Annotated in this window: 56 protein-coding genes, 11 pseudogenes and 1 riboswitch (1 of these 68 running past the window's edge); of the genes and pseudogenes, 44 read left to right on the top strand and 23 right to left on the bottom strand. The window is 39.2% G+C overall.

What is annotated here, in order from left to right; genetic code table 11:
* From BLL41_RS15175 to BLL41_RS22810, 3 genes and pseudogenes are all read left to right on the top strand, one after another.
* The coding region (locus BLL41_RS15175; RefSeq protein ID WP_256252454.1) for an SEC-C domain-containing protein at nucleotides 1-1,164 on the top strand (1,164 nt) is incomplete at its 5' end.
* A 144-nt stretch (nucleotides 1,165-1,308) separates the two neighbouring features.
* Nucleotides 1,309-2,000: pseudogene (gene terS, locus BLL41_RS15180) on the top strand (phage terminase small subunit); the annotation flags it as partial.
* A 21-nt stretch (nucleotides 2,001-2,021) separates the two neighbouring features.
* A complete protein-coding gene (locus BLL41_RS22810) occupies nucleotides 2,022-2,354 on the top strand; it encodes a hypothetical protein (protein WP_177230639.1) in 333 nt (110 codons plus the stop codon).
* Between the two features lie 199 nt (nucleotides 2,355-2,553).
* Here BLL41_RS22810 and BLL41_RS15185 read toward each other — a convergent pair whose 3' ends face one another.
* From BLL41_RS15185 to BLL41_RS15215, 7 genes and pseudogenes are all read right to left on the bottom strand, one after another.
* Nucleotides 2,554-3,174 carry a suppressor of fused domain protein gene (locus BLL41_RS15185; RefSeq protein WP_071578500.1) on the bottom strand — a complete coding sequence of 207 codons (621 nt, stop codon included), beginning with the start codon at nucleotides 3,172-3,174 and terminating at the stop codon, nucleotides 2,554-2,556.
* Nucleotides 3,175-3,265: 91 nt separating this feature from the next.
* Nucleotides 3,266-3,697: an SMI1/KNR4 family protein gene (locus BLL41_RS15190; RefSeq protein WP_071578501.1), complete on the bottom strand. Its 432-nt coding sequence runs from the start codon at nucleotides 3,695-3,697 to the stop codon at nucleotides 3,266-3,268.
* Nucleotides 3,694-4,065, bottom strand: a complete 372-nt coding sequence (locus BLL41_RS23110; protein WP_256252456.1) for a hypothetical protein — start codon at nucleotides 4,063-4,065, stop codon at nucleotides 3,694-3,696. The genes BLL41_RS15190 and BLL41_RS23110 overlap by 4 nt, the downstream gene beginning before the upstream one ends.
* Nucleotides 4,057-5,346 (bottom strand): annotated as a pseudogene (locus BLL41_RS15200) (ribonuclease YeeF family protein); the annotation flags it as partial. The gene BLL41_RS23110 and the pseudogene BLL41_RS15200, both read right to left, overlap by 9 nt.
* A 115-nt stretch (nucleotides 5,347-5,461) precedes the next feature.
* A complete protein-coding gene (locus tag BLL41_RS23385) occupies nucleotides 5,462-5,875 on the bottom strand; it encodes a CDI toxin immunity protein (RefSeq protein ID WP_071578502.1) in 414 nt (137 codons plus the stop codon).
* 109 nt (nucleotides 5,876-5,984) lie between these two features.
* Entirely contained in the window at nucleotides 5,985-6,119 is a 135-nt protein-coding gene (phrE, locus tag BLL41_RS15210; protein ID WP_071578503.1) for a phosphatase RapE inhibitor PhrE, read from the bottom strand.
* A gap of 129 nt (nucleotides 6,120-6,248) precedes the next feature.
* Nucleotides 6,249-6,923, bottom strand: coding sequence for a TraX family protein (locus tag BLL41_RS15215; RefSeq protein ID WP_071578504.1), 675 nt, complete (start codon nucleotides 6,921-6,923; stop codon nucleotides 6,249-6,251).
* Nucleotides 6,924-7,787: 864 nt separating this feature from the next.
* On the opposite strand from BLL41_RS15215, the gene BLL41_RS15220 reads away from it, so the two are divergent.
* The 9 genes and pseudogenes from BLL41_RS15220 to BLL41_RS15260 form a co-directional block, all read left to right on the top strand.
* The gene (locus BLL41_RS15220; RefSeq protein WP_071578505.1) at nucleotides 7,788-8,918 is read left to right on the top strand and encodes a response regulator aspartate phosphatase; all 1,131 of its coding nucleotides are present in this window, start codon (nucleotides 7,788-7,790) and stop codon (nucleotides 8,916-8,918) included.
* Nucleotides 8,908-9,033, top strand: coding sequence for a hypothetical protein (locus BLL41_RS23115; protein ID WP_256252455.1), 126 nt, complete (start codon nucleotides 8,908-8,910; stop codon nucleotides 9,031-9,033). The genes BLL41_RS15220 and BLL41_RS23115 overlap by 11 nt, the downstream gene beginning before the upstream one ends.
* 699 nt (nucleotides 9,034-9,732) lie before the next feature.
* Nucleotides 9,733-9,836, top strand: a riboswitch (TPP riboswitch).
* 77 nt (nucleotides 9,837-9,913) lie between these two features.
* Nucleotides 9,914-10,360, top strand: coding sequence for a nucleoside 2-deoxyribosyltransferase (locus BLL41_RS15225; protein ID WP_071578506.1), 447 nt, complete (start codon nucleotides 9,914-9,916; stop codon nucleotides 10,358-10,360).
* Nucleotides 10,361-10,374: 14 nt separating this feature from the next.
* Complete coding sequence (locus BLL41_RS15230; protein ID WP_071578507.1) at nucleotides 10,375-11,382, top strand: thymidylate synthase; 1,008 nt, start codon at nucleotides 10,375-10,377, stop codon at nucleotides 11,380-11,382.
* Nucleotides 11,382-12,152, top strand: a complete 771-nt coding sequence (locus BLL41_RS15235; RefSeq protein WP_071578508.1) for a class I SAM-dependent methyltransferase — start codon at nucleotides 11,382-11,384, stop codon at nucleotides 12,150-12,152. The genes BLL41_RS15230 and BLL41_RS15235 overlap by 1 nt, the downstream gene beginning before the upstream one ends.
* 1 nt (nucleotide 12,153) lies before the next feature.
* Complete coding sequence (gene thiD / locus BLL41_RS15240) at nucleotides 12,154-12,972, top strand: bifunctional hydroxymethylpyrimidine kinase/phosphomethylpyrimidine kinase (protein ID WP_071578509.1); 819 nt, start codon at nucleotides 12,154-12,156, stop codon at nucleotides 12,970-12,972.
* A gap of 11 nt (nucleotides 12,973-12,983) precedes the next feature.
* Entirely contained in the window at nucleotides 12,984-14,219 is a 1,236-nt protein-coding gene (locus BLL41_RS15245) for an HAD-IIA family hydrolase (protein WP_071578510.1), read from the top strand.
* A 777-nt stretch (nucleotides 14,220-14,996) separates the two neighbouring features.
* Nucleotides 14,997-15,165: pseudogene (locus BLL41_RS23120) on the top strand (hypothetical protein).
* A pseudogene (locus BLL41_RS15260) lies at nucleotides 15,123-15,263 on the top strand (recombinase family protein); the annotation flags it as partial. The pseudogenes BLL41_RS23120 and BLL41_RS15260, both read left to right, overlap by 43 nt.
* 97 nt (nucleotides 15,264-15,360) lie before the next feature.
* Here the strand turns inward: BLL41_RS15260 and nfsA are convergent.
* Nucleotides 15,361-16,101, bottom strand: coding sequence for an oxygen-insensitive NADPH nitroreductase (gene nfsA / locus BLL41_RS15265; protein ID WP_071578512.1), 741 nt, complete (start codon nucleotides 16,099-16,101; stop codon nucleotides 15,361-15,363).
* Nucleotides 16,102-16,482: 381 nt separating this feature from the next.
* Nucleotides 16,483-16,842, bottom strand: a complete 360-nt coding sequence (locus BLL41_RS15270; protein WP_071578513.1) for a winged helix-turn-helix transcriptional regulator — start codon at nucleotides 16,840-16,842, stop codon at nucleotides 16,483-16,485.
* 231 nt (nucleotides 16,843-17,073) lie between these two features.
* Here BLL41_RS15270 and BLL41_RS15275 point away from each other — a divergent pair, with 231 nt between their 5' ends.
* A complete protein-coding gene (locus BLL41_RS15275; protein WP_071578514.1) occupies nucleotides 17,074-17,808 on the top strand; it encodes an NADPH-dependent F420 reductase in 735 nt (244 codons plus the stop codon).
* Nucleotides 17,809-18,285: 477 nt separating this feature from the next.
* Here BLL41_RS15275 and BLL41_RS15280 read toward each other — a convergent pair whose 3' ends face one another.
* A complete protein-coding gene (locus tag BLL41_RS15280; RefSeq protein WP_071578515.1) occupies nucleotides 18,286-19,176 on the bottom strand; it encodes a LysR family transcriptional regulator in 891 nt (296 codons plus the stop codon).
* Nucleotides 19,177-19,342: 166 nt separating this feature from the next.
* On the opposite strand from BLL41_RS15280, the gene fumC reads away from it, so the two are divergent.
* A complete protein-coding gene (gene fumC / locus BLL41_RS15285) occupies nucleotides 19,343-20,731 on the top strand; it encodes a class II fumarate hydratase (protein WP_071578516.1) in 1,389 nt (462 codons plus the stop codon).
* Nucleotides 20,732-21,083: 352 nt separating this feature from the next.
* On the opposite strand, the gene phrE (BLL41_RS15290) is transcribed toward fumC, so the two are convergent.
* The gene (gene phrE / locus BLL41_RS15290) at nucleotides 21,084-21,218 is read right to left on the bottom strand and encodes a phosphatase RapE inhibitor PhrE (RefSeq protein WP_071578503.1); all 135 of its coding nucleotides are present in this window, start codon (nucleotides 21,216-21,218) and stop codon (nucleotides 21,084-21,086) included.
* A pseudogene (rapE, locus tag BLL41_RS15295) lies at nucleotides 21,208-22,342 on the bottom strand (response regulator aspartate phosphatase RapE). Before rapE ends, phrE (BLL41_RS15290) begins: the two are co-directional and overlap by 11 nt.
* Nucleotides 22,343-22,474: 132 nt before the next feature.
* On the opposite strand from rapE, the pseudogene BLL41_RS23125 reads away from it, so the two are divergent.
* Nucleotides 22,475-22,568 (top strand): annotated as a pseudogene (locus tag BLL41_RS23125) (lipoprotein); the annotation flags it as partial.
* Between the two features lie 439 nt (nucleotides 22,569-23,007).
* Here the strand turns inward: BLL41_RS23125 and gdh are convergent.
* Complete coding sequence (gdh, locus tag BLL41_RS15300; protein ID WP_071578517.1) at nucleotides 23,008-23,793, bottom strand: glucose 1-dehydrogenase; 786 nt, start codon at nucleotides 23,791-23,793, stop codon at nucleotides 23,008-23,010.
* Between the two features lie 56 nt (nucleotides 23,794-23,849).
* A complete protein-coding gene (locus BLL41_RS15305) occupies nucleotides 23,850-24,701 on the bottom strand; it encodes a RhaT/GlcU family sugar-proton symporter (protein ID WP_071578518.1) in 852 nt (283 codons plus the stop codon).
* A 366-nt stretch (nucleotides 24,702-25,067) separates the two neighbouring features.
* Between BLL41_RS15305 and BLL41_RS23130 the strand changes: the two are divergent.
* Nucleotides 25,068-25,220: pseudogene (locus BLL41_RS23130) on the top strand (NAD(P)H-dependent oxidoreductase); the annotation flags it as partial.
* A 1,298-nt stretch (nucleotides 25,221-26,518) separates the two neighbouring features.
* Here the strand turns inward: BLL41_RS23130 and BLL41_RS22815 are convergent.
* Nucleotides 26,519-27,151 (bottom strand): annotated as a pseudogene (locus tag BLL41_RS22815) (FMN-dependent NADH-azoreductase).
* A gap of 70 nt (nucleotides 27,152-27,221) precedes the next feature.
* Entirely contained in the window at nucleotides 27,222-27,539 is a 318-nt protein-coding gene (locus BLL41_RS15325) for a winged helix-turn-helix transcriptional regulator (protein WP_071578520.1), read from the bottom strand.
* A 787-nt stretch (nucleotides 27,540-28,326) separates the two neighbouring features.
* On the opposite strand from BLL41_RS15325, the pseudogene BLL41_RS23135 reads away from it, so the two are divergent.
* Both BLL41_RS23135 and BLL41_RS15335 read left to right on the top strand, forming a co-directional pair.
* A pseudogene (locus BLL41_RS23135) lies at nucleotides 28,327-28,505 on the top strand (hypothetical protein).
* A pseudogene (locus BLL41_RS15335) lies at nucleotides 28,463-28,673 on the top strand (recombinase family protein); the annotation flags it as partial. The pseudogenes BLL41_RS23135 and BLL41_RS15335, both read left to right, overlap by 43 nt.
* Nucleotides 28,674-28,782: 109 nt before the next feature.
* Here BLL41_RS15335 and sigK read toward each other — a convergent pair.
* Nucleotides 28,783-29,511 carry an RNA polymerase sporulation sigma factor SigK gene (gene sigK, locus BLL41_RS15340; RefSeq protein WP_013308023.1) on the bottom strand — a complete coding sequence of 243 codons (729 nt, stop codon included), beginning with the start codon at nucleotides 29,509-29,511 and terminating at the stop codon, nucleotides 28,783-28,785.
* A gap of 194 nt (nucleotides 29,512-29,705) precedes the next feature.
* Here sigK and nucB point away from each other — a divergent pair, with 194 nt between their 5' ends.
* A complete protein-coding gene (gene nucB / locus BLL41_RS15345) occupies nucleotides 29,706-30,116 on the top strand; it encodes a sporulation-specific Dnase NucB (RefSeq protein WP_071578521.1) in 411 nt (136 codons plus the stop codon).
* A gap of 32 nt (nucleotides 30,117-30,148) precedes the next feature.
* Here the strand turns inward: nucB and BLL41_RS15350 are convergent, their stop codons facing one another.
* On the bottom strand, nucleotides 30,149-30,871 hold the full coding sequence (locus BLL41_RS15350) for a YqeB family protein (protein ID WP_071578522.1): 723 nt from the start codon (nucleotides 30,869-30,871) through the stop codon (nucleotides 30,149-30,151).
* Between the two features lie 236 nt (nucleotides 30,872-31,107).
* On the opposite strand from BLL41_RS15350, the pseudogene gnd reads away from it, so the two are divergent.
* Nucleotides 31,108-31,819, top strand: a pseudogene (gene gnd / locus BLL41_RS15355) (phosphogluconate dehydrogenase (NAD(+)-dependent, decarboxylating)).
* A 75-nt stretch (nucleotides 31,820-31,894) separates the two neighbouring features.
* Here the strand turns inward: gnd and BLL41_RS15360 are convergent.
* Nucleotides 31,895-32,521 carry a TVP38/TMEM64 family protein gene (locus BLL41_RS15360; RefSeq protein ID WP_071578523.1) on the bottom strand — a complete coding sequence of 209 codons (627 nt, stop codon included), beginning with the start codon at nucleotides 32,519-32,521 and terminating at the stop codon, nucleotides 31,895-31,897.
* A 504-nt stretch (nucleotides 32,522-33,025) separates the two neighbouring features.
* Here BLL41_RS15360 and BLL41_RS15365 point away from each other — a divergent pair.
* Nucleotides 33,026-33,757: an SGNH/GDSL hydrolase family protein gene (locus BLL41_RS15365; RefSeq protein ID WP_071578524.1), complete on the top strand. Its 732-nt coding sequence runs from the start codon at nucleotides 33,026-33,028 to the stop codon at nucleotides 33,755-33,757.
* Between the two features lie 305 nt (nucleotides 33,758-34,062).
* On the opposite strand, the gene sda is transcribed toward BLL41_RS15365, so the two are convergent.
* On the bottom strand, nucleotides 34,063-34,203 hold the full coding sequence (gene sda, locus BLL41_RS15375) for a sporulation histidine kinase inhibitor Sda (protein ID WP_003226124.1): 141 nt from the start codon (nucleotides 34,201-34,203) through the stop codon (nucleotides 34,063-34,065).
* Nucleotides 34,204-34,564: 361 nt separating this feature from the next.
* Between sda and BLL41_RS15380 the strand changes: the two genes are divergently transcribed.
* From BLL41_RS15380 to BLL41_RS15415, 8 genes are read left to right on the top strand one after another with little or no spacing between them, the layout of a single operon-like run.
* Nucleotides 34,565-35,083: a YqeG family HAD IIIA-type phosphatase gene (locus tag BLL41_RS15380; RefSeq protein ID WP_003226126.1), complete on the top strand. Its 519-nt coding sequence runs from the start codon at nucleotides 34,565-34,567 to the stop codon at nucleotides 35,081-35,083.
* A 3-nt stretch (nucleotides 35,084-35,086) separates the two neighbouring features.
* Nucleotides 35,087-36,187 (top strand): ribosome biogenesis GTPase YqeH, encoded by a 1,101-nt coding sequence (yqeH, locus tag BLL41_RS15385; protein ID WP_071578525.1) that lies wholly within the window; start codon nucleotides 35,087-35,089, stop codon nucleotides 36,185-36,187.
* A 17-nt stretch (nucleotides 36,188-36,204) separates the two neighbouring features.
* A complete protein-coding gene (gene aroE, locus BLL41_RS15390) occupies nucleotides 36,205-37,047 on the top strand; it encodes a shikimate dehydrogenase (RefSeq protein WP_071578526.1) in 843 nt (280 codons plus the stop codon).
* Complete coding sequence (gene yhbY, locus BLL41_RS15395) at nucleotides 37,041-37,331, top strand: ribosome assembly RNA-binding protein YhbY (RefSeq protein ID WP_014664674.1); 291 nt, start codon at nucleotides 37,041-37,043, stop codon at nucleotides 37,329-37,331. The genes aroE and yhbY overlap by 7 nt, the downstream gene beginning before the upstream one ends.
* A gap of 11 nt (nucleotides 37,332-37,342) precedes the next feature.
* Complete coding sequence (locus BLL41_RS15400) at nucleotides 37,343-37,912, top strand: nicotinate-nucleotide adenylyltransferase (RefSeq protein ID WP_014477393.1); 570 nt, start codon at nucleotides 37,343-37,345, stop codon at nucleotides 37,910-37,912.
* Entirely contained in the window at nucleotides 37,902-38,462 is a 561-nt protein-coding gene (gene yqeK / locus BLL41_RS15405; protein ID WP_071578527.1) for a bis(5'-nucleosyl)-tetraphosphatase (symmetrical) YqeK, read from the top strand. The genes BLL41_RS15400 and yqeK overlap by 11 nt, the downstream gene beginning before the upstream one ends.
* Before the next feature lie 17 nt (nucleotides 38,463-38,479).
* Nucleotides 38,480-38,836, top strand: coding sequence for a ribosome silencing factor (gene rsfS / locus BLL41_RS15410; RefSeq protein WP_014664671.1), 357 nt, complete (start codon nucleotides 38,480-38,482; stop codon nucleotides 38,834-38,836).
* Nucleotides 38,833-39,576: a class I SAM-dependent DNA methyltransferase gene (locus BLL41_RS15415; RefSeq protein ID WP_071578528.1), complete on the top strand. Its 744-nt coding sequence runs from the start codon at nucleotides 38,833-38,835 to the stop codon at nucleotides 39,574-39,576. The genes rsfS and BLL41_RS15415 overlap by 4 nt, the downstream gene beginning before the upstream one ends.
* 65 nt (nucleotides 39,577-39,641) lie before the next feature.
* Here the strand turns inward: BLL41_RS15415 and comER are convergent, their stop codons facing one another.
* Nucleotides 39,642-40,463 carry a late competence protein ComER gene (comER, locus tag BLL41_RS15420; protein WP_071578529.1) on the bottom strand — a complete coding sequence of 274 codons (822 nt, stop codon included), beginning with the start codon at nucleotides 40,461-40,463 and terminating at the stop codon, nucleotides 39,642-39,644.
* Between the two features lie 83 nt (nucleotides 40,464-40,546).
* Between comER and BLL41_RS15425 the strand changes: the two genes are divergently transcribed.
* The 3 genes from BLL41_RS15425 to BLL41_RS15435 all read left to right on the top strand — a co-directional run bounded on the left by BLL41_RS15425 (nucleotide 40,547) and on the right by BLL41_RS15435 (nucleotide 44,134).
* Nucleotides 40,547-41,164, top strand: coding sequence for a helix-hairpin-helix domain-containing protein (locus BLL41_RS15425; protein ID WP_071578530.1), 618 nt, complete (start codon nucleotides 40,547-40,549; stop codon nucleotides 41,162-41,164).
* Nucleotides 41,165-41,230: 66 nt separating this feature from the next.
* The gene (locus tag BLL41_RS15430) at nucleotides 41,231-41,800 is read left to right on the top strand and encodes a ComE operon protein 2 (RefSeq protein WP_014664668.1); all 570 of its coding nucleotides are present in this window, start codon (nucleotides 41,231-41,233) and stop codon (nucleotides 41,798-41,800) included.
* Between the two features lie 3 nt (nucleotides 41,801-41,803).
* Nucleotides 41,804-44,134: a DNA internalization-related competence protein ComEC/Rec2 gene (locus BLL41_RS15435; protein WP_071578531.1), complete on the top strand. Its 2,331-nt coding sequence runs from the start codon at nucleotides 41,804-41,806 to the stop codon at nucleotides 44,132-44,134.
* Nucleotides 44,135-44,174: 40 nt separating this feature from the next.
* Here the strand turns inward: BLL41_RS15435 and BLL41_RS15440 are convergent, their stop codons facing one another.
* A complete protein-coding gene (locus BLL41_RS15440) occupies nucleotides 44,175-44,309 on the bottom strand; it encodes a YqzM family protein (protein WP_003229983.1) in 135 nt (44 codons plus the stop codon).
* A 76-nt stretch (nucleotides 44,310-44,385) separates the two neighbouring features.
* Between BLL41_RS15440 and BLL41_RS22655 the strand changes: the two genes are divergently transcribed.
* Both BLL41_RS22655 and holA read left to right on the top strand, forming a co-directional pair.
* The gene (locus BLL41_RS22655) at nucleotides 44,386-44,499 is read left to right on the top strand and encodes a hypothetical protein (protein ID WP_134975484.1); all 114 of its coding nucleotides are present in this window, start codon (nucleotides 44,386-44,388) and stop codon (nucleotides 44,497-44,499) included.
* A gap of 39 nt (nucleotides 44,500-44,538) precedes the next feature.
* Entirely contained in the window at nucleotides 44,539-45,582 is a 1,044-nt protein-coding gene (gene holA / locus BLL41_RS15445; protein ID WP_071578532.1) for a DNA polymerase III subunit delta, read from the top strand.
* A gap of 14 nt (nucleotides 45,583-45,596) precedes the next feature.
* Here the strand turns inward: holA and rpsT are convergent, their stop codons facing one another.
* On the bottom strand, nucleotides 45,597-45,863 hold the full coding sequence (gene rpsT / locus BLL41_RS15450; protein ID WP_071578533.1) for a 30S ribosomal protein S20: 267 nt from the start codon (nucleotides 45,861-45,863) through the stop codon (nucleotides 45,597-45,599).
* A 203-nt stretch (nucleotides 45,864-46,066) separates the two neighbouring features.
* On the opposite strand from rpsT, the gene gpr reads away from it, so the two are divergent.
* The 10 genes from gpr to prmA form a co-directional block, all read left to right on the top strand.
* Nucleotides 46,067-47,173 carry a GPR endopeptidase gene (gene gpr, locus BLL41_RS15455; RefSeq protein WP_071578534.1) on the top strand — a complete coding sequence of 369 codons (1,107 nt, stop codon included), beginning with the start codon at nucleotides 46,067-46,069 and terminating at the stop codon, nucleotides 47,171-47,173.
* 62 nt (nucleotides 47,174-47,235) lie between these two features.
* On the top strand, nucleotides 47,236-48,441 hold the full coding sequence (gene spoIIP / locus BLL41_RS15460) for a spore autolysin SpoIIP (protein ID WP_071578535.1): 1,206 nt from the start codon (nucleotides 47,236-47,238) through the stop codon (nucleotides 48,439-48,441).
* 16 nt (nucleotides 48,442-48,457) lie between these two features.
* Nucleotides 48,458-48,796, top strand: a complete 339-nt coding sequence (locus BLL41_RS15465; RefSeq protein ID WP_014664663.1) for a YqxA family protein — start codon at nucleotides 48,458-48,460, stop codon at nucleotides 48,794-48,796.
* Nucleotides 48,797-48,928: 132 nt separating this feature from the next.
* Nucleotides 48,929-50,767, top strand: coding sequence for a translation elongation factor 4 (gene lepA / locus BLL41_RS15470; protein ID WP_003229999.1), 1,839 nt, complete (start codon nucleotides 48,929-48,931; stop codon nucleotides 50,765-50,767).
* A gap of 52 nt (nucleotides 50,768-50,819) precedes the next feature.
* The gene (gene hemW, locus BLL41_RS15475; RefSeq protein WP_071578536.1) at nucleotides 50,820-51,959 is read left to right on the top strand and encodes a radical SAM family heme chaperone HemW; all 1,140 of its coding nucleotides are present in this window, start codon (nucleotides 50,820-50,822) and stop codon (nucleotides 51,957-51,959) included.
* 80 nt (nucleotides 51,960-52,039) lie between these two features.
* Nucleotides 52,040-53,071 carry a heat-inducible transcriptional repressor HrcA gene (hrcA, locus tag BLL41_RS15480; RefSeq protein ID WP_003246126.1) on the top strand — a complete coding sequence of 344 codons (1,032 nt, stop codon included), beginning with the start codon at nucleotides 52,040-52,042 and terminating at the stop codon, nucleotides 53,069-53,071.
* A gap of 71 nt (nucleotides 53,072-53,142) precedes the next feature.
* Nucleotides 53,143-53,706, top strand: coding sequence for a nucleotide exchange factor GrpE (grpE, locus tag BLL41_RS15485; protein WP_003230005.1), 564 nt, complete (start codon nucleotides 53,143-53,145; stop codon nucleotides 53,704-53,706).
* Nucleotides 53,707-53,729: 23 nt separating this feature from the next.
* Nucleotides 53,730-55,565 (top strand): molecular chaperone DnaK, encoded by a 1,836-nt coding sequence (dnaK, locus tag BLL41_RS15490; RefSeq protein ID WP_071578537.1) that lies wholly within the window; start codon nucleotides 53,730-53,732, stop codon nucleotides 55,563-55,565.
* A gap of 199 nt (nucleotides 55,566-55,764) precedes the next feature.
* A complete protein-coding gene (gene dnaJ, locus BLL41_RS15495; protein ID WP_071578538.1) occupies nucleotides 55,765-56,892 on the top strand; it encodes a molecular chaperone DnaJ in 1,128 nt (375 codons plus the stop codon).
* Between the two features lie 24 nt (nucleotides 56,893-56,916).
* Nucleotides 56,917-57,671, top strand: the 5' portion of a protein-coding gene (gene prmA, locus BLL41_RS15500) for a 50S ribosomal protein L11 methyltransferase (protein WP_004398884.1). 181 nt of this gene lie beyond the right edge of the window; only the first 755 of its 936 coding nucleotides appear in the window; it begins with the start codon at nucleotides 56,917-56,919; the stop codon falls past the right edge of the window.

Consider the following 57,671-nt stretch of genomic DNA (forward strand, 5'->3'; position numbering starts at 1 on the left):
GGTAAGAGGAATGATAAGATGATCTTGTTTGCTGATAATTTAAGGAAAGAAGATTTAAAATTTGAACCATATGAACCCTGTCCTTGTTTATCAGGTAAGAAGTTCAAGTTTTGCTGTTACCAAAAAGCAAGAAACTTTAAACAGAAATCTTTAAGTGAGCTTAATTATTCTGAAAGCAGAATACAATATGAAATGAGTAAGCTGTGGGATGAAACTGATTTCAAAACATGTTTTGGATTTAAGAAAGAAGAATGTGGAGATTTAATAAAAAATGCTCACTCGATACAAAATAATAGAATTCTTAATCGGATAAGTGATGAAAATCATGTTTATCAAATTTCGCATAGATTCTCTAAGGATGAAGGAATTACTACTGAGTTTAAAAGGATTAGCAAGAATAAAGCTAGTACTTTTTTCGGTTTTTGTGATTTTCACGATACAGAATTGTTTAAGCCTATAGAGTTAAAGGATTATGAAAATGAAGAAATACAAAATTTTTTATTTGCATTTAGAGCACTATCTATTGAAATGCATAAAAAAATTAGAAGGTTGGAGTCACTTAGAAATATATCCAAAAAGTACCCAAATAAATTAATTGACCCTTTTTTTGTTTATAACTTTAAACAAGCAGAGCTTGATATTAGAGATTTTAAATCTGATTATGAAAAGTTTAAAAGGGGCTATATTGAAAATAACTTTTCAAATATAAAAACATTATTTCGAAAGTTGCCATTTGAAATTAATTTTGCTGTATCGACTTCTTTTGCAGTCAATGAGGACTTAAATGGAAATACTTTAAATGAAATTCATAATATTGATAAGAACCTTGTGCTTCCCTCAATTTATCTAAATATTTATCCTATCGAAGGTGGTACAAATATTATCATCTCATATTTTCTAGATAATGATGATGTGTATGGAGAATATTTTAATCAATTAGAGCATTTAAATGATAAAGAATTTGTCGAGTATCTAAACTTTCTAATCATAGAATATACAGAAAATATCTTTTTCAGGCCTAATTTTATAGAAAATTTAAACGAAGAACAGAAGTATTCTTTGTTAAAAAGTTTTGAGTCATCATTTTTCCCACTGGAAAAATTCGAACTATTATATGAGGATAATTATTATAATTTTGATCTTTTTTCAAGAGACACTCAATAGAGTGTCTTTTTTTTATATTCCCTGTAACTGCTTCCGCGGTAAATCTCAGGAAAGAAATGGTCGGTTGTCGACTTGGATACGGGGCAGTTTAGAGGGAGTATCTTCAAAACAACTTAATTCAAAAGGAGGCGGCAGTGAATGTAGATGGTTGAAAAGCACATACTGGCGTATAAGGATTTATGTCAAAAGTATGAAATACAAAGACCTTGCTGAGAAATATGAGGTGTCTGTGAACAACATTAAATCATGGAAACAGCGGCATGGTTGGCAAAGAAAAAAGGGTGCACCCGCTAAGAAAAGTGTCCATACAAAAAAAGTAGGTGCACCACTCGGTAACAAGAATGCGTTAGGTAATAAAGGGGGCGCACCACACAGAAATCAAAACGCTGTGACACACGGATTTTCTCTAAATTCTTACCTAAAGACACGCTCTCTATCATAGAAGAGATTCAGGAGCGATCACCTGTCGATATGATATGGGATCAGATACAGATCCAATATGCTGCAATTATAAGAGCGCAAAAGATCATGTTCGTTTCTGATTAAGGACGAGATGATTAAGGAACTGAAAAAGAAAAAGTCTGTCCTATCTGAGACAAATGAAGTCGAAGAGGAAAAATACGAATTCCAATTTTCTTGGGATCGTCATGCAACGTTCTTGAACGCGCAATCTCGGGCAATGGCAGAGCTCAGGAACCTTATAAAGCAGTTTGACGAATTAGCTCATTCAGAAGACGAACGACGCCTTAAATATCAATAAGAAAAAATTAGAGATTGAAGAACTTACTGAAGAAGATAAACCTTTTGAAATCACCATTGTGAACAAAAGTGATGACAGGAAAAAAAGAAGAATCTTAATGGTTAGTGCAAGAGTAGTTGATTTTCCAGATGGAATGACGGGAAAGGTAAGAGGAAGGAATCCTCTTGTACGATATAGCAACAAAACTACATTTGATGTCCATGAATCCACTAATATAAGAGAAGATGTCCAAGATATTAGAAGTGAGATAGCTCAAATTAAAGAAGCTATAGAAGCAAGTTTACAAACAGCAAGTAGTCAAAATGGAGGTGGAGATATAATGGAAAAAATACTTGAAAAGGTAAATGAAATTGACAAAAAGGTAGCTGTCATAGAGGAACGAACAAAAAAACTTGATAATCTGGCTACAAAAGATGAGATAAAAACTTAATTTCAGAAGCAATTACCAATTCAGGAATGGCCACCAAGGAACATGTTGAACTAAAAATAGTTAGTTCGCGTAATGCAATTATTTTATGGACTATAGCGACGGTTATTGCTGCAACAGGCATATTAATAAAATTTTTATAAAGAAGAATACAGGTTATATTGCAATCCCCTCAAAAATTTTGGTTACTTAAAAGATGTAATTATTTAGTGAAATAAAAGTTATGAATAAATGTAAATGTTATATAAGCAACAGATTCTCTCTTTATATCAAAAATATCAATCTGCTTTGATTCCAAAAGATCTTGTAAATGGTCTGGACCGTGTTGTTCAGCTACTTGCAATTCTCCTTCTGATATAGGTAAAGCCATTAGCCAAGTAACATTTTTGTTGCTAAATTCAAGTAGCTCTAAATCTTCCTCCCACAGAAATGGGGGAACGAACATAACATGTTTCATGTCGGTTTCCTGATCATACATATTAATCACATCTTTAAAAATAACACCTGGTGCACAAGAGAAGTTTGAGTTGATTATATTAAAGGCACAAGTTGATAAAACATTAGCATATATGTCTGAAGCTGACTCCATTGCAGCTACGATTTCTACCCGCAACGGAGTGCCATTCACCTCATAATTAATAGAATGATCTGACAAACCTAGAGTTGAATATGACGTGATACCTTCCTGAGGCTGGTCACTGACCGATAAAATATCAATGCTGCTACTCTTGTTATCATCCCAATATTTCGTAACCTTTGGTTTACCTTCAAAAGCTCCTAAAACTGTTCTAGCAATTTCTTTATTTTCTTGTGTAATGACCATTAGACAATCTCTACGACAATTTCTAATGTATATATATTTGTCTTTAAACAGTATCTCGTTAAAGAAGCCGAAAAAGCAGTGAGGTGTAAAATTACAATTCTAATATACTCTCTATGCCTGTATTATTAATTAATAAATCACTTAAGGATGGAGCGACTTTAACAGCTTCTTCAGCATCTAAATCTCCAAAACCTACAATATACAATCCGAAACCTTCGTTTCCGTCTAAATAAATTAGAGCATTTCCACCCTCATCATCACCAATTGCGAGTGATTCTGGTATGTATTCTTGAATTTCATAAGAATCATTCATTTCAATACACCCTGTTGGACTCCAAATCCGTATGTACTTTTCGCCATCTACACTTATTTCAACTTCTGTTGCTTCACTTACTATGTCTATATAATCAGATGGTACATTTATAGGTGAGAATTCTCTTAATGATTCAATTTCTTCTATGTTAGCAGCGGGCTCTTGTGCATCTATCGAAAAATGTGAGCTAATCTTATTGAGTAAGGTCATTTCAAATCAATCCTTTCATAACTAACTTTAAGTTTATCAAACATCTTATATTGTTGTTCCAGTACATCTTCAATGGTCTTACGTGAAAATCCTGCTGCTTTTAAATCTTCAACAGTATAATTAAGTTCTTCTTGTAAAGTAGAACTCCATTTTCCTTTCCCTTGTGCAACACGTTCGTTACGTCTCGCGTTTTGTCTTTTACTAATTTCAGTATGAGGGAACCCCTTACCTGTTTCAATTGTTATAGTTGGTGCTTTGTTGGCGTCATAGCCATATTGTTTTAAGTTTTCTTTAGCCCATTGTTGCTGTAACCCATGATGAGATTGCAACCGCCCGCCATTCGGGCCGGTACCTTTAGGTTTTGGCATTGAATCTTTATGGGTCTTATTAAAAATAACAAAATTCTCTGATTTGCTACTTGCTTTTGCATTCAACTTTTTGCTAACGCCACCTACACCAAATGGAACTAGCATTGATAAAGCATTAGTTATACTTTGCTCTTGTTGTTCCTTGGAAATCTTGTTCCCGAACATATCGCGTCCGGTTAAGGCTTCGCTAAAACCGTTCGCAGAAGCAAGTCCATAAAGTCCTTTGCTGGAATTTTGAAGGACATGGAATGTCTTAGGTGTTTTGTATACATCGAGAGCTTTGTCTGCTCTATAAAATGCCTTACTTGTTGAATAAACAGCTTTTCCACCTTTAGCTAATTTACCTGCCCATCCTACGATAGGGATGTATCCTGCCGCAGCCATTGCACCGGCAGCGACCCGTTGTCCAGCAGTTAGCTTTTCGCCGGTAACAGGATCAACCCCATCAGCGGCTCTTTTATAATCATAATATCCAGAGACCTCTCCTGTAAAATTACAAACAGCATCCCAAGACTTTTCATACCATGGTCTGTTCGCCAGTTCTTCTTGTTCTTTTGCAATTCTTCTTTGTTCCGCCTGTTGGTCCTTAAAAGAGATGTAGTCTGTTGATTGTTTCTTTACATCCTCAGTCATCTTGTGAATCTCACTGTCTCTATAAGCCTTCGCATTATAGTGAATAGGAGAGGCGCTTTTGCCTTTTGCTGTCGCATTCATTAAAGCTTGATAATCAGCTTGAATCATTTGTTCATTTGCTTCTGATAGTCCGTATTCTGATGTTAAGTTTTCGTCAACTTCATCCATTTTCTCAATGGCTTCTTTTCGTTTCTTTTCGGCAGACGAAAGTTCATTTTTAAAAGTTTCTGTCGAGAACAGATCCAAAGGCAGTATATCGTTGATATCATTTAATATATCTTTCATGGCTTTTTTCTGTTCAGACATGATGGATTTTGATTTGGTGTAGGCGTTAGCAAGCTCATGCGCTAAAAAGGTTTCTTCAATGTAGGCATCTGATAAGTTGGCATCTTCTAAGAAACCAGGAATACTCGTTAAGAAAGAAATTTTCATCTCAATTAAATCAATCCATTGGTCAGCAATGCCAGCTTGATCTTCATAAAATGATTTGATGTTATTAGCACCTTTGCCTGAAAACTCGCTATCATCTAAATCTGCAACAGCTTTGAACGCTTTCTTTAATTTGACCATTTTACTTTTTAAATCTTTGTATTCCTTTGCTCGCTTTTCAGCCTCGGAGAGCAAGGTTTTGGCTTCAAATACTTTCATGATCATATCCTTTCATTTAATCGTCATAACAAAATATTACCATGGAAGAATGATGAAACTAACTGTTATGTGGATCAAATGGTGGAAATGAATCATTCGATCTGTGTCATTTTGCCTATTTGCTAATCCTTTCAATGAAAGGGGACTTTCCAATTGTAACATCGCCATCATGAAAAAATTCGATAACGTAGCCATATTCACTAAACATAAAAGTATCTGATCCAACGGCAGTTACATCATCAATTACGTTTAATGCATGCTCAAGACTGGTTTTTAATGCTGGCTGTTCTCCGTAACCCCAAAGAATAATAATGTTCCTATCTTTAAAATGGTGTTTAGCTAGCCAATCGTAAATCTCTTCCTCGTAAATTATAGATTGATGACAACAAACTTCTTCCCACTTGATTCGTCCCCAAGATGTAAAGGGAAAACTGTTTGAAAGCAGTTCATAATATTTTGCCGTTAATTCTTCTGATAAGATTTCTTTGTTTTTCCCTAGAGCTTCTAAGCATTCATCAAATAAGTCCAAAATTTTCACCTCAAAAACTTTATGTATGCTGGATTTTTTCAGTATTAGAAATAAGAAAAAGCCGTTATGAAACGGCTAAAGGGAATTAGAACTAATGTTGTTTATCGAATCAAACAAGGAATTCATGAGTAGGTGCGAGAGTTACATTCCGGGATGCTTCCTTCATTTCGCCATTAGACATAGATCCGAAAAAGGCAAGTCCAATGAAAACGGCGGATAAACTGATAAACAATTTAGATTTCATACATGCATTCCCCTTTCGGTATTTGCTTTTTAGTATATACACTATTTTTTGGGAAGGGTAGTCCTATTGCTGTTCGGCCCGCGCGCACCTTTTATGATGAAAACAATTTCAGAATGTTTGTGAATAGTTTTATACTATAAATAATTCTTTAATGAGGATTATCACAGTAAGATGCAACGGATAAAATACGTAAAAAGCCCATTTCATAAAAGTACTTGAATAACCTTTTTTACCGTTATACAGGAGAAAGAACGGGAAAGCGAAAACCATTATCCATTGATAGTCATATAAAAACAATTGGTTAAACAAGTCCGGTGCACCTAAATTGGTCAGTAAGAAGAACAAGCTGAACAAGATATAAGTGATAATCTTCAGGCCTTTCTTTTCTCTTAGGAAGTAGAATATGAGTACCATCCCCAGACCGTATAGGGATGCTTCGGTAAATAACATAAGTATGCCAATAACAATAGCTGCAATCGTACTCAATGCGTATTTTTTCGTCCGTTTACCATAATCCAAGACTGTTAGCAGCACTATACCGCATCCTAAAGATAAGAAAATGTTATTTGGTATTTTAAGTGAATAATCTAATGCAACCATTAAAATCGCAAAACCAAATAACCGAGTAATATATTTTTTCCGATTTCTCGTATGGATAAATCCTTCAACAATCAAAAAGAAAAATATTGGTGCAGCTAATTTTCCAACGTATCCGAACCATATGGGGTAATTAGGGATATAAGTATAAACGTGGTCAAATACCATTAAAATTATGGCTAATAATTTTAAAATAAATGAATTCATAATTTACTCCTTTAGAAAATTTTTAAGTTTCATATGTTATGCCCTGCTAAAGAGCGGCGAAAATTCATCTTAATCCTTCAGAACTTGTAAAACTGTTTTTTATTCGGCCCATAAGTCAAAACGAATTTCCCTCTACTTTCTGGCACAGTATGCACAGTATAAAATAAAGGACACACCGAAAAAATAGAGAAAGATTACACTAAGCTTTCAATTTTGTAATCTTTCTCTGTTTATATTCCTAATTTTTGACGTTTGGTATATATGCTGTCTTAAAGCAAATACCTAGAACATCTTGATCAATGGGCATTTTTCAATCCAAGACACAAGCTGCGCGAAATTCCAAAACTCCTTCGTTCATCTCTTTCTCAAATCAAAGCTGAATGGACCGAAGATGGCTTCTTCATTTTCCGATTTAAGGACATCAATTGGCGATATATCATTCTTTTCTTTAGCGTGTCCCGAATCATAGAGGGAAAGGCCTATTTCATTAAAGTTGTAGTAGTTTGGTTTTAGCTGCAAGTTTGGCTCGGTTTAGTGTACGTTATAAAAAAGGTGAGGGAGATGTTTTAACATGAAAAGTATGAAGTACATATTGTTTTTCTTGATCTCTTTAATTTTACAAGCTATTTTGTTTTTGGGAATAAAAAGAGATTCGGGGATTACTATACTCGACATGTTAGTTATGTCCTTGTTATTCAGTTTATTTATGTTTTTAATTGATAGAGTCCTTACAAAAAAGCAGGCATAATGCCTGCTTTTTTATTATGAACGAACCGAATAAAAAAGTTTGCGGTTTTTTTGCGGTTCAAACACTTTTTGGAAATGTTAGAATATTACATAAAAAGACATAAAAGGAGGGGCCCTGTGAATCCGGTTTTATCATCGTCAGAAGTTGGCGTAAAGATCAATGAATGGTATAAAATGATACGTCAATTTAGTGTCCCGGATGCAGAGATTTTAAAGGCTGAGGTGGAACAAGAGATCAATCAGATGGAGGAAGATGAGTATTTACTTATTTACTTCTCTCTAATGAAATTCCGTCATCAGCTTATGTTAGATTATTTGGAACCAGTTACAACAAGAATCAGGCCAACTATTGATGAACTGCTTGAAAAAATAGAAGCATCCAATAAGGGGATCACTGGTCTGTTGTCTTACTACTCTCTGTTTTTTCGTGGAATGTATGAGTTTGATAAGAGGGAATATGTCAAAGCAATTGGTTTTTATCGAGAAGCAGAAAAACACCTTACTCATGTTAATGATGATATTGAGAAGGCAGAATTTCATTTTAAGTTGGCTGAAGCTTACTATATCATGAAGCAAAATCATATCTCGATGCACCATGTTAAACAGGCGATGGACATTTATAATCAATATGAACTTTATAAAGTGCGAAAAATACAATGTCATTTCGTGATATCTGGAAATTACGTTGATTTTAAACATTTCGAGAAAAGCTTGCCGCACCTTGAAAAAGCCTTAGAGTTGTCCAAACAATTAGATCGCAATGAAAGGCTACTTAGCTCGGCTTACTACAATCTCGGAAAGAATTACGCAGATTTAGGAATAAATGATAAAGCAGATCATTTCTTAAATGAGGCTGCCAAGGTATCAGAAAGTGCTAAGTTGAGCAATTTACCACATTCAATGTTTACATACGCTAAATTTCTTTTTAAGCAAGGAAAAACAAGTGAAGCAATAAAAATGAGTAAAAAGGGTTTATCTGCTGCAATATCCCAAGGTGATAAACTTTTTGTGTCCCTGCAAAAGTACTTGGAAGCACTTTATATCAATGCAGTAGATCAAGCGGGAATCAAAAAAACGATTGATTACTTAGAAAGAAATAAGAATTATGCGTATGTGGAAGATATCGCAATTGATACGGCTGAAGTTTTTGCAAAATCAAAGGAGTTTGAAACATCATATGTTTATCATCAAAAAATGCTTGAAACGCAAAAACAAATTCAGAGGGGAGAATGCCTGTATGAATTTTAAAAAAGGCGTAATCATTATTCTTAGTGCAGTTACTTTAGGTTTAAGTTTAGTTACTACTATTACTGTAGAGAAAAGTGAAGCATATCATCAACTTTCTGACCGAAATCAAACATGAAAACTGATTAAACCCTCTTAATTGAGGGTTTTTTATTTATGTCTTGGATTGCTTCAACATTGCCAAATGAGTCAAAAGAATAAAGGTTGTACCACTTTTAAATCCTTGAGACATAACCTTATTTTGGGGGAGAGAAAAAGGAAATAGGGCACCGCAATTTAAATTTTCGGTGATACCGCAATAACTTTTTAGTTCTCATGGAGAATCTGTACGATGGGGAATTAGGTGGTTTTGGGGATTAGCTCATTAAAAAACTCATTTCGTAGATAAGACAGTTCTTCAAAAGATGGTTTCAAAATTGCAGGAGATCAATTTTGGGACTATAGGAAGGGAAGAACCTTCATTTTGTTATTTGGACAGATTAAAAACTATACCCATTTTGTGCCCAGAATTCATGATACTTGATCAAAATCAGTGTAAATAAAGTAAACGGATGCTATAAATAAAGGCTTTTGAAAATGGTCATATCTTTTTACTATGTTGAGGGACTCGATTTAGATGAAGATACCAAAACATGTTGGTATCTTTTTGGTTGTTGGAGTTATCAAATCTCCTTTAGAAGTTCATGACATGGCACCAAATGCAAGTCGTGGTAACTTTCAAAAAACTTTTGTCGGTTGATACGCAGGGTTCAACGCTTATCAATCATTGTTTGACTAATAATATGGAATAGTTTAGGATGAAAGTAAATATTTATATTTTATACACTGGGGGAGCTTTTAGAAGCTGAGAAGAGACACAAGTCCTGACCCTTTGAACCTGATTTGGTTAACACCAGCGTAGGGAAGTGAGAAAATTAGAGAGATTTTTTATCTTATCTATTTTTAAGCCACTTTCCATATGAAAGTGGCTTTATTTATTTTGAAAGGATGATATTAAAGTGACAACTAAAAAAGTTTTTTTAGCAGGGCCTTTTAAAAGTTTAGTAGACGAGAATACTGGATTGATGAGCTTACATGAAAGGGGAAAGTTGGAATCTTTAATTTCTTTTTTTGAAAATGAAGGATGGTTAGTTCATAATGCTCACAAGCGAGAAGGATGGGGGAAAGATTTCATGACACCTCAACAATGCACTAAAATTGATTTTGATGAAATAAGCACTTGTGACCTTTTTGTAGCTTTTCCTGGCTCACCGGCTTCTCCTGGAACACATATAGAAATTGGATGGGCTTCTGCCTTGAAAAAAAAGATAGTGTTATTACTAGAAAAAGATAGAGATTACGCATTCTTAATCCAAGGGTTAAATGTAGTAGCTGATGTTGAATACATTAATTTTAAAGATACCGATGATTTATTACAAAAGATTAAAAGTATCCTTATGAAATAAAAGGTGGAATCTAAATGAGAAAGAGAACTTTTCATGAAGCATATATGGAAACACTGTATGACATCTATCACAACCCTGAATTTTTGAATTCACCGCGTGGACAAAAAAGCAAAGAAAAATTGAACTATCATCTGACCCTTGAAAATCCAGTAGAACGTGTCACTTACTTACCCTCTAGAAAAACAAATATCGTGTTTAATTTTGCTGAAGTTTTATGGTATTTGTCGGGGAGTAACAACTTAGATTTTATTAGTTATTACAATAAAAAAATGCCTTTATATTCAATGAATAAAAAAACATTAACAGGCACTGCGTATGGACCTAAAATATTTGAATTTGGAAACGCAAAACTAAATCAATGGAATAGAATAAAAAATCTTTTGACACAAGAAGACATTGATTCAAAAAGGGCATTTATTCAAATATTCGATGCCTCGGAACTCTTCGTTTCTGGAAACATTGATGTTTCTTGCACAATCGGTTTGCAATTTTTCATAAGAGAAAACAAGTTATACATGTCTTCCGTAATGCGTGCAAATGATGCATTTCGAGGAATGATTAGTGATCTTTTCTCTTTTACATTTATGCAAGAATTAATGGCGAGAGAACTTTATTTAGAAGTCGGAGAATATTTCCATAATGTTGGTTCCATTCATATCTACGAGTCCGACAACGAATGGGCAAAAACAGTACTTGAGGAAGCTAAAAATTATAATGATACCTCGGCTTTTGAATTTCCTAAAATGCCTGCCGGGAATAATTGGCCTTTCATTGAAACAGTTTTAGAATATGAGTCTTTGCTTAGAAAAGATCAAATTTCATTGTCAAGGCAGGATATTGAAACTCTAGAATTACCTGAGTATTGGGAACAGGTTCTTTTACTTTTCAGTATATATCAGCATATTGCTTATAAGCGAGATATGGACCTTTCTCTATTTCAAGGCTTACTTCCTACTTATCAATTTTTTGTTAGAAATAAGTGGTTTAATTACTTCTCAACTAAACAAAAGGAGGAAATTTAATGAAAACTTCTTGGAAAGAAGACAGTGTTGCTGGTAAATTCGATGCTTATAACGACGTTTTAGAACAAACATTAGGTTTTGAGTATGTTTTTCGTAAATTTGATAAAGCGGATATTAAAAAGGTGCTCGATTTTGGCTGTGGTCCCGGAAAGGTAGCATATAGGTTAGCTGACAGAATAGATTGCAATGTAATCGCAGTAGATGAATCAAGTAAGATGTTGGATATAGCAAAGACAAAAAGAAAACATCCACATGTTGACTATCATTTAATTGAACATGATAATCTTTCCTTCTTACCAGATCATTCAGTTGATGCTGCTATGGCCTGTTACGTCTTTATTAATACAGATAGTGATCAACGTATCAAAAGAATCATGGATGAAATTTTTCGTGTGTTAAAACCAGGTGCTTCTTTTGTTATACTCGATACAAACCCTGACTCAACTGGAATAGAATTTTCAACCTTTCGCAACGGAATACCGGGGAAAGAGTATTCTTACGGAGAAGAAAGAAATGAGTGGCTTCATGTTCCTCAACAAGAAGATTTAATTTTAAATGACTTTCATTGGCCGAAGTCAATGTACTATAAACTTTTATCTAATGTAGGTTTTGAAAGTGTAACATTACTGGAACCAACGTTAAACGATATTGACGGAGAGCAGTTAAAGGCCATCGAACAAAAATTTAAATTTAATAATTGGAAAAGTGAAAAGGAATACCCGCCTTTTGTAATTTTTGAAGCAGTGAAACCTGCCTTAGGAGGTGTATGAGTTGACGGATATCTATAAAGCACTTTCGATTGCTGGAACAGATCCAACCGGGGGAGCGGGAATTCATGCAGACTTAAAAACCTTCCAGGAGCAGCAAGTATTTGGAATGGCTGTTATTACATCAGTTGTTGCTCAAAACACTCTTGGTGTGAAAAGTTTTGAGGAGGTATCTCTGAATAATATATCTCAGCAAATAGACTGTGTCATCGGAGATATAAAACCGGATGCTGTAAAAACTGGTATGCTTGCAAGCGTGGATATTATAGAACTGATAGCTGAAAAATTAAAAGCGGCTAATATCCAATCGTATGTGATGGACCCAGTTATGGTTGCTAAAAGCGGACATCATCTACTTCATAAGGATGCCGTTAATCATTTGAAAAAATTATTAATACCTCAAACCACTGTTATTACACCAAATATTCCAGAAGCAGAAGTAATAATCGGCAAATCAATTAAAACTGTACAGCAGATGCGCGATGCTGCTAAAGAAATTGTGGAAGTATATGGAGCAAAGAGTGCTGTCGTAAAAGGGGGGCATTTGAACGGAGAAGCTCGCGATATTATGTATTGTGATGAGGCTTTCGAGGAATTTGTTTCTCCTCGCTTTGATACAAAACATACCCATGGAACAGGCTGTACTTTTTCGGCCGTTATAACTGCAGAGCTAGCAAAGCAGCACAGTATACCGAAATCTGTAGCAACTGGGAAAGAATTTATTTCAGCAGCTATTAAACATCCTTTAGGTATTGGGAAGGGACATGGTCCTACAAATCATTTCGCGTATCGCTCAATCATTAACCCCACGACAGCTACTTAAGGAGTGTTAAGATGATCTATAAGGAATATGATGTATTTTTATTCGATTTAGACGGAGTTATTTATATAGGAGACAAAGCTTTACCAGAAGCTGTTTCTTCTTTAAAACGTCTCCGTGAAGAAAAGAAATCCATTCGTTTTTTAACGAATGATCCCTGTGTTACAAGAGAGACGATTGTTAAAAGGCTTCATAAACTTGGTATTTCAGCAAGTATTGATGAAGTAATTACTTCGGGGTGGGCAACAGCTGATTACCTTATTAAGGCCGGAGTAAAGAGAGCGTATATATTAGGAAATGATGAACTTAAAAGCGAGATTCAAAAAGCTGGTATTGATCTTGAAGAAGACCTAGCAGAAGCTGTTGTCATTGGATGGGATAACAATATTACTTTTCAAGATATACATAAGGCGGTAAATCTCATCCGCCGTGGGGCTTCATTTATTGCTACAAATGGAGATAAAACATTTCCCACCGCTAATGGACCAGCTCCAGCTACAGGTGCTATAGTAGCGGCTGTTAAAACGGGAGCAGATAAAAAGCCCATTATAATTGGAAAACCGGAGTCTTCAATATTTGAAAAAGTACTTGAGTCCTTTGAAGACAAAGAGAGATGCGTCATGATTGGAGATACACCTGAGACAGATATTATTGGAGCGAATCGAATGGGGATAGCTTCAATCTTAGTTTCTGATCAAAATACCTTATTTCCTGTAGAACATGACTTTAGAAATCCAGATGTTGTGATTCGAGATTTGAAGTATTTGTTCGATAGTGAAGTTAAGATAGAAGTGCGTGAGAAACCAGATTATCAATGGACAGAACAAGTTAAAGCTGGAGTCGCTGGAATAATAATCAAAGAATCAAGTTCGGTTTTATTAATGAAGCGTGCTGATAATGGTCTATGGGGCATCCCTTCAGGACATGTGGAACCTGGTGAATCAGTTGAACAAGCTATAATAAGAGAAATAAAAGAGGAAACCGGATTAACTGTTAAAGTTTCTAAAATGATAGGAGTTTATTCAGATCCAAGCTCACAAACATTTATTTACCCTGACGGAAGAGTCAGTCACTTTATTACCAACTGTTTTCAATGTGAAGTTATTGGAGGGACATTGAAAAAATCCACAGAGGAGGCCTTAGAAGTTAGGTATTTTAATATTCACGAGTTACCTGATAATCTATTGCCAATGCACCCTAGGTGGCTGGAAGATGCTTTAGCACAGAAAGACCTTGCTTTTATTCGTTAAATTAACTTTATATTTTCAATTAGTAAGATGAAGTATCCGATGAAGTATGCAAACAAGTGTGAAGGGAATCAAATAGAGAAGATGCCAATGATTAAATTGGTATCTTTTTTATTTAATTCCCTACAGATTTATCCTTGATGAAGTAGCAGTGATTATTTTGTACACAAAATGAACGTAACTTTATGCAAACATAGAGATTGAATGAGCCTTCACACTTGCGATATAGGATTTGAAAAAACAAAGAATTGCAAAATAAAAAAAGACTGGCATGTTGAATTGGGGACGTTAGGAATAACAAATAAAGAAGCAACCCCTATTTGGATACAAATACAAGAAAAAATCGTAAACGATATTGGTAAAGTACTATACGCAAAATTCTTGAAACTCTAAAAGGCATACGATAATCAAATAAATATACAAGATTACTGAGAATTTAAAAGCTTTCTCTCTCTTTATTTCGGCTATTTTAAAAGACCTGACACCAATGACAGGTCATATAACTTTCCGGTAATGAAAAAACTACTCCATTTTTACTCCGCAATATGAATAAACCATTGTAAAACAACATAATCAAAATAAACAAACACTGATATATAAAGGTTTTGTAACAGAAAACACAGTTTCACATTATTGAGGGACTAGTGGGCGTGGTATTCGTCAGAGAAGAAACCGATGATTTAAACAATCGGTTATTTTATTTGTTTTCATACTCATTGAAAATCTCCTCATTTGGACAAACAGCTGTTACATAGCATTACCCAAGGGGTGATGCATTTTATGAAGGTAATAATCATCGAGGGACCGCAAGCTGACAAATGCATTAACGATTGCTAATAAAACTTTATAGGAAGGAGATCCAGGGTGATAGCAATATATGTAGGGGTATCGACCGAGGAACAAGCGATCAAGGGATCGAGCATCGACAGTCAGATCGAGGCTTGCATAAAGAAAGCAGGGACTAAGGATGTGCTGAAGTATGCCGATGAAGGATTTTCTGGAGAATTATTAAAACGTCCCGCATTCAATCGCTTAAGGATGGATTCAAAATTGCCGCAGATCGAGTTGGTGCATAAAGAGGAAGAGCGTCAAACTCTTCCTCTTTTATGTGGATGGAATGCAGAAATGTCCTCTTGTAAAAAATTTATTTTTTAGCAAATCCCTGTTTATTTAAATACTCAAGCATGAAGGGGAGTTTGCTTCTTTCAAGATGATCCTCAATATGATCTTTCCATCCCTTTACTTTTTTCACTGTGAAAGGTGCGTTAACTGGGCGTTCTCGGTAATACTCACGCATCTGTTGATCATAGGTTGCTAATGTTTCTTCGTCTAGTGGCTGGTACTGATTATCAAACATGACCATTGATTGAGGCAAACGTGGTTTTAGTCCAGGTTTCTCTTCAGCAGGATGACCTATGCATAGCCCTACTAAAGGAATCACATGTTTTGGTAAATGTAATACCTCAGTTAATTCTGTTATATTAAGTCTTATTCCACCGATATATACACCACCGAGTCCCATTGATTCGGCTGCCGTTAAGGCATTTTGAGCCATTAGCCCAGCATCAAATGTACCTATTAAAAGGTATTCAATATACTCAAGGTCTACAGTGGGAGCAATTTGATGATTTCGGTTAAAATCGGCACAAAAAATCCAAAACTCTGCTGCCTCTTCAATATAAGGCTGATTCGCAGAAAGTTCCATCACTTTTTTTCGAAGATCTGGATCTGTAATTCTAATGATAGAAACGGCCTGAAGAAGGCTGAAAGATGAAGTTTGATTAGCTGCCTTAAAGATTGCTTCTCGTTGCTCCTCTGTTAGTGGTTGATTTGTAAAAGAACGTATGGATGTATGATTATTAAGTAATTCAACTGTAGTATTCATATTGATATTCTTCCTTTCTTAAATATTAGATGCAAGCTGATTAAGTTGGATAGGGTTATTTGTAAAAAAATAGTGTAACTTGTATACAATATGATAAGGTCATCACTCTAATTTATGAAGAGGGCAATTTAAATTGCCGTAGTACATTTTTTTGTACTTAATAGCAAAAAGATGGCTAGATTTTGTTAAGAAGGATTTGAAAAAGAATTTAAATGGAACAAACAAGAGATTTAATCCAGCAAATGTCCCTAAAAAAGGAAGCTCTTGTTGTGTTAACCTGCTTAGTTAGTAAAAAAAAGCTGCCACATTAGACAGCTTCTGATCTTTTAACTCTTGCCCCCGTTACTTTAATACATTTCTTCACAAACTCTTGTCGTAAAATTAGTCTACCTGCTCCCCAAACTTCTTCCCGAACTCTTCAATCAAATCAATTATAGGAATGAATTCTTTCCCTTTTGAGGTTAGTGAATACTCTACACGAGGAGGAACCTCAGGAAAAACCTCTCGCTTAATTAATCCATCTGTTTCTAGTTCTCTCAACTGCTTTGTAAGAGAACCTTGTGAAATGTCCCATAAAAAAGCTTTAATTTCGCTATAACGACGTTCTTTTGTTTTTAAAAACCAAAGAATAATATACTTCCAGCGTCCTGAAAGTATATTTTGGGTATAGGCAATGCCATATACTTCTCTTTGTTCCTTTATACACTCTTTGTCAAATCCATCCTTACATATTCTAGACACCTTTTCACCTGCTTTCTACTGTTACGTACAAAAAAATGTACTACGGCAATTTTAATTGCCTACTTTAAAAAGATGAGAAATGGTTTTATTCTAGTATATGTAAAAGAAATATTCAATAATCAATTCATTTTTCATATCTAATGATTATATGTTGCGATTTGGTAAACATATAATTGTGTTACTTTAAGCAGAATTATTCTTTTATATACAAATTCTGTAGGAGGGAAAATAGTGAAATACGGAATTATAGGTGCAGGATCAATTGGCTCAATTATTTCTAAAAAATTAGTTAAGAATGGGCATGATGTCAAAATTGCAGATGCAAGGGGAATTGAATATTTAGAAGGAAAAGAGCTTGCTGGAACAACTGTGCGCGTAGAGGATGCAATTAAAAATATTGATGTTCTTATAATTTCTCTTCCTACAAAAGCAATGCCAAGCATTCGGAACATTATCGATCAAGTCGGAGAGGAAGTAATCATTGTAGATACTTCAAATTATTATCCTTTTAGAGACGATAAAATTGAAGAAATCGAGAACGGAATGGTTGAAAGTGTTTGGGTTTCAAATCAATTAGGCAGACCTGTCATTAAAGCGTTCAACAACTTATTAGCCTATACTTTAGAAAATGAAGGAACATCCGTAGATTCTAGTGAACGAATCGCTATGGCAGTTGCTGGTAATGATACATCACAAAAACAAGTAGTCATGGACGTAGTAACCGAGTTAGGCTTCGATGCAGTAGACGGTGGTTCTTTAAGTGACTCTTGGAGACAGCAGCCAGGAACTCCTGCTTACTGCACAGAGCTAACAAAAGATGAACTCACAATTGCGTTGAAAAAGGCGAATAAAGTAAAAGCGCCATTACTACGCGACAAAGTGATGGAAATATTTGCAGAGAAAAAGGATGTTGATTTTTCACACGAGGATGTTGTGAATCTAAACAGAGAAATATACAATTCATAAAAACAAGAGGTGCACTCAGTTAGAGTGCACTTTTCGCATACCCTTATATTTACATGAATTTACAAAGAATAAGATATGTTTGATTCTTTCCTTGTTTCCCCACAATCGATAGTTACATTGAAGGATTAAGAACTGTATGATAGGGCGCTTTAATCTGGTGAAAGACCAAGGTTGACGAAAATTTCCGTCAGCCTTTCTTATAATAAGGAACAAATTAAATTTCTTAATCAATATAGAGGAAAAAGCAAGGACATTCATTGGTTCTGGCTCACCATTTTTAAACGTATAGAAATGTCGGAAAATGAAAATAAGAAGTATAATGAAAACAAGCTTTCATTGATATGGATTTACGACCTTGAGGGATTCGAACTCTCAAAAAAGATACCAAACTATATTGGTATCTTTTTTGTTTTGGCTTTAGAGCTATTAAATCCATCTAGGAGTATCATGGCTTGGCATCAACAACAGAACTTAATACTATCTCGAATCTATTTGAGGAAACTGATTTATGATATATTGCTTGAAGTTTTCAGTGACAGGCGATAGATATTGCCCTTCAATCCAAGAAATACCAACTGTGCGCTCGAACCTTGGCCAACTAATACGTACCTTTGCGATATTTGTTTGGTCTAAGCCTTTAAAATCAGGAAGAATTGAAACGCCAAGACCCGCTGCAACAAAACCTGCGATTGTAGCAGCTTCTTCGCCTTCAAATACAATCTTTGGGGTAATATTAACCTGTTCAAATATATGATCTATTGTTACTCGAAGAGCAAAACCTTCTTTCATTAAAACAAAAGGCTCATTAGCAATTTCGTTTAAGGTAATATCCTTACGAGTAGCTAACACATGATTTTTGGGCAAAAATAAATAAAGCTCCTCCTTCCATAAGGGTTTCCACAGTATATTTGATTCGACTGGAAAAGAAGCAAGTAGGCAGAGATCTAGTTCACCTGATTTTAGTTTATCTAAAAGCTGATTAGAGTGAGACTGGTTAAGTTGGAAATGAACATTTGGGTATTGATCTATAAATGCTCCAATTAAATTTGGAACTATTGTTGTACCAAGGGTGTGTAAAAAGCCCAAAGATACTTCACCTTGATCTGGTTTTAAAAGGGATTGAATTTCTTCCTTTCCTTCAGTAAATTCTCTAATGATAGAATCGACCCTCTTGAGGAATCTTTCCCCATATTTATTTAATTTAATGGACCGGCCTTGTCTATCAAAAAGCGGAACACCTAAGTGATTTTCTAATCTAACAATAGACCGAGAAAGTGCTGGCTGTGTTATTGATAACGTTTCAGCAGCTTTGGTTACATGCTGTATACGAGCAAGAGTTTGAAAGTACTCTAATTGTTCCCATTCCATAAAAAACCCTCTCTTCTTATAAGTCATTACACAAAGGAATTGAAATCATATTTATTATGCATTATACATCATGATTTATTAGTGTTAAGCTAAATTTAGCAGCAAAATAAATAAATTTTTATATCAATTTTAAACTATTTTTGTGTTCAGAAGGAGGACTATTTTAATGAACTATCGAATTGAAAAAGATACTTTTGGAGAAATAAAGGTGCCCGCTGATAAGTTTTGGGGAGCACAAACACAACGTAGTAAAGAGAACTTCAAGATAGGTTCTGAAAAAATGCCAAAACGTATTGTTAAAGCTTTTGCTATATTGAAGCGCAGTACAGCTATTGCTAATAACCGTTTAGGGAATTTGGATAGTGAAAAAACAGAGGTTATTACCGCAGTTTGTGATGAAATTCTTGAAGGCAAATATGATGACAATTTTCCGCTCGTTGTTTGGCAGACGGGAAGCGGTACACAAAGCAATATGAATGTTAACGAAGTGATAGCAAACCTTGCAACAGCTTTATTAAAAGAGAAAGGCTCTATACAAACCATACATCCAAATGATGATGTCAATCGCAGTCAAAGTTCGAATGACACTTTCCCAACAGCGATGCATGTTGCAGGTGTATTAGCTATCTATGAACAATTAGTTCCCAGACTTGATCAACTTCAGAACACATTAGATCAAAAAGCAAAAAAATTCAATGACATTGTAAAAATAGGTCGTACACATCTTCAAGATGCTACACCTTTAACCCTTGGACAAGAAATTAGCGGTTGGGTATACATGATTGAACGTTCGAAAGAAATGATATTGGAAGCAACTGATAAGATGCGTGAGCTTGCTATCGGGGGTACGGCTGTAGGGACAGGCATTAATGCACATCCACAGTTTGGAGAAGTTGTCTCAGAGGAGATCTCAAAGTTTACAGGCCAACAGTTTAAAAGTTCACCTAATAAATTTCATGCCTTAACTAGTCATGATGAAATAACGTATGTACATGGTGCTATGAAGGCATTAGCTGCTGACTTAATGAAAATTGCGAATGATGTTAGATGGCTTGCAAGCGGTCCTCGCTGTGGTATCGGGGAAATTTCAATCCCGGAAAATGAACCTGGTAGCTCCATTATGCCAGGTAAAGTCAACCCTACTCAATGTGAAGCCCTTACCATGATTGCGGCTCAAGTTATGGGGAATGATGCAACTATTGGTTTTGCTTCAAGTCAGGGCAACTTTGAACTAAATGTATTTAAACCTGTTATTATCTATAATTTCCTTCAATCCGTGCAGCTACTGAGTGATGGAATACAATCTTTCCATGATCATTGTGCGGTTGGGATTGAACCTAATACAAAAACAATTAAAGAAAATCTTTCCGGATCTTTGATGCTTGTCACAGCATTGAATCCTTATATCGGTTATGAAAATGCTGCAAAAATTGCTAAGTTTGCTCATAAAGAAGGCTTGACGTTAAAAGAGGCTGCTGTGCAACTTAAATTGCTAACGAAAGAGCAATTTGATGAGATGGTTAAACCAGAAAATATGGTGAAACCGAACATTTAAATCCTTTAAGGTGAAAACTAGTTACTGATTAGTAACTGGTTTTTCCTTTTTTTTACACTCATTGAAATTCACTTCATTTGGACAAACAGCTGTTACATAGCATTACCCAAGGGGTGATGCATTTTATAAAGGTGATAATCATCGAGGGACCGCAAGCTGACAAATGCATTAACGATTGCTGTCATAGGAATAGAATTCCTGCTGTTTTTTATTTGCTAGTGAAGAGGAGACAATAGTGAAAAATTTATTACCATTGTACGTAGGTGAACAAGGTTCGCTTATCTTTCTTAGAATTAAGAAAAAGCCGTTATGAAACGGCTAAAGGGAATCAGAACTAATGTTGTTTATCGAATCAAACAAGGAACTCATGAGTAGGTGCTAGAGTTACATTCCGGGATGCTTCCTTCATTTCGCCATTAGACATAGATCCGAAAAAGGCAAGTCCAATGAAAACGGCGGATAAACTGATAAACAATTTAGATTTCATACATGCATTCCCCTTTCGATATTTGCTTTTGAGCATATACCATCTTCTTGAAACAGATGATACTATCCTCTATTTTTCCATTATAATCGAAAAGGTGTCCTCCTAACATTGTCAGCTCTTCCAGATAAGGGTACCCTTTGCCGTTCTTTAAACGAGAAAAAATGTTGAGGAGTTTAGGTGTATCGCCATTTCTTATATAAAGAACGTCTAATGCTTCAAATAAGTTCATAAAAAGTTCGTCTTTAAAATCTACAGCACTTCTGATTCCTTTGCGGAAGCAATCCATTGCTTGTTCTTTTTTGCCTTGTTTAAAATAAATCAAAGCTAGGTCATGATAAGCTTGTGGAAGTACGTCAGAGTTTATTTTTCTGTATTGAACCAAAGCTTGTTCGATGTAACGTGCAGCCTTATTTAGGTTGTCCATTTTGTGATAGCAGTTACCGAGATTGAAAAATGCGGTGGCATAGATGTGAGTATTTTTACTTTTAAGCAGCTCAGCACCTTTTCATGCTTCTTGAAGGTGGGGGAGAGCTTTTTCATGAATTCAAGGTCATCGTAGTTACCAGCAATCACAAAATGACATGGAATACGCCGAACAGAATAAAGTTCATGTTTTTTATAGATATTGTATGAAAGTTCAGCGTAGTGCATTGAGATGTGAGTCATTTTCTTATGATAATAGACTTCGGATAACTTAAAATAAAACTCAGCTTTTTCTATCTTGTCAGAGATCGTGGGAATTTTGAGCTCAGCCTTTTTGTAATATGTAATGGCATTGTGTATACACCGTTTCTAAACTCATACATCCCGCGGAAGAAGTTATAATAATAAGCGCGCATATTGTCTAGTTTTTTCTTATGGCCTTTGGATTTCTTCGAATATTCTGAAAGTTACATTCGGTTTTCATCAGATGGCAGCGTGTAATCCAACATGATTTTATGGCGAAAGGCCATCAATTGATAATAAATAAGCAAATCTTGATCTTCTTCCATAACCACTATATCACGTTCTATTTCAGCTTTTAACATTTCAGCATCAGTAACGTTGAATTTTTGAATATGACTATGCCATTCATTAATTTTCATTCCCACTTCAGCTGATGTGATTGATATTAAGATATTCATTCTTCCATTAACTCTACTAGTACTGTAAATATTAACAAGTTTTTGTTCGCAGAAAAAGACAATAGGCCACCGCAATTTAAATTTTCGGTGAGACCGCAATAACTTTTTTTGCGTATAGAGGAACTTGAATATATGCTAGGTAACGGAGAAAGTGACAGGTTGGGGCTGTCAAAGAAAACACCAGACTATGAAGAACCAAGGTAAAGAAACTAAGTTGGAGGAGTAAACCATGCGTTTGCTCCTTTTTTTTGTCCATGAAAAGATAGTAGTGACTTTTGCGTCAAGTCATAAAAGAATTGGTATAACTGCAAAAAACCGCAAGGGAGTAGATATAATATACCTTTTTGCAATTAAACTTTGTAATAAGAAGGCGGTTCAATACAATTAGCGTAAAATCTATCTCTATTTTAAGTAGAGATGGAGGATACTAACCAGTTTTCTTGACGAAAAGAAAATATTTTATGAACGTGTTGAATATCATAATGTTATCATTGCTTTGAAAAAAGTTTGAAAGTATATAAAGAAGGACACTAAACAAACAGCTTTAGTGCCATAAGTTCAGTGTCCGTAGACTTCCATCTTTCACTTTTTGTTTTTTATAAGAAGTTCATCTTTTTCTTTACTTTCTCTAAAGCCTCAAGGCCTTCTTATTTTCATTATATGGATTAACCTCTTCCGGCTTGAAAAGAAGGATATTTCGTCATCCCACCATCTGCAAAGAGTGTAATGCCCGTTACATAACTCGCTTCAGAAGATGCTAAGAATGCTGCTACAGACGCTACTTCTTCTGGTTTACCTATGTATCCCATTGGAATCATACTTTCAACATCTGCACGTTGTACTGGATCTGCAAATTTTTCAGCATTGATTGGTGTGTTCATCGCTCCTGGTCCAATATTGTTCACGCGTATTCCTTTTGGTGCATATTCAAGTGCTAGTGTTTCTGTCATTAGCTTCATACCACCTTTACTAGCTGCATAGTGAACAAATAGTGGCCAAGGAATCATTTCATGTACACTAGACATGTTTATAACATTCCCTTTAATATCATTTTCTACAAAATATTTAATCGCTTCACGACTACCAAGGAAGGCACCTGTTAAGTTTGTGTCTATTACTTTGTTCCAATTGTCTAAAGTAAGCTCATGAGACGGTACAGGGTTTTCAACACCTGCATTGTTAATCATCACATCTAATGTACCAAATTCTTTTACAGCTGTTTGTACAAGGTTAATGACATCTCCTTCTACTGTTACATCACCACGTACAATAATAGCTTGTCCGCCTGCTTCTTCAACCTCTTTTTTAACTTCTAATGCTTCATTTTCATTATCACGATAATTAATCACCACTTTTGATTGTTCTTGTCCAAAGCGAACAGCCATTGCACGTCCTAGTCCTGTAGATCCGCCTGTAATCACGACTACTTTATCTTTTAGATCTTCATACATTATAAGTTCCTCCTAGTTCTAAGTTGTTATTTTTTAATAGATATTCTGTTAGTTTTTTAACTTTTTGCTATTCCTAGGAGCACTCCACCCAAAATAATGAGCACAATGCCTATTGCAATCGAAATAAGTTGACGCTTTGTTTTCTTTTCCCCTAGTAAGAAGATGCCTCCAAGCGTTGAAATGACGATTCCCATTTGTGATAGTGAAAAACTTGTTGCTACCCCTACTTTAGGTTGGGAAATAAATAAGAACATATTACCCGCAGCCCATATAAGACCAGGGATAATGTTACGAATTGTGTATTTATTAAAAGGTTTATGTTTATAAGTGAGGATGAGTCCACCAATAAACATACCAATAGCTTGGGGAAATAAAGCCACCCAACCATCGACGTTAAATAAGCGTGCAACGACAACATATATTAAATATCCAATCGTAGAAATAACGAGTGTGACAATTCCCTTCTTAAATTGCCCAGCTTGTTCTTCACTTTTTTCGCTTTCAAGAGAGGTTAACACAATCCCAATCACGATAAAAATGAGGGCTAGTATTCCCAATATAACTGTAGTGGCTGTTGACCACTCATGGAAAACAATCACCCCAAACAAAGCTGTTGATACGAGTTGCATACCTGTTGATATAGGCATCGTTTTAGAAACACCAATATATTCAATGGTTTTTAACTGATTACTTTGCCCAACAGCCCAAAACAAACCAGAAACGACTCCTACAATAATAATAAAAGGCGTCAATACAGGATGAATAACAAGATAGATAACAGCTGAAAAGATCAGTGCTCCAAGCGTTGTTCCTAGTGTTTGACTATAAGGTCCTCCACCTAACTTTACATTGAAGAGAACGATACTTCCCCAAAATATTGCAGGAAGAATGGCTAAGAAAATATCCATTTGATTCAAACCCCCTTTCTTTAAACCCTTGATGTATTTTACAAAGTGAATAGTTCGATTTCATCACTTTGTATTACTAATAGTAACTAAGGTAACTAAAGTAGTCAATAAATTTATTCTCATTTCTTTTACTTTGATTAGTTCTTCGAATAGTTCGTTCTATGTCATATTAAGATAAGTCCTTATAAAACAAGGGTATTGGCTCTGGGTTTCAAGAAATCTTTTTTCAAAAGAAAAAGTAGTTACAATGGAAAATGTTGTCTAATTTGGTTACCTAAGTTACTATTAGTAACATAGTTAGTTTATCGCACGCCCCATGTGTGGTTTGGTTTACTCACATATAAAAAAAGAAAGGCGAGAATCAAAATGGCAGAAGTATTGCATATTACAGCACATCCTTACGATCATATAAAGTCATTTAGTATGGCTGCTGGGAAAGCGTTTATTGAAACATATAAAGAAGTAAATCCTAAGGATGAGGTTGTTCATATTAATTTATATAAAGAGTACATCCCTCATCACGTTACGATTCATACAGGGAATTGCCGCATCTGCTGGAATAGTAATTTCTCTTGCGAATTGTTCGATATATATATAGCGGGGTTGAATTAACAAAGTTTTTTTCACTCCTTACGTTAATTAGAAACCTCGCTCCATTACTTGATCTAATTTTAGGGATTAATGTAATTTTTTCATCTCATGGGAGAGTGTGTTTATCTTTTTAGGAATTTGGGGGATATTTTTAACGATCATCACAAAATGGGGGGGAAGGAAACTTTGCCCGTAAAGCAACGTGTACCTAGTAACTTTATTGTGTTATCTATAAACTTTAAAACCTTGCTGCAAAATTGTTTTTTTATGGGCTGTGCTCTTCTACAAGGAATTATGACAGCTGGCATATTTGCATTATATTTCTGGAACTCCATTTATATATCAAAAGATTTACGGTGTGTCATCTCAAGTGTTTTCAATACTATTTTCATTGAATGGAATTAGCCTAATCCTTGGAACACAGTTGATGAGACGACTAGCAGGGGGGGGACAGGGCAGCGCTTTCTTCTGGTTGGGAGTTGTTTCGCCAGCTTCGCTGTTCTAATTGTAGTTATTTCTCAGGGATCATTATTTGCGTTAGTCATTCCTCTTCTTTTTTATTGCATCGGCTGAAGTCATTGGACCTTCTTCCATTACATTAGCCTTGGAATCACAAGGACACATTGCAGGAAGTGCTTCTGCGTTTCTAGGGGTCATTCCGTTTTTATTAGGTTCAGTTACTTCGCCACTAGTAGGCATCGCGGGTGAATATTCTGCAGAACCACTAGGAGTTATTATATTTGTAACCAGCATGTTGTCCGTTATCATCTATTTATTTTTAGTTAAAACAAATAAGACGGTGACAACTTCTAAACTACATAAATCTGAATAATCAGAATCAATACTGTCGGTAAAGAGCTAAGTCCATAATAACTAGGTTGTTCTACATAGGACATACAAACACTTACTACGCTCAACAACTGATCATAAAGGGTATTGATCGTATAAATCAAATTCTAAAACATGTTCCTCATATTCTCTGCTTCCCAGCATGTATGGGAAGACATAAAAAGAAAAAATCAGGAAAATCTCTTGTTTTGTTCTAGGGAAAATGGAATGTGAGCGAATAAGTTCTCCTCACAGCTGCAAGAATAACATGAAGAAGATTAGCAAAGCAGGTTAGAGTATATAGGAGCTAGATGAATCAGTATATGAAGATGTATAAAACAAAAAAGCTTGTAGAAACTTAAAGGCCTTGATAAGGTTCAAGGCCTTACTATGTTGGATCAAATTTGTTTGGCCATCTCTTTGGCTTGCTGAATTGCTTTATCTTTAATTTTAGTAGCTTGTTCTGGAAATTTCATTTGCCCTTCAATAATAAAACTTTCAAAAGACTCAATACCAAAAAAATCCATCACGACCTTTAAGTAACGGTGTCCCATCTCTCTTTCCATTTCAGGACCGTGTGAGTAGATGTCTCCTCGAGCTTGTATATGGAGAGCTTTTTTTCTTTTAGTAACCCTTTTGAACCTTCTTTTGTATACTTGAAGGTTTTACCTGACACCGTGATTGCATCAATATAGGTTTTCATGATGGCTGGAACGGAAAAATTCCACATAGGTGTGACAAAAATGTATTTATCAGCTAACTAAAACTGTCCACATAATTCAACTAAACGGCCGACTTTTAACCGTTCATCCGTTGATAAATCTTGAAGTGAAGATTGAGAGCGAAGTTTTTTCCAACCATTAAATACATCTGCGTCTAGATAAGGAATATCAGCTTTATAAAAATCTATGGACTACTTCATCTTTAGGGTGTGTTTGTTTGTAACTTTAAATGAATTCTTTTCCTACGGTCATGCTAATTGATTCATCTTCAGATAGAGGGCGTGCTGTAATATAGAGAACATTAGACATGGAGCTCTTCTTTTCATATTTGTAATTTAAAATATTGTTGTGTTTATTTGCATAGATCCTAAAAGAACTGTCAATCCTTGACCCAGCTTTCTGCCCATTGACTAATAGGTCCTAATATTTTTCCTAACTCTGTTCCTTTTTGAGTTAAAGAGTACTCAGAACGTATTGGACGATCGGGGATTACATTTCGTACGACAATACCCTGTTCTTCTAATTCTTTAATACGTTCAGTTAGAATCCTTCTACTTAAGGAAGGCATACTCTCACTTAACTCACTAAAGCGCTTAGGACCACTCATTAGGACATAAATAATTAATCCCGTCCATTTTTTTCCTATGATCTCGAAACCTTTTTCTACTTTAAGTTGTAAATCTTTCGATTCGCCCATATTATATGTCCTCCTTCAATCAATATGGATGAAAAATAACTTATGCATTTATCGTAACAAAAATAATGAAAAAGTATTAGGGAACTTTGAATTAAAAAGGGTGATATTGCTTTGCTGATCTTTGTCCAAGCAATGAATGTGTTAGTTGCTTTTTGTTTCTTTAGTTCCTTTTAGTATCAAGTGGATTAATTGCTTTCAAAATATTGCAATTATATAAAAAGTAAGATTAGAAAATGAAATATATTTTTTTGTAAGGGAAGGAAGGATTATATCAAACTGTGATTATTTAAGGAAAAATAATTCAATAGCTTAAGTATAGAAGAACAAAGTGATTATTTGCAACTGATAAATAATTAAATAAGTTAATATAAAAGTGAAATAAAATGTACATTTTAAAATCTACTCAATCTTATAGCAATGGAGGGGGAATTTTTTCTTTGCAAATGAAAAGACTAGGAATGATTTATCAAGATTTTACTAGAGATGATTTTGCTTTTGATCCCTTAAGCCGAATTGGCATTAACTGTCTGGCAATGAAAAGCACCATTTTTTAATAACCATAATTGATATAAACGTATAGAATTGATGGCAAGTGAATAAAGAATGTAATGAAAATAAGCTTTCTTAATCAATGATATGGATTTACTATGTTGAGGGCATAGTAAGTGTCGAAAAACCGATTGTTTTAACTATCGGTTTTTTTAAGTGCTTTTTTCACACTCATTGAAAATGATCTCATTAGGACAAACACCTTTTACATAGCATTACCCAAGGGGTGATGCATTTTATGAAGGTAATAATCATCGAGGGACCTCAAGCTGACAAATGCATTAACGATAGCTATCATTATTTAATAAAACTTTAGAGGAAGGAGATCCAGGGTGATAGCAATATATGTAAGGGTATCGACCGAGGAACAAGCGATCAAGGGATCGAGTATCGACAGCCAGATCGAGGCCTGCATAAAGAAAGCAGGGACTAAGGATGTGCTGAAGTATGCCGATGAAGGATTTTCTAGGGAGCTTTTAGAACGTCCGGCTTTGAATCACTTGAGGGAGGATGCAAGCAAATGACTTATAAGTCATTTGTTACGATCCAGACCGTCTTTCTCGGAGGAGCTTATCAGCGATGATAAAAAAATGATTTTCATAACTCTTTCATATACTCTTTCTCAATTTCTTTTAAAAGAAACTTTAGTAAAATAGAGAAAGAAAGCCGGAATATGAGTCCGGCCTCTTCTGCATTATTTCCCCTTCGCCTTCTTCCGTTTTTCCTTCTCTGCCCGATAAAACTCATGAAACATCTTCATCAGCGCCCGCTTTTCAATCCGCGATACATAGCTGCGCGAGATCCCGAGCTCTTTGGCAATCTCACGCTGAGTTTTTTCCTTCTTCAAATCAAGTCCAAACCGCCCGACAATCACTTCCTTTTCACGGTCATCTAAAATGTCAATGTATTGTTTCACTTTTTCAAGCTCCATATTGAGCTGGATCGTATCTATCACATCTTCATTTTCTGATTTCAAAACGTCAATCAGGCTTATTTCATTCCCTTCCTTATCCTGCCCGATCGGATCGTGAAGGGAGACGTCTTTTTTTGTTTTTTTCAATGCGCGAAGATGCATGAGGATTTCATTTTCAATACACCTCGCAGCATACGTCGCCAGCTTTGTTCCTTTACCAGCGGAATAGCTTTCAATTCCTTTAATAAGCCCGATTGTTCCGATGGAGATTAAGTCCTCTGCATCCTCACCTGTATTTTCGAACTTTTTCACAATATGGGCGACCAAGCGAAGATTATGCTCAATCAGCATGTTTCTGGCGTGTTCATCTCCTTTAGCCATGAGCTCTAAGTATTTTTTTTCCTCGCTGCTTGAGAGCGGTTGTGGAAAGGCATTGTTTTTCACGTAAGATACTAAAAAGACAAGCTCTTTAACAACAAAGCCGAGCGCTGCGAAAACACCTGTCACCATCGTCACCTCCACAAGAGTATGTAGGCAAAAGCCTATATGTAAATGTATGTGGGCGGGAGGCTGTCTGTGTCTGTACCGGGAAATTTCTCGCAGGGGAGCCTGGCTTTTGTAAACAGCATATTAACTTCAATGTTAACAATAATCTTTATCAAGCGCCCATACATTGAAATGAACAAATGTATGGGGGGATGGGAATGAAAAAATGGATGGCAGGCCTGTTTCTTGCTGTTGCAGTTCTTCTTTGTTTAATGGTTCCGCAGCAGATCCAAGGAGCTTCTTTGTATGACAAAGTGTTATATTTTCCGCTGTCTCGTTATCCGGAAACAGGCGATCATATTAGAGATGCGATTGCAGAGGGACATTCTGAGATTTGCACCATTGATAGAGATGGAGCAGACAAAAGGCGGGAGGAATCATTAAAGGGAATCCCGACGAAGCCGGGCTATGACCGGGATGAGTGGCCGATGGCGGTCTGCAAGGAAGGCGGCGCAGGAGCTGATGTCCGATATGTGACGCCTTCTGATAATCGCGGGGCCGGCTCGTGGGTAGGGAATCAAATGAGCAGCTATCCTGACGGCACCAGAGTGCTGTTTATTGTGCAGTAGTAAAGAAGAGGCTCTTTCTTGAGCCTCTGTTGTTACAACCCTTCGCAGTGCTGAATTTTCGGGGGCCAGGTTTCTGCTTTTCGCCAATATTGGCGTGTGCCTTCGTCCCGCACAACAATGCCCAGCTGTGCCAGTTCGAGACGGAATTCTTCAATATCGTCTTTTTCTTCGTCCTCCAGCGCTTTGAGACGAGCTTTTAATAAGGCATGGGCGCCTTGCGATAGATCTGGTGCATCAGGAATCCATCGGCGAAATTGATCTTTAAACGGATCACCATCTGCTGCCCATTCGTAATGATGCTGTTTAAAGGCCTTCTTAACGTTTACTGGTTTTTCATCAATTTCTTCCCGTACCAATTCATATCCGGCTGTTCCTAGGAGGACAAGCCGTTTGTGATCCATAAACACAAGAGCAATGTCACCGGAATGAATTGTTTGCACTTTTTTTCCTTTCATGAATTCCACTGTGTGATCTGTAATCTTGACAGACAGCAGCATTGCACTAACAGATTGAGCGAACCAAATCCCCGCAGACATACCGAGAAGAGCAGTGATAAATGCAGCTGTTGATCCCTGAAAAGAGGTGATGAGCCGAAGCGGTCCTTCAAAAGGAATCCAAGGGAGGGATAATGCCCATTTCGCAATCTGCGGGATAAAATACCCGATGGTAAGACCGATCATTGCAAATGCAGCGTATAAAAAGAATATAGTGGTTTTCGTAACACCAATAAGAGTATGAGATTGAATCTGCAACATGGCACCTTCTTTTACTGAAAATTCTCTTCCCATATTTTAACTTAACAAGATGGTAAATCAAGGATAAAGTAAAAATGGTGGATTTAAAGAGGGTTCCGAAATGGAATTGGCAGGTACAGCCGATCATGAAAAACATATTAAAATGGGGAGACGATGTAGTCTCATTTGTTTTCTGCGTATCACAATACAAAGGGAACATAAAGTGTAAAGGCTTTTGACAATCAGGAGGAACAGGCATGAAAATCGGATTAATCGGTTTAGGGAAAATGGGCATAAACATAGGAAAGCAATTCATAGACCGTAATTATCAAGCGGTTGGATATGATGTAAATCAGGGTTGATGGGGCAGTTTTGCGTGATGTATCACCTTTATTAAGTAAAGGCGATATGATTATCGAAGCTGGAAACTCTCATTATAAAGAATCGATCCGCCGCTACAATCAAATGAAAGAAGCAGATATCGATTATCTCGATGCCGGTACATCGGGCGGAATGAAGGCGCACGGCATGGAGCCTGTTTTATGGTGGGGGGCGATCATAAAGCATGGGAGATTGCAGAACGGCTTTTTCGGGATACCACCGTCGAAAATGGTTATCTATACGCTGATGAAGCGGGAAGCGGACGTTTTTTTAAAATGATCCATAAGGCATTGAGAACGGAATGACGGCCGCTATTGTTGAAGGATTCGAAGTGCTTGAAAGCAGCTAATTTGATTTTGACTACGAGAAGGTTGCCAGAGTGTGGAATCATGGTTCTGTCATTCGTTCTTGGCTTATGGGACTGCTTTCTCTAAGGATGCGAAACTGGATCAGATTAAGGGCATGATGCATTCCTCAGGTGAGAAATGGACGGTGGAAACCGTGCTTGATCTGCAGACCACAACTCCGGTGATCGCCATGTCGCTAATGATGATATACCATTATTCAACAGAAGATATGGTTACATGAGAGGTTGTCGCTGCTCTTCGAATGAATTTGGTGGCCATGCGACGAAAAAAATAGTAAGGGGGCGAACAAGCCTCCTTATTTTTTTGGCACCTTCAGAAGATGAGGGAACTTTTTATATATGACCAGCATGATGATCAGAATATACGCACAGTAAATGCTGATAGACAATAATTTATTGCTGGTAAAGTTAGCACCTGCAATGGTGACAACAACAATATTGGGGATTTTTCCTATGAAAGATGCAAAGAAAAAAACATGCCAGCGAACCTGACTCAGCCCGCAGATCACGTTCATTATAAGGGAAGGTATGACCGGTATCAGCCTTCCTAGTAAAACAGCGGTAAAAGCATTTTTGTTGAAGGAAGCCTCGTAGCTTTGTATGGCAGGATATGCCTGAACTTTTTTTCTGGCCCATTCTCTAAAACTGTACCTGGCGAGAAAAAACAGCAATATTGTACCAAGCATTGAGCCGGTCAGTGTAATCCAAATTCCATTTATCGTTCCGAACACAGCACCATTTAAAGCAGCAACCAAAGCAAACGGCACTATTGGGAAAAAAACATCGGCAGCAATCAGCAGCATACTAAAAAAAACGGAAAACATCCCTCCTGCTTTGATTGCATCAAGCCAAGCTTCTTTCTGAAAAAAACCGACTGCAATGATAGCACTAATCACAAGTATACCTATTACTTTTTTCAACATGTCTATGGTCACTCCCAACTTAGGTGATGTCAGGAGCCAAAACCTCCGTCATCTAAATTAGTATAACTGGTGCCATTTCAGCCGTTCAACTGAAAACCAGGTTAAGAACACAATTCTTTTTATTTTATAAAAAGGCTGTCCGTCCATCTCTCTGTTTTTTGCATTCTTAACATAGGGGGGGATAAAAATGGTAACCATAAAAAAGAATTTAATCCCGGTATCAAATGATAATCGTTCTGGCTATGTAATGACGCCTTAAGAGATAAGCTGTTTCCAGTGCGGATTCAGCTTATTTTATTTCCTTTGATTTGTGTGTTTTTCAGATTAGAAAGAAGGGAATTTAAAAATAAAAAAATCATCTGCTGCGTTGCAATGAAAGCAGAATGATATTCACTGAGGGGGACACGTTAACTATAGGAAAAAACAGTGTTAGCGAAAAAACTCTTCGTTGAACGAAGGAAAACAGAGGTATAACATTAAGGTGAGGCTTTTGGGGGTGTAAAGATGAAACATTTTATCATCCTTTTCTCTCTGTTGTTCGTTACAGCAGGATGCGAGGGAATGGGATACGAAGACGTTGTAGCATTTGGTGACAGCAATACGCGTGGCTCTAATTGGGATTATCGCGATTATCCAAAAGCACAGCAGTGGGTCAATATATTAAAAACAGCTGAGCGCGGTAACCTTGATATACTCAATGCGGGAATCGGCGGACAGACGACAGAGGATGCCCGTCTCCGATTTCAGACAGATGTGCTGGATCAAAAACCGAAGTATTTGTTTATTATGTTCGGCACCAATGACGCCGCCATACTCACTGAGGGGAAACCGAGAGTGTCGAAGCAGCGTTTTAGAGAAAATTTGGTTTATTTTATTGAAGAAAGCAGAAAACACGGGATCAAGCCAATCTTAATGACGTGTATCCCAATTATAGAAGGTAATGGGAAGCATCATCTGTTTTACTATTCCAGATATAAAGCAGCTGCTTTTGAACCAAAAGGCGGAGCAAGGAAATGGCACGACTCATACAACGATATTACAAGAGATGTGTCGAAGCGCCTGAATGTCCCTCTTGTAGATAACTGGAAGCATTTTATAGAAGCAGACGGCGGAACAGCAACTGATGAAGCGCTTATCCAATCCGGTCTTATAGATCCTTCAGGCAATCATATGACACCTAAAGGGGCAAGGGTCGTATATGAAGGAATACAAGATGGGCAGATTCTGCAGCGTTGAGCCGGACAACCGCCTAGTCCGATTTATTTCTCCTACATAGGCTGTTATAAAACCTTATTAAGGAGGCGCTTCACATGTATGGCGCAGGCAGAGCATATGGATACGCTTTTATTGTTGTTTTAGTTGTTGTTCTCCTGGTTGTGGGCGGCATATACTGGTTAGCATAATAACCGGCCCTTTAAAACACCTCTTTTTAGGGGTGTTTTTTGCTGAAAACAGTAGTAAAGCGCGCAGCCAAAGTGATATAATATCAGTCATCTGAGTAAAAAAAGGAAATACGCCCGGAAAAAATAGACAAATTCCTATTAAGAAGATACGGAAATAATATGTCCGAGCGATCTTCTTTTTATTTCGTTTTCAATTAACTCGATAAAGTCCCGGTTTAAATTCATTTCGGTGGCTTTGAAATAAGATTCTATTAGTAATTCATCAGACAGTTTTCTCATGCTAGGAACCCAATTAATGGGAGAGGCACCTCCTTAAAAGTTGGAATCATTCATGATTTTAACGCATACAATGATAGGTTGCGTTCATCTGAGGTTGAAGTTATCTTTAATCTACCATGAAATGCATATAAGAACAATCGTTCTGTTATCCACACCAAAAAGTGGATAACTTGTGAGTATCGTGTTTATAATTTGTCTAAAGAGTGATGTAATAAGAGTGGATAGTGTGTGTAAATTTATCCACACCTGGTGAAGAAACCCAATTTTTGTCGAAATTTTTTTGCTCAGTTTTTCTTTAGGCGCAAGTTCGATTTTTTTCGACAATCATATTAAGGAGAAAGAAAAGGGAAGGGTGCGGGTTTTGTTAAAAAAGTTTTTTTTACCTGACGAGTTTGTAAAAAATATTTTTCATATTACACCTGAAAAATTAAAGGAACGAAATGTAAAAGGGATTATTACTGATTTGGATAATACGCTTGTTGAATGGGACAGGCCGAACGCGACGCCGCGCTTGATCGAGTGGTTTGAAGAAATGAAGGAACACGGCATTAAAGTGACAATCGTCTCTAATAATAATGAAAGAAGAGTGAAACTTTTCTCTGAACCGCTTGGAATCCCATTCATTTATAAAGCAAGAAAACCGATGGGTAAAGCCTTTAATAGAGCGGTGCGCAATATGGAGCTGAAAAAAGAGGACTGCGTTGTCATCGGAGACCAGCTGCTGACCGATGTACTCGGGGGAAACCGAAACGGCTACCATACGATTTTGGTCGTGCCAGTCGCTTCCTCTGACGGATTCATTACGCGCTTTAATCGCCAGGTTGAACGCAGAATACTGAGTGCTCTCAAACGAAAAGGGCACATTCAGTGGGAGGAGTAAGAAATGGAAAAGGTTGTTTGCATCGGCTGCGGAGTGACGATCCAAACCGAGGACAAAACAGGTCTGGGGTACGCGCCGCCTGCATCGCTTACGAAAGAAAATGTGATTTGCCAGCGTTGCTTCAGACTGAAAAACTACAATGAAATACAAGATGTTTCCTTAACGGATGATGATTTTTTGAACATCCTTCACGGTATTGGGGAAACGGACTCTCTTGTCGTAAAAATAGTTGATATTTTTGATTTTAACGGCAGCTGGATTAATGGGCTGCAGCGCTTGGTGGGGGGGAACCCTATCTTATTAGTTGGCAATAAAGCGGATATTTTGCCTAAGTCACTGAAAAGAGAGCGTCTGATCCAATGGATGAAACGTGAAGCGAAAGAGCTTGGCTTAAAACCGGTTGACGTATTTTTGGTCAGTGCGGGACGCGGCCAGGGAATCAGAGAAGTAATTGATGCGATTGAGCATTACCGCAACGGCAAAGATGTCTATGTTGTCGGATGTACAAATGTAGGGAAGTCAACCTTTATTAACCGGATTATTAAAGAAGTGTCAGGTGAAGAAGATATTATTACAACATCCCAATTTCCTGGCACAACCCTTGATGCGATTGAAATTCCGCTGGATGACGGCTCAGCGCTTTATGATACTCCGGGAATTATCAACAACCATCAAATGGCGCATTATGTCAATAAGAAGGATCTGAAAATACTATCCCCTAAAAAAGAGCTGAAGCCTCGCACATTCCAGCTTAATGATCAGCAAACACTGTATTTTGGCGGACTTGCAAGGTTCGATTATGTATCTGGGGAAAGATCTCCTTTTATTTGCTATATGCCAAATGAGCTGATGATTCATAGAACAAAACTTGAAAATGCAGACGCGCTTTATGAAAAGCATGCAGGGGAATTGCTCACACCTCCGGGTAAAGATGAAATGGATGAGTTTCCGGAATTGGTCGCCCATACGTTTACGATAAAAGACAAAAAGACAGATATCGTTTTCTCTGGGTTAGGCTGGGTTACTGTCCATGACGCCGATAAAAAGGTAACTGCATACGCTCCAAAAGGCGTTCATGTATTTGTTCGGCGCTCATTAATTTAAGAAAAGGGGAGAGGAGTATGAAAAAGCTGTACGGAGTTATCGGAAATCCGATTGGCCATTCCATGTCACCTGATATTCATAACGCATCATTGAAAGATCTTGGGCTTGACGGACATTATCATGCCTTCAAGGTGGAAGAGAATGATCTGGAGGATGCGGTAAAGGGAATAAGAGCTCTAGGCGTACAAGGAATCAATGTGACTGTCCCGCACAAGGTTTCCATTATGGATTATTTGGATCATATTGATGAGAGTGCAAAAGTGCTCGGTGCCGTAAACACGGTCAGAAGAGAAGGAGACAAGCTTGTCGGATACAATACCGACGGGGAAGGCTTTGTGAAGTCATTAATGAAGGTATTAGACAAGCCCATCTCTGAACTGTCATTTTTAATGATCGGCGCGGGCGGAGCGGCGAGAGCCATCTTTACAACAATTGTCCGTAATAGCCCAAAAAAATTTGACATTTGCAACCGGACGCTGGAAAAAGCAAAGCGGCTTACAGAATCCACTCCCTCGTTTTACAATAAAGAAGCGTTAAGCATAAAAGAAGCAGAAGAACGTCTTGAGCAGTATGATGTGATCATCCATACAACGTCAGTGGGCATGTATCCGAACGTAGATGAAGTGCCACTTTCATTACAGCGTGCCGCAAGCAGTGCTGTCGTATGTGATATCGTGTATAATCCAATTCAGACTGCCCTTTTAAAAGAAGCAAGCCAAAAAGGCTTAAAAACACTCGATGGTGTGGGCATGTTTGTTGAACAGGCGGCATTATCCTTCCAATTGTGGACTGGACAAGAGCCTGATATTGAAAAAATGAGATCAATTGTAATAGGAAAATTAGGAGGAACAGAATGTTAACAGGTAAACAAAAACGTTTTTTGCGTTCAAAAGCGCATCATTTAACGCCGATTTTTCAAGTAGGTAAAGGCGGAGTAAACGACAACATGATTAAACAAATTGCTGAGGCACTTGAAGCGAGAGAACTGATTAAAGTCAGTGTTCTCCAAAATTGCGAAGAGGATAAAAATGATGTGGCGGACGCTCTTGTAAAAGGAAGCCGCTCTCAACTGGTGCAGACAATCGGCAATACGATTGTGTTATATAAGGAATCAAAGGAAAATAAACAAATCGAGCTTCCTTAAAGGTGGTTGAAATGAAGAAAATCGGAATTTTCGGAGGCACGTTTGATCCTCCGCATAATGGTCACCTCTTAATGGCGAATGAGGTGCTGTACCAGGCGGGGCTTGATGAAATTTGGTTTATGCCCAATCAAATTCCGCCGCATAAACAGGACGAAGACTATACCGACAGCTTTCATCGCGTGGAAATGCTGAAGCTTGCGATTCAATCCAATCCGTCCTTTAAGCTGGAGCTTGTTGAAATGGAAAGAGAAGGGCCATCATATACCTTTGATACCGTTTCTTTATTGAAGCAGCGTTATCCAAATGATCAGCTGTTCTTTATTATCGGTGCTGATATGATTGAATATTTGCCGAAATGGTATAAGCTGGACGAGCTGCTGAACCTCATTCAATTTATTGGAGTAAAGCGCCCCGGTTTTCATGTTGAAACCCCTTATCCGCTTCTCTTTGCAGACGTTCCGGAATTTGAGGTATCATCAACTATGATAAGGGAACGGTTTAAAAGCAAGAAGCCCACTGACTACTTAATCCCTGATAAAGTGAAGAAGTATGTAGAGGAGAATGGTTTATATGAATCGTGAGGAGGCACTTGCATGCGTGAAGCAGCAATTGACCGAACATCGATATATCCACACCATTGGCGTGATGAACACGGCGATCGAACTTGCGGAGCGTTTTGGAGCCGATTCTAAAAAAGCGGAAACAGCGGCGATCTTTCATGATTTTGCCAAATTCCGCCCAAAAGAAGAAATGAAACAAATTATTGCGCGAGAAAAAATGCCTGCGCATTTATTGGATCATAATCCGGAGCTCTGGCACGCTCCGGTCGGCGCATATTTGGTCCAAAGAGAAACGGGGGTCCAAGATGAAGACATTCTTGACGCCATCAGGTATCATACCTCAGGGCGCCCTGGCATGACACTTTTAGAAAAAGTCATTTACGTTGCTGATTACATTGAGCCTAATCGGGCATTTCCCGGTGTCGATGAGGTGCGTAAGCTTGCTGAGACAGATTTGAATCAAGCGCTGATTCAGTCCATTAAAAATACAATGGTTTTTCTTATGAAAAAAAATCAACCGGTTTTTCCAGACACATTTTTAACGTATAACTGGCTTGTGTCTGGCAACTGAACAGGAGGAATTTGTGAATGAACCAAAAGGCCATTTTAAAGCTCGCAGCTGCGGCATGCGATGATAAACGGGCAGAGGATATTTTAGCACTGGATATGGAAGGCATTTCTCTAGTTGCTGATTATTTTTTGATCTGCCACGGAAATTCAGATAAACAGGTGCAGGCGATTGCCCGTGAAATCAAGGATCAAGCTGATGAAAACGGCATTCAAGTCAAAAAGATGGAAGGCTTTGATGAAGCAAGATGGGTGCTCGTTGACCTTGGCGATGTGATTGTTCATGTCTTCCACAAGGACGAAAGAAGCTACTATAACCTTGAAAAGCTGTGGGGAGACGCTCCGCTCGCAGATCTTGACCTTGGAATGAACCAATGATTTATCAAGGTTTTGCAAGCGTGTATGACGAATTGATGTCACACGCGCCTTATGATCAATGGACAAAATGGATTGATGCATCTCTCCCGGAAAAAGGCCGTATTCTTGATCTTGCATGCGGCACGGGAGAAATCTCCATCCGGCTTGCCGAAAAAGGTTTCAAGGTTACAGGCATCGACCTCAGCGAGGAGATGCTTTCCTTCGCCCAGCAAAAGGTATCGAGTAGCCAGCCTATTCTATTTCTTCAGCAGGATATGAGAGAGATTACCGGCTTTGACGGTCAGTTTGATGCTGTTGCGATATGCTGTGACTCATTAAATTATTTAAAAACAAAAAATGATGTGATCCAAACCTTTAAAAGTGTGTTTCGGGTGTTAAAGCCTGGAGGCATTTTGCTGTTTGATGTTCATTCATCTTATAAAATTGCGGAAGTTTTTCCGGATAGCACATTTGCTGACCAGGATGAAGGAATTAGCTATATTTGGCAGAGCTTTGCCGGAAGTGAAGAGCTTTCTGTCATTCATGATATGTCGTTTTTTGTTTGGAACGGAGAAGCGTATGATCGTTTTGATGAGACACACGAGCAAAGAACGTTCCCAGTGGAAGAATACGAAGAAATGCTTAAGAACTGCGGCTTTCAGCTCTATCACGTGACTGCTGATTTTACGGATTCCGAGCCATCAGCACAATCAGAACGCCTATTTTTCAAGGCGCAGAAACCAAAAACCATCGTTTCCTAAAACGATGGTTTTTTAAAATGCTTTTTTATGCTTTTGCAGTACAGACAAAAGTATGGCATACTCGCCTACACATGAAACTGCTTTTTCACTGCTGAAATATCCTCCTCGTACTTCATATGAGTATTTTGAAATACCCGGTGAAACATATCCTGGACGCCGCTTTCCAGCGCTTTAATGCCTTCTCCCGTTACACCGCCTTTAACGCAAACCTTTTCCTGTAATGCAGGCAGGGTATACAATTCGGTTTCTAACAGTTTTCCCATTCCGACAAGCATTTCCTTACACATCAAAATCGCGTCCTGTTTAGACACTGACGTTTCCGATACAGCTGCATCTATAAACCGCTGAATCAGATAGCTCATAAAAGCGGGGCCGCAGCTTACGATGTCTGATGCGACTCTCGTAATGTCACTTTCAATTTGCAGCGGATGAGAGATATGCTGCATCAGCTCATTGATTTTCGCTTTTGCAGATTCGCCGCAGCTTGTGCCGAAAGTGACGAGAGAAACACCTGCCAGCGCCCTGTTCGTAATACTTGGGATCACTCGCGCCACTTGACATGGCACATATTGTTCGAGCTGTTCGGTTTGAACGGGGCTTGTAATTGAAATGAAAATATGATCTTTTCTTAAATAAGGTAGCGCTCTTGCCAGTAAAGGATATATATCAAGCGGCTTAACACAAATAAAAATCATCTCATTTTCAGAAACGAGCTTTTCGAGACTTTCGGTAACGTTGATGCTGTTGTAGCGGTTTTTTATGTGCAACGCTTTTTCAATTGTGCGGTTTGTGATTGTCATGTTTGAGGGATCGGCCGCTTTTGATTCAATAAATGATTCTATAAGGATCGTACCCATATTTCCTGTGCCGATAAAGCCTATCTTCAATGGTTTCCCCTCCTTTGAGCTATTATCCTCTAAACCATATGTGTTATGAAAATAAAATATGACGAAAGCGGGGAACATGCACGATGAATTGGGTGAATCAGCATAAGAAAACAATGATTTTAGCGGCTTCTGTAGCTGTTTTCACAGCGATTATAATCTTTCTGGCCAGCGGTAGAAACAAAGAGCCAGTGAAGCAGGCTGTACCAACTGAGACGGTAAATACGGAGGTAAAGCAGGAAGCAGTCAAAGATGAGTCAAACGAAGCAATTGTGATAGACATCAAAGGTGCTGTTCAGCATCCCGGCGTTTATGAAATGCGAACAGGGGACAGAGTATCTCAGGCAATTGAGAAAGCAGGCGGAACCAGTGAACAAGCAGATGAAGTGCAAGTGAATTTGGCGGAGATTCTGCAGGACGGGACAGTGGTGTACATCCCGAAAAAAGGAGAGGAAACAGCAGTGCAACAGGGTACGGGAGGAGCTGTCCAAAGCGGTGGAGGAAAGGGGGAGCTGGTAAATATCAATACAGCCACCTTAGAGGAGTTACAAGGCATCTCGGGGGTGGGGCCATCCAAAGCTGAAGCTATTATTGCATACCGGGAAGAAAACGGGCGTTTCCAGACTATTGAAGACATCACGAAGGTTTCAGGAATAGGCGAAAAGTCATTTGAGAAAATAAAGTCTTCCATTTCAGTAAAGTGATTTGACGGTCATGCATTATGATAGGTAAACTAAAGGTCAGGCAACACAACATTTGGAGGGAACAACGTGGAACGAATTTCATGGAATCAATACTTTATGGCTCAAAGCCATTTATTGGCGCTGCGCAGCACCTGTCCGAGACTATCTGTCGGCGCTACTATAGTCAGAGACAAACGCATGATTGCAGGAGGCTATAACGGGTCAATCGCTGGCGGCGTCCATTGTGCTGACGAAGGATGCTTAATGATAGATGATCATTGTGCAAGAACGATTCACGCTGAAATGAATGCGATTCTACAATGCTCTAAGTTTGGGGTACCGACTGATGGAGCTGAGATTTATGTGACGCATTATCCGTGCATTCAATGCTGCAAATCTATTATTCAAGCTGGTATCAAAACGGTTTATTATGCTGAGGATTACAAAACAAATCCGTATGCGCAGGAATTATTTGAACAGGCGGGTGTAACTGTTGAACAGGTTGAACTCGATGAAATGATCGTTGATCTGAAAAACAGGGAAAAGCTTTCATTTGTAGCGGGTCTTATAGGGAAATTGGCCGATGCCGGTTTAGCGGAGGAAGAATTGAAAAAGATACATGAACAGGCGAATACACTTTTCACGAGCTACGTGTGATGAATGCGTAATTCGCGTTTGTTATTGCCTTTGGCGGCAGCTTCGGCAACGGCTGGAATTACTGCCGCCGCTTATTTTCCCGCTATTTTTCTTTTCTTCCTCTTTCTCCTCATCATTTTAATCAAAACGAGACACACTTTCCTCACTTTTGTTTGTTTCTTTTCTTTTTTATTGTTTTTTTCGCTGTATGCAGTCACAGATTCTCAGAATGTCTCTTCCTATCAGCAGGGAACCTATCAATTCAAGGCAGTGATTGACACTATTCCCAAAATTGACGGTGACCGCATGTCTATGATGGTTAAAACACCTGATAGCGAAACATGGGCTGCTGCATATCGCATTCAGTCTGCTGATGAAAAAGAACGGCTGTTATACATAGAACCAGGAATGTCATGTGAATTGACCGGTACATTGGAAGAACCGAGACACGCAACTGTGCCAAATACATTTGATTATAACGAGTATCTTTATCGGCAGCATATTCATTGGAACTACTCTGTCACATCTATCCAAAACTGCAGCGAACCTGAACATTTCAAGTATAAGGTGCTCAGCTTGAGAAAATATATCATATCATTCACAAACAGCCTGCTGCCTCCTGATTCGGCAGGAATTGTACAGGCGCTTACAGTCGGTGACAGATTTTATGTGGAGGACGAAGTGCTTACCGCGTATCAAAAGCTTGGTGTTGTCCATCTCTTGGCGATTTCAGGGCTCCACGTTGGGATTTTAACAGCGGGTTTGTTTTTTATCATGATTCGTCTCGGTATAACCAGAGAAAAGGCGTCAGTTATGTTGCTATTATTTCTGCCGCTCTATGTGATGTTGACCGGCGCTGCTCCTTCAGTGCTTCGCGCCGCTTTAATGTCAGGTGTTTATTTAGCTGGAAATCTCGTCAAATGGCGTGTCCGCTCGGCAACGGCAATCTGCCTTTCATACATTTTCTTACTGCTCTTCAATCCTTATCATCTCTTTGAAGCCGGTTTTCAGCTATCGTTCGCCGTCAGTTTTTCTTTAATTCTTTCCTCTTCTATTTTTCAGCAGGTAAAAACCTCCTTGGGTCAGCTGGCAATTGTATCGCTCATCGCCCAGCTCGGATCGCTTCCGATTCTCCTGTATCATTTTCATCAGTTTTCAATCATCAGCATACCGATGAATATGTTGTTGGTTCCGTTTTATACGTTCTGTATTTTGCCGGGGGCTGTAGCAGGTGTTCTTCTATTAAGTCTTTCCGCTTCATTTGGCAGATTGTTTTTCCGCTTTTTTGATTTCTTGATAAGCTGGACCAATAAGCTGATTACAAAAATTGCAGATATTGATGTATTCACGCTTATCATCGCACATCCCGCACCTGTTCTGCTCTTTTTATTCACGGTCACGACCATCCTATTGCTGATGTCGATTGAAAAACGCTCCTTTTCGCAGTTGATGGTAACCAGCGGCATTTTCTGTACGGTGCTGTTTCTTCTCTTTGCATCTCCGCGTCTTAGTCCCGAAGGAGAAGTGGATATGATTGATATTGGGCAGGGGGACAGCATGTATGTAGGTGCTCCGCATCAGCGGGGACATGTCTTGATCGATACCGGCGGCACTTTGTCTTACTCGTCAGAGCCTTGGCGCGAAAAACAGCATCCGTTTTCACTGGGGGAAAAGGTGCTGATTCCGTTTTTAACTGCAAAGGGAATCAGGCAGCTTGATGCTTTAATTCTGACGCACGCTGACCAAGATCATATCGGAGAGGCGGAGACTTTGCTGAAGCAACATAAAGTAAAGCGCCTCGTGATTCCGAAAGGGTTCGTTTCTGAACCCAAAGATGAAAAAGTGCTGCAGGCAGCCAGAGAAGAGGGGGTGGCAATTGAAGAGGTGAAGCGAGGCGATGTATTGCAAATAAAGGATTTGCAGTTCCATATACTGTCACCGGAAGCGCCTGATCCGGCAAGCAAAAATAATTCATCTCTCGTTCTGTGGATGGAAATGGGCGGTATGAGCTGGATTTTGACGGGTGATCTGGAGAAAGAAGGGGAACAAGAGGTGATGAACGTGTTTCCGAATATAAAAGCAGATGTGTTAAAGGTGGGGCACCATGGGAGCAAAGGCTCTACCGGTGAAGAATTCATCAAACAGCTTCAGCCGGAAACGGCCATTATCTCAGCCGGGAAAAACAATCGGTATCACCATCCTCATCAAGAAGTTCTGCAAATATTACAGAGGCATTCTATCCGTGTGCTGCGTACAGATCAAAACGGAACGATCCAATATAGATATAAAAACAGAGTTGGAACCTTTTCTGTCTATCCTCCATATGATACATCAGATATAACAGAGACGAACTAAAAAAAGACTGCCGAGAAATCAGCAGCCCGGGCAGTCGCTGTTATGAACCAACCAGGTGAATAACCGTTGCCATGACAAACAAGAAGGCGAAAAATCCGAAGGACACAACAAAACCAACAGCTGAGTCTACAGCATCATTTCGTTTGCTTTGAACGTTTTTTTCAAAATCATTCAACTTTATCCCTCCTGACTGATTTAAGTATAATCGAATCGTTTTGAAAAATCTAGAAGCTTAGGTAACGTTTTCTGTTCTGGTGATTATCGCCTTTTTACAAGCTGTCCCGGGGGCTTGCGAACAGGCGTTTAATATAAATGGGGAAGCAGCAGTCAGGCTTCCTCTTTACTATTTTGTAAACTCAATTTAGGATAGAAGGGGATGATGAAAGAGAGGAAGTCGTACAACAATGGTATTTGATGTGTGGAAAAGCCTGAAAAAAGGAGATGTCCATCCGGTTTATTGCTTATACGGAAAAGAGACATATCTGCTGCAAGAAACCGTCAGCAGGATCAGACAGACGGTCGTTGATCAGGAGACAAAGGATTTCAATCTATCCGTTTTTGATCTGGAAGAGGACCCGCTGGATCAAGCGATTGCAGATGCTGAAACGTTTCCGTTTATGGGAGAGCGGCGTCTTGTCATTGTGAAAAATCCATATTTTTTAACAGGTGAAAAGAAAAAAGAAAAAATGGAGCACAACGTAAGTGCGCTTGAATCGTATATACAATCGCCTGCACCTTACACAGTTTTTGTCCTGCTTGCTCCGTATGAAAAGCTTGATGAGCGGAAAAAGCTGACGAAAGCGCTAAAGAAGCACGCGTTTATGATGGAGGCGAAGGAATTAAACGCAAAGGAGACAACAGACTTTACTGTCAACCTTGCAAAAACAGAGCAAAAAACAATTGGCACTGAAGCGGCGGAGCATTTGGTTCTGCTTGTGAATGGACATCTGTCATCGATTTTTCAGGAGATTCAAAAGCTCTGCACGTTTATTGGAGATCGTGAAGAAATTACGCTGGATGATGTGAAAATGCTTGTTGCTAGAAGCCTTGAACAAAATATTTTTGAGCTGATCAATAAAATCGTCAACCGAAAACGGACTGAGAGTCTGCAAATTTTTTATGATTTGCTTAAACAAAATGAAGAACCGATCAAGATCATGGCGCTTATTTCGAACCAGTTCAGGCTGATTCTGCAGACAAAGTACTTTGCGGAACAGGGGTACGGACAAAAACAAATCGCTTCTAATCTAAAAGTTCACCCCTTTCGGGTAAAGCTGGCGATGGATCAAGCGAGGCTTTTTTCAGAGGAGGAGCTCCGTTCTATCATTGAACAGCTTGCCGTCATGGACTATGAGATGAAAACCGGAAAAAAGGACAAGCAGCTTCTGCTCGAACTGTTCCTTTTACAGCTGTTAAAAAGAAATGAAAAAAACGATCCCCATTATTGAGGATCGTTTTTATATTATGCAGAAAGTCCGTTCACTTTTTTCGCTAGTCTTGATTTGTATCGAGCTGCGGTATTTTTGTGTACAAGACCTGTTTTCACTGCTTTATCAATACGTTTAGCTGCTTCAGTAAGAGCAGTTTTCGCTTTGTCAGCTTCGTTGTTGGCAACAAAAGCTTCAACTTGTTTGATTGCAGTACGCATAGCAGATTTGATTGTCGCGTTATGAACGCGGCGTTCGTTGTTTGTTTTTGTACGTTTAATCGCTGATTTAATGTTTGGCATGTGTTTCACCTCCTAAGATACAACCTGTAGCACAGTGTCTTAAGGTTAAATCTTCTTCACAATAGAACAAATTGTATTCTATCAAACACATCTTTAGATTGCAATATAAATGTAAAGTATTTTTCTTTGAAGGCTCTCTTTTTAGCATGATTCATTCAGCAAATGGCAACAATATAGGTACTTAATGTGAAGGAGGCCCCTGTATGAAAAAGAGTGAGCTGGATGTGAATCAGTATTTGATACGTACCGATTTGGCAGTGGAAACGAAGGAAGCAATGGCCAATCAGCAGGCTGTGCCGACAAAAGAAATTAAAGGGTTTATTGAAAAAGAGCGTGATCGCGGCGGCATTAAAATCCGCACAGTTGATGTTACAAAGGAAGGCGCGGAGCTTTCGGGAAAAAAAGAAGGACGCTATTTAACGCTTGAGGCACAGGGAATCAGGGAGAATGATTCGGAAATGCAGGAAAAGGTCTCTGCTGTCTTTGCAGAGGAATTCTCGGCTTTTCTTGAAAACCTTAATATCTCAAAAGATGCGAGCTGTTTGATCGTTGGGCTCGGCAACTGGAACGTGACACCTGACGCGCTTGGGCCGATGGCTGTAGAAAATCTGTTGGTAACAAGGCACTTATTTAAGCTTCAGCCGGAAAACGTACAGGAGGGGTATAGGCCTGTTAGTGCATTTGCACCGGGTGTCATGGGGATTACAGGAATCGAAACAAGCGACATTATTAAAGGTGTGATTGAGCAATCGAAGCCTGATTTTGTCATTGCTATTGACGCATTGGCGGCACGGGCGGTGGAAAGGGTCAACACAACCATTCAGATATCGGATACAGGCATTCATCCGGGATCTGGGGTGGGGAATAAACGAAAAGATTTAAGCAGAGACACACTAGGTGTTCCGGTGATTGCTATCGGTGTTCCGACAGTAGTTGATGCCGTGACAATTGCCAGCGACACGGTGGACTACATATTAAAACATTTTGGCAGAGAAATGAAGGATAACAGACCGTCAAGATCGCTTGTTCCCGCTGGCTTGACGTTTGGGAAAAAGAAAGTGCTCACTGAAGAAGATCTTCCAGATCAAAAGCAGCGCCAATCGTTCCTAGGTATTGTCGGAACCCTTCATGAAGATGAAAAACGGCAGCTTATTCACGAGGTGCTTTCGCCTTTAGGGCACAACTTAATGGTTACGCCGAAGGAAGTCGATTCATTTATCGACGACATGGCAAATGTTTTGGCGAACGGATTAAACACAGCGCTTCATGAAAAAGTATCACAGGAAAACAAAGGCTCCTACAATCACTAAACAGTTCTACTTCCTCTAGCTTGTTCATAGAGTAATTACTAGACAAGCGCTGGAGGGATTCAATGAGAAATAAACGCAGAAACAGACAAATTGTTGTTGCGGTAAATGGCGGGAGAGCGGTAAAAGCCATCTTTCTATTTATCGTAAGCCTTATCGTGATTTTTGTTCTATCCGGTGTGCTGACGTCTCTCCGGCCGGAACTCAGGCCGTCGTCCGACTCTTTTTATGGGATTGCTGAAGAATTGCCGGGTGACGTGTTTGCACACTTGCTGCGGATGGAAAACCATTATTTTGCGTCTGACCTTTCTGAAACCGACAGCTCATTTCATCTTTCGCGTCTTTCTTTAAAGCTGGCGACGAGCATTAACCTCGAAGATCCGCGGAGCTTTCTCGGCCGGGAACTGCCGGGGTTTGCACAATTTGATACCGAGATTCTGTTAGCTGGACAAGGCACGGATTATACGAATATGCCTGCGGAATCGCCGCCGCCGTCTAAGGTGATGGAGGAAGAAAGAGAAGCGAATTTGGCAGAGATTGAAAAACAGCAGACGCAATCAGACAATGCGCAAAAAGATCCGCCGAATCAAACAACAGGTGATAAAAAGGTCGTGTTTATCTATCATACACACAATACGGAATCATATCTCCCTCTATTAAAAGGCGAAACTAATCCTGATATGGCGCGCCATTCTAAAGCCAACGTCACGCTTGTAGGAGATATGTTCGGAAAAGCGCTTGAATCCCAAGGTATCGGGGCCACAGTGAATAAAACTGATATACAGTCGAAATTGAATAAAAAAGGCTTAAACTATGCCAGGTCCTATGATGAATCAAGACCGGTCGTGAAAGACGCCCTCGCTGCAAACAAAAATCTGCAATATATCATTGATATCCACAGAGACTCACGGCGAAAAAAAGACACGACCGCAACGATTAAAGGGAAAAGCTATGCCAGAGTATCCTTTGTCGTCGGGAAAAAAAGCAAAAACTTCGAAGAAAACTATAAAATTGCGAGCGAGCTTCATAAACTGATGGAGAAAAAATACCCCGGACTTAGCACAGGTGTCTTTTCCAAAGGTTCGCCAGGCGATAACGGTGTTTACAATCAGGATTTAACCGACAGAGCGCTTTTGCTCGAATTTGGCGGAGTAGATAATAATCTCGAAGAGCTGCAGCGTGCGGCTAACGCGGCAGCGGATGTATTCAGCGAAATGTATTGGGATGCTGAAAAGGTCAACGCGGAGAGCGGTGAGACGAAAAAACAATAAGAAATAGGTGGTTGATTTGATTGCATACTTTGGAAAGTGCTTACTGCTTGTCACGATCATGTTTTTAGGCGTTCTGTTTGGCATGCAGCAGGCAAACAACGGGATGCTGAGTATGAAAGGCTATCATGACCCTTCACTGAAGGGGGCGTTTACGCTCACCGACGGAAAAGGGAATGAAAAAGAAGCCTCGATTCTAGGAGAAACAGTCACAGCAAAAGATTTAGAAGAAAAACAAAAAGAGCTTGAACAGGTGGAAACATTCAATATGTTCTCAAAAGCCGGAAAAGCGCTTTCGGATACCGTAACCAATACTGCCCAGTCAATGTATGAATGGATACGGGATATGAATCAATAGGTAAGTGGAAGAGAAAAGCAGCCCAGATATGACGGGAACTTTTCTCTTTCTTGTTTTACATTGAATCTTTACAATCCTATTGATATAATCTAAGCTAGTGTATTTTGCGTTTAATAGTAGGAGTGATAGATTGTGACAGATAAAGAAAAGCGTTTAGAGAGGCAGTCGAGAATACGGAATTTCTCTATCATTGCCCATATTGACCACGGAAAATCGACCTTAGCGGATCGTATTTTAGAAAAAACGTCGGCAATCACTCAACGAGAAATGAAAGAACAATTGCTCGATTCTATGGATCTTGAACGTGAGCGGGGCATAACCATTAAGTTAAACTCTGTTCAGCTTAAATATAAAGCAAAAGACGGAGAGGAATATATTTTTCATCTGATCGACACGCCGGGACACGTCGACTTCACGTATGAAGTATCCCGAAGCCTTGCTGCCTGCGAGGGAGCGATTCTAGTCGTGGATGCAGCCCAGGGGATTGAAGCGCAGACGCTCGCCAATGTCTACTTAGCGCTTGACAACGATCTTGAAATCCTTCCGGTCATCAATAAAATCGACCTTCCGAGCGCCGAACCGGAACGCGTACGCCAAGAGGTAGAAGACGTTATCGGCCTTGATGCATCAGAAGCCGTGCTTGCTTCAGCAAAAGCAGGTATCGGGATCGAGGAGATTTTAGAGCAAATCGTAGAAAAGGTGCCCGCACCGACCGGAGATCCGGAGGCACCGCTAAAAGCACTGATTTTCGACTCGCTTTATGACGCCTACCGCGGTGTCGTGGCGTATATCAGAGTCGTAGAAGGAACGGTAAAGCCGGGACAAAAAATCAAAATGATGGCAACCGGCAAAGAATTCGAAGTAACAGAGGTCGGCGTGTTCACGCCGAAAGCGACTCCGACAAATGAACTGACTGTCGGTGATGTAGGCTTCCTGACTGCATCAATTAAAAATGTCGGTGACACACGTGTCGGTGATACGATAACGAGCGCTGCCAATCCTGCAGAAGAAGCGCTGCCGGGATACCGCAAGCTAAACCCGATGGTGTACTGTGGTTTGTATCCGATTGATACAGCGAAGTATAATGATTTAAGGGAGGCCCTTGAAAAACTTGAGCTGAATGATTCCTCCCTTCAATATGAAGCGGAAACTTCGCAAGCGCTTGGATTCGGGTTCCGCTGCGGATTTTTAGGCATGCTCCACATGGAGATCATTCAGGAGCGTATTGAGCGTGAGTTCAACATCGACCTGATTACGACAGCACCAAGTGTTATCTATGACGTGTATATGACAGACGGCGAAAAGGTCGTTGTCGACAACCCGTCCAACATGCCGGACCCTCAAAAGATCGAACGGGTTGAGGAGCCATATGTAAAAGCGACGATGATGGTGCCGAATGACTATGTCGGCGCTGTAATGGAGCTTTGCCAAGGAAAACGCGGCAATTTCATTGATATGCAGTATTTAGACGCAAACCGTGTCAGCATCATTTATGATATGCCATTAGCGGAAATCGTATATGAGTTTTTTGACCAGCTGAAATCAAGCACTAAAGGCTATGCGTCCTTTGATTATGAACTGATCGGCTACAAACCGTCTAAGCTTGTGAAAATGGACATTATGCTGAATGGTGAAAAAATCGATGCTCTTTCCTTTATCGTGCATCGTGATTACGCATATGAACGCGGAAAAGTGATCGTTGAAAAACTGAAAGAACTTATTCCGCGTCAGCAGTTTGAAGTTCCGGTACAAGCCGCAATCGGCCAGAAAATCGTGGCCCGCTCTACCATAAAAGCAATGCGTAAAAACGTATTGGCTAAATGTTACGGAGGGGACATCTCTCGTAAACGGAAACTTCTTGAAAAACAAAAAGAAGGAAAACGCCGTATGAAGCAGGTCGGCTCAGTTGAAGTCCCGCAAGAAGCATTTATGGCAGTTCTGAAAATGGACGACAGTCCGAAAAAACAATAGAAGCCGCCGCAGTCCTGTACTGCGGCTTCTTTCTGTAAAGAAGGTGAATCCGTTGAAATCAGCTTATATCCATATTCCATTTTGTGAGCATATTTGCCACTACTGCGATTTCAATAAATATTTTATTCAAAGTCAGCCTGTCGACGAGTATTTAAACGCACTCGAACAGGAAATGATAAATACATTAGCAAAAACTGGGCAGCCAGACCTCAAAACGATCTTTATTGGAGGAGGCACGCCAACCTCTCTGTCCGAGGAACAGCTCAAAAAGCTGATGGACATGGTCAATCGCGTGCTGAAGCCATCAAGCGATTTATCGGAATTTGCGGTTGAAGCGAATCCGGACGACTTGTCCGCAGAGAAATTAAAGATATTAAAAGAAGCAGGCGTAAACCGCCTCAGCTTTGGTGTTCAAACGTTCGAAGACGATCTGTTAGAAAAAATCGGCCGAGTGCACAAGCAAAAAGATGTATTCGCCTCTTTTGAAAGAGCGAGGGAAATCGGTTTTGAGAATATCAGTCTTGATTTAATGTTCGGGCTTCCGGGGCAAACCCTCAAGCATCTGGAACATTCCATAAACACTGCTTTATCACTGGATGCCGAGCATTATTCCGTATACTCCCTTATTGTAGAACCGAAAACGGTATTTTATAATTTGATGCAAAAAGGGCGGCTCCATCTTCCGCCGCAGGAGCAGGAAGCTGAAATGTATGAAATGGTGATGAGCAGGATGGAAGCTCACGATATTCATCAATATGAAATCAGCAACTTTGCTAAGGCAGGCATGGAATCTAAGCACAATCTGACGTATTGGAGCAACGAACAATATTTCGGTTTCGGAGCAGGGGCCCACGGATATATCGGCGGCACACGAACAGTGAACATCGGACCTGTTAAGCATTACATTGACCTGATTGCTGAAAAGGGTTTTCCGTACAGAGATACACATGAAGTGACAACAGAAGAACAGATTGAGGAAGAAATGTTTTTAGGTTTGAGAAAAACAGCCGGTGTCAGCAAAAAACGATTCACAGAAAAATACGGCCGTTCCCTGGATGGACTTTTCCCAAACATATTAAAAGACCTCGCTGAAAAAGGGCTGATTCACAATTCGGAGTCTGCCGTTTATTTGACTCACCAAGGGAAATTATTAGGCAATGAAGTTTTTGGCGCTTTTTTGGGTGAGTTATAATTGACATTTTTCTTGTGGTTTGATACTTTTGTTATAGAATTAGCACTCACTTATTGAGAGTGCTAACAGGGGTGATGATGATGTTAACAAATCGTCAGCTGCTGATCCTTCAGGTTATAATCAACGATTTTATTAAATCGGCACAGCCGGTAGGATCGAGAACTCTTTCGAAAAAAGATGAAATCACATTTAGCTCTGCAACAATTAGAAACGAGATGGCTGACTTGGAGGAATTGGGCTTTATTGAAAAAACCCATTCATCCTCAGGGCGTGTTCCGTCAGAAAAAGGGTATCGGTACTATGTTGACCATTTGCTGTCACCCGTTAAACTGACGAAAAGCGACCTGGACCAAATCCACTCGATCTTCAAAGAGAAAATTTTCGAGCTGGAGAAGACAGTTCAAAAATCAGCGCAAATTTTGTCCGATCTGACGAATTACACATCCATCGTACTCGGGCCGAAGCTGAGTGAGAATTACCTTAAACAGATTCAAATCATACCGATTCAGCCTGATATGGCGGTAGCGATTCTCGTTACCAATACGGGACACGTGGAAAACAAAACGATTAACTTTCCGACCAAAATGGATCTGTCTGATATTGAAAAACTGGTAAATATACTGAACGACCGTTTAAGCGGCGTTCCAATGGATGAACTGAATGAGCGCATATTTAAGGAAGTTGTCATGTACCTAAGACAGCACATTAAGAACTATGACAATATACTCGATGCGCTTCGTTCAACCTTTCATTCCACAAATCACGTTGAAAAGTTGTTTTTTGGCGGAAAAATCAATATGCTGAACCAGCCGGAGTTCCATGATATTACCCGAGTTCGATCGCTGCTTTCATTAATTGAGAAGGAACAGGATGTTCTCAAGCTGGTTCAATCCCCGCACACGGGAATCTCGATTAAAATCGGAAAAGAAAACGACTATGAAGAGATGGAAAACTGCAGTCTGATTACGGCATCTTATTCCGTTGACCAAAAGCAGATCGGCTCAATTGCGATCATCGGCCCGACCCGCATGAATTATTCCAGGGTTGTCAGCCTGCTTCAGCATGTGACTTCGGACTTGTCAAAAGCATTAACAAGTCTGTATGATGAATAAGGGAATTTTGGCAAATTTTATCGAAGGGCAGCGCCTGCTCTTCTCCTTACACTTTGAGGGAGGTGAACACAATGTCAGAAGAAAAACAAACCGTTGAACAAAACGAAACAGAAGAGCAAGAAATCATTGAAGAACAAGCTGCTGCTGATGAACAGCAGGAGGAAACAAATGAAAGCGAACTTCTTCAAAATCAAATTAACGAATTGCAAGGTTTGCTTGAGGAAAAAGAAAACAAACTTTTGCGTGTTCAAGCAGACTTTGAAAACTATAAACGACGCAGCCGTTTAGAGATGGAGGCGTCCCAAAAATACCGTTCTCAAAATATCGTGACTGATTTGCTGCCGGCTCTTGACAGCTTTGAACGAGCGCTTCAGGTTGAAGCCGACAATGAACAGACGAAAAGTTTGCTCCAGGGAATGGAAATGGTCCACCGTCAGCTCGTAGAAGCCTTGAAAAAAGAAGGCGTCGAAGCCATCGAAGCTGTAGGGCAGGAATTTGATCCTAATCTGCACCAAGCCGTTATGCAGGCTGAAGACGAAAATTACGGCTCCAACATTGTTGTTGAGGAAATGCAAAAAGGCTATAAGCTGAAGGATCGCGTCATTCGCCCTTCCATGGTCAAAGTGAATCAATAATTACATAGCAGGAGGTTATTCAAGTGAGTAAAGTTATCGGAATCGACTTAGGAACAACAAACTCATGTGTGGCAGTGCTTGAAGGCGGCGAGCCTAAAGTTATTGCTAACGCTGAAGGAAACCGCACAACGCCATCAGTTGTTGCGTTCAAAAACGGCGAACGTCAAGTAGGGGAAGTGGCTAAACGCCAATCTATTACAAACCCTAACACAATTATGTCTATCAAACGTCATATGGGTACTGATTATAAAGTTGAAATTGAAGGAAAGGACTACACTCCGCAAGAAGTGTCTGCTATCATCCTTCAACACCTTAAATCATACGCTGAAAGCTATCTTGGCGAAACCGTATCAAAAGCAGTTATCACAGTTCCTGCATACTTTAACGATGCTGAGCGCCAAGCAACAAAAGATGCTGGTAAAATCGCGGGTCTTGAAGTAGAACGTATTATCAACGAACCTACTGCAGCAGCGCTTGCATACGGACTTGATAAAACAGAAGAAGACCAAACAATTCTAGTATACGACCTTGGCGGCGGTACATTCGACGTTTCAATCCTTGAGCTTGGCGATGGTGTATTTGAAGTTCGTTCAACTGCCGGAGACAACCGTCTGGGCGGGGACGATTTTGACCAAGTTATCATCGATCATCTTGTGTCTGAATTCAAAAAAGAAAACGGCATTGATCTGTCAAAAGACAAAATGGCGCTTCAGCGTTTGAAAGATGCAGCTGAAAAAGCGAAAAAAGATCTTTCCGGCGTATCTTCTACGCAGATTTCTTTACCGTTTATCACAGCTGGAGAAGCAGGACCGCTTCACCTTGAACTTACATTAACTCGCGCTAAATTTGAAGAGCTTTCTTCTCATTTAGTAGAGCGCACAATGGGTCCTGTCCGTCAAGCGCTTCAAGATGCAGGGCTTTCTGCAAGCGAAATCGACAAAGTCATCCTTGTCGGCGGATCAACTCGTATCCCTGCCGTACAAGAAGCAATCAAAAAAGAAACTGGAAAAGAAGCGCATAAAGGCGTAAACCCAGATGAAGTTGTAGCGCTTGGTGCTGCGATTCAGGGTGGCGTTATCACAGGTGACGTAAAAGACGTCGTTCTTCTTGACGTTACACCGCTTTCTCTCGGTATCGAAACAATGGGCGGCGTGTTCACAAAACTGATCGACCGCAATACGACGATCCCGACAAGCAAATCTCAAGTGTTCTCAACTGCTGCTGATAACCAAACAGCTGTTGATATCCATGTTCTTCAAGGTGAGCGCCCAATGTCTGCCGACAACAAAACACTCGGCCGCTTCCAGCTTACTGATATCCCGCCAGCACCGCGCGGCGTGCCTCAAATCGAAGTTTCTTTCGATATTGACAAAAACGGTATCGTAAACGTAAGAGCAAAAGACTTAGGCACAGGAAAAGAACAAAACATTACAATCAAATCTTCTTCAGGTCTTTCAGATGAAGAGATCGAACGCATGGTAAAAGAAGCGGAAGAAAATGCTGACGCTGATGCGAAGAAAAAAGAAGAAATCGAAGTCCGCAACGAAGCAGATCAGCTTGTTTTCCAAACTGAGAAAACATTAAAAGATCTTGAAGGCAAAGTGGACGAAGAACAAGTGAAAAAAGCCAACGATGCTAAAGACGCTTTAAAAGCGGCGATTGAGAAAAACGAATTTGAAGAGATCAAAGCGAAAAAAGATGAGCTTCAAACAATCGTCCAAGAGCTTTCTATGAAGCTTTATGAAGAAGCTGCAAAAGCACAGCAAGCTCAAGGCGGAGCAAACGCTGAAGGCAAAGCGGATGACAACGTTGTCGACGCTGAATACGAAGAAGTAAACGACGACCAAAACAAAAAATAAATTCTTTTTAAAGTCAGTCCCGCTTCCGGGACTGGCAGAAAAGAACACATTTCATAATCTGATTCAATGATTAGAAAGTCAAAGTCAGGCATCTCTTGGCTTTGACTTTTTTTCTTGCCCGGGATAAAAGGAATTGAAAAATCATAATTCAAAATGATACAATCTAATTTATGTGAGAAATTCGGGAGAGTGAAGCGAGATGAGTAAGCGTGATTACTATGAAGTGCTGGGAGTAAGTAAGAGCGCTTCAAAGGATGAAATTAAAAAAGCTTATCGGAAGCTGTCAAAAAAATATCATCCTGATATTAACAAAGAAGCCGGATCAGATGAAAAATTTAAAGAGGTAAAAGAAGCGTACGAAACGCTGTCAGATGACCAAAAACGTGCGCATTACGATCAATTTGGGCACACTGATCCTAACCAAGGCTTCGGCGGCGGCGGTTTTGGCGGCGGCGATTTTGGCGGTTTTGGTTTCGATGATATTTTCTCAAGTATTTTCGGCGGAGGCACAAGACGAAGAGATCCAAACGCTCCGCGCCAAGGTGCCGATTTACAATATACGATGACCTTGTCGTTTGAGGATGCTGCTTTTGGTAAAGAAACAACCATCGAAATTCCTCGCGAGGAAACGTGCGATACATGTAAGGGGTCAGGAGCGAAACCTGGAACAAACCCAGAAACATGCTCCCACTGCGGAGGCTCCGGCCAGTTAAACGTGGAGCAAAATACACCGTTTGGAAAAGTCGTTAACAGACGGGTCTGCCACCACTGTGAAGGTACAGGCAAAATCATTAAAAACAAATGTGCGGACTGCGGCGGCAAAGGAAAAATCAAAAAACGCAAGAAAATTAACGTGACAATTCCAGCCGGTGTAGATGACGGGCAGCAGCTTCGTCTCGCGGGACAGGGTGAACCAGGAGTAAACGGCGGCCCTGCCGGGGATTTATTTGTCGTGTTCCATGTACGCGCACACGAGTTCTTCGAGCGTGATGGCGATGATATTTACTGTGAAATGCCGTTAACGTTTGCTCAGGCTGCTCTTGGAGATGAGGTAGAAGTTCCGACGCTGCATGGAAAAGTGAAATTGAAAATTCCAGCCGGTACTCAAACAGGAACGAAATTCAGATTAAGAGGTAAAGGCGTTCAAAATGTCAGGGGCTATGGACAGGGTGACCAGCATATCGTCGTCCGCGTCGTTACGCCGACAAACCTGACAGATAAACAAAAAGACATTATCCGCGAATTTGCCGAGGTCAGCGGAAACCTGCCTGATGAACAGGAAATCAGTTTCTTTGACAAGGTAAAACGTGCATTTAAAGGCGATTAATTATTGGATGAGGAGTTGGTAGTTTTGAAATGGTCCGAATTAAGCATTCACACAACACATGAAGCGGTCGAACCTATCTCAAATATATTGCATGAAGCTGGTGCAAGTGGGGTTGTGATAGAGGACCCGCTTGATTTAATTAAAGAACGTGAGAATGTGTACGGGGAAATCTACCAGCTCGACCCCAATGATTATCCAGATGAGGGTGTCATTGTCAAAGCATATCTGCCGGTTAACAGTTTTCTGGGCGAAACTGTAGACGGCATTAAAGAAACGATTAATAATCTCCTTCTTTACAATATTGATTTGGGCAGAAATCACATCACCATTTCTGAAGTAAATGAAGAAGAGTGGGCGACTGCCTGGAAAAAGTATTATCATCCTGTAAAAATTTCTGAAAAGTTTACAATTGTGCCGACGTGGGAGGAATATACGCCGGTCCATACTGATGAACTGATTATTGAAATGGACCCGGGAATGGCTTTCGGCACAGGGACACATCCGACAACCGTGCTCTGCATTCAGGCGCTTGAACGCTTTGTGCAAAAGGGTGATAAGGTGATTGATGTTGGTACAGGTTCCGGAATTTTAAGTATTGCGGCTGCAATGCTTGAAGCTGAATCAGTTCATGCCTACGATCTTGATCCTGTAGCTGTAGAAAGTGCACGCCTCAATCTCAAGCTGAACAAAGTGAGCGATATTGCGCAAGTGAAGCAAAACAACTTGTTAGACGGGATTGAAGGGGAACATGATGTGATTGTGGCCAACATTTTGGCTGA

The organism is Bacillus sp. FMQ74 (assembly GCF_001875785.1).
Lineage (GTDB): Bacteria > Bacillota > Bacilli > Bacillales > Bacillaceae > Bacillus > Bacillus stercoris.

Coding starts and splice junctions, on each gene's coding strand:
- BLL41_RS15185 (WP_071578500.1), bottom strand. CDS start 3,174: ATGGTCATTACACAAGAAAATAAAGAAATTGCTAGAACAGTTTTAGGA.
- rpsT (WP_071578533.1), bottom strand. CDS start 45,863: ATGCCAAACATTAAATCAGCGATTAAACGTACAAAAACAAACAACGAA.
- yhbY (WP_014664674.1), top strand. CDS start 37,041: ATGTTAACAGGTAAACAAAAACGTTTTTTGCGTTCAAAAGCGCATCAT.
- BLL41_RS15400 (WP_014477393.1), top strand. CDS start 37,343: ATGAAGAAAATCGGAATTTTCGGAGGCACGTTTGATCCTCCGCATAAT.
- dnaJ (WP_071578538.1), top strand. CDS start 55,765: ATGAGTAAGCGTGATTACTATGAAGTGCTGGGAGTAAGTAAGAGCGCT.
- BLL41_RS15245 (WP_071578510.1), top strand. CDS start 12,984: ATGATCTATAAGGAATATGATGTATTTTTATTCGATTTAGACGGAGTT.
- BLL41_RS15305 (WP_071578518.1), bottom strand. CDS start 24,701: ATGGATATTTTCTTAGCCATTCTTCCTGCAATATTTTGGGGAAGTATC.
- aroE (WP_071578526.1), top strand. CDS start 36,205: ATGAAAAAGCTGTACGGAGTTATCGGAAATCCGATTGGCCATTCCATG.
- nucB (WP_071578521.1), top strand. CDS start 29,706: ATGAAAAAATGGATGGCAGGCCTGTTTCTTGCTGTTGCAGTTCTTCTT.
- BLL41_RS15215 (WP_071578504.1), bottom strand. CDS start 6,923: ATGAATTCATTTATTTTAAAATTATTAGCCATAATTTTAATGGTATTT.
- gdh (WP_071578517.1), bottom strand. CDS start 23,793: ATGTATGAAGATCTAAAAGATAAAGTAGTCGTGATTACAGGCGGATCT.
- gpr (WP_071578534.1), top strand. CDS start 46,067: ATGAAAAAGAGTGAGCTGGATGTGAATCAGTATTTGATACGTACCGAT.
- BLL41_RS15435 (WP_071578531.1), top strand. CDS start 41,804: ATGCGTAATTCGCGTTTGTTATTGCCTTTGGCGGCAGCTTCGGCAACG.
- BLL41_RS15230 (WP_071578507.1), top strand. CDS start 10,375: ATGAGAAAGAGAACTTTTCATGAAGCATATATGGAAACACTGTATGAC.
- BLL41_RS15360 (WP_071578523.1), bottom strand. CDS start 32,521: ATGTTGAAAAAAGTAATAGGTATACTTGTGATTAGTGCTATCATTGCA.
- BLL41_RS15415 (WP_071578528.1), top strand. CDS start 38,833: ATGATTTATCAAGGTTTTGCAAGCGTGTATGACGAATTGATGTCACAC.
- nfsA (WP_071578512.1), bottom strand. CDS start 16,101: ATGAATACTACAGTTGAATTACTTAATAATCATACATCCATACGTTCT.
- BLL41_RS23115 (WP_256252455.1), top strand. CDS start 8,908: ATGAATTTTAAAAAAGGCGTAATCATTATTCTTAGTGCAGTTACTTTA.
- hrcA (WP_003246126.1), top strand. CDS start 52,040: ATGTTAACAAATCGTCAGCTGCTGATCCTTCAGGTTATAATCAACGAT.
- BLL41_RS15365 (WP_071578524.1), top strand. CDS start 33,026: ATGAAACATTTTATCATCCTTTTCTCTCTGTTGTTCGTTACAGCAGGA.
- BLL41_RS15325 (WP_071578520.1), bottom strand. CDS start 27,539: ATGGGCGAATCGAAAGATTTACAACTTAAAGTAGAAAAAGGTTTCGAG.
- sigK (WP_013308023.1), bottom strand. CDS start 29,511: ATGGTGACAGGTGTTTTCGCAGCGCTCGGCTTTGTTGTTAAAGAGCTT.
- phrE (WP_071578503.1), bottom strand. CDS start 21,218: ATGAAATCTAAATTGTTTATCAGTTTATCCGCCGTTTTCATTGGACTT.
- spoIIP (WP_071578535.1), top strand. CDS start 47,236: ATGAGAAATAAACGCAGAAACAGACAAATTGTTGTTGCGGTAAATGGC.
- BLL41_RS15235 (WP_071578508.1), top strand. CDS start 11,382: ATGAAAACTTCTTGGAAAGAAGACAGTGTTGCTGGTAAATTCGATGCT.
- grpE (WP_003230005.1), top strand. CDS start 53,143: ATGTCAGAAGAAAAACAAACCGTTGAACAAAACGAAACAGAAGAGCAA.
- BLL41_RS23110 (WP_256252456.1), bottom strand. CDS start 4,065: ATGCCAAAACCTAAAGGTACCGGCCCGAATGGCGGGCGGTTGCAATCT.
- BLL41_RS15280 (WP_071578515.1), bottom strand. CDS start 19,176: ATGGAATGGGAACAATTAGAGTACTTTCAAACTCTTGCTCGTATACAG.
- sda (WP_003226124.1), bottom strand. CDS start 34,203: ATGAGAAAACTGTCTGATGAATTACTAATAGAATCTTATTTCAAAGCC.
- BLL41_RS15350 (WP_071578522.1), bottom strand. CDS start 30,871: ATGTTGCAGATTCAATCTCATACTCTTATTGGTGTTACGAAAACCACT.
- BLL41_RS15425 (WP_071578530.1), top strand. CDS start 40,547: ATGAATTGGGTGAATCAGCATAAGAAAACAATGATTTTAGCGGCTTCT.
- holA (WP_071578532.1), top strand. CDS start 44,539: ATGGTATTTGATGTGTGGAAAAGCCTGAAAAAAGGAGATGTCCATCCG.
- yqeH (WP_071578525.1), top strand. CDS start 35,087: ATGGAAAAGGTTGTTTGCATCGGCTGCGGAGTGACGATCCAAACCGAG.
- phrE (WP_071578503.1), bottom strand. CDS start 6,119: ATGAAATCTAAATTGTTTATCAGTTTATCCGCCGTTTTCATTGGACTT.
- BLL41_RS15190 (WP_071578501.1), bottom strand. CDS start 3,697: ATGACCTTACTCAATAAGATTAGCTCACATTTTTCGATAGATGCACAA.
- fumC (WP_071578516.1), top strand. CDS start 19,343: ATGAACTATCGAATTGAAAAAGATACTTTTGGAGAAATAAAGGTGCCC.
- rsfS (WP_014664671.1), top strand. CDS start 38,480: ATGAACCAAAAGGCCATTTTAAAGCTCGCAGCTGCGGCATGCGATGAT.
- BLL41_RS22810 (WP_177230639.1), top strand. CDS start 2,022: ATGGTTAGTGCAAGAGTAGTTGATTTTCCAGATGGAATGACGGGAAAG.
- yqeK (WP_071578527.1), top strand. CDS start 37,902: ATGAATCGTGAGGAGGCACTTGCATGCGTGAAGCAGCAATTGACCGAA.